This window comes from Bradyrhizobium sp. NBAIM03 (genome assembly GCF_020194055.1).
Taxonomy (GTDB): domain Bacteria; phylum Pseudomonadota; class Alphaproteobacteria; order Rhizobiales; family Xanthobacteraceae; genus Bradyrhizobium; species Bradyrhizobium yuanmingense.
In genome coordinates this window covers 1-54,822 of sequence record NZ_JADYVS010000024.1, presented here as the reverse complement: position 1 = coordinate 54,822, position 54,822 = coordinate 1, and the positions used below count along the sequence as shown (strand labels likewise).

At 64.5% G+C, this 54,822-nt stretch carries 57 protein-coding genes (1 of these 57 only partly in view); 33 read left to right on the top strand and 24 right to left on the bottom strand.

Annotated elements, in window-relative coordinates; translation table 11 throughout:
- A protein-coding gene (locus tag I6F21_RS28700; RefSeq protein WP_225140439.1) for an oligosaccharide flippase family protein crosses the window boundary here: on the top strand, nucleotides 1-1,304 show its 3' portion. 133 nt of this gene lie to the left of the window's left edge; only the last 1,304 of its 1,437 coding nucleotides appear in the window; its start codon lies beyond the left edge, outside the window; it ends in the stop codon at nucleotides 1,302-1,304.
- A 261-nt stretch (nucleotides 1,305-1,565) separates the two neighbouring features.
- A complete protein-coding gene (locus I6F21_RS28695) occupies nucleotides 1,566-3,107 on the top strand; it encodes a L,D-transpeptidase (protein WP_109145176.1) in 1,542 nt (513 codons plus the stop codon).
- Nucleotides 3,108-3,135: 28 nt separating this feature from the next.
- On the opposite strand, the gene I6F21_RS28690 is transcribed toward I6F21_RS28695, so the two are convergent.
- The 3 genes from I6F21_RS28690 to I6F21_RS28680 all read right to left on the bottom strand — a co-directional run bounded on the left by I6F21_RS28690 (nucleotide 3,136) and on the right by I6F21_RS28680 (nucleotide 5,636).
- Nucleotides 3,136-3,948 (bottom strand): class I SAM-dependent methyltransferase, encoded by an 813-nt coding sequence (locus I6F21_RS28690; protein WP_225134939.1) that lies wholly within the window; start codon nucleotides 3,946-3,948, stop codon nucleotides 3,136-3,138.
- Nucleotides 3,949-4,078: 130 nt separating this feature from the next.
- Entirely contained in the window at nucleotides 4,079-4,618 is a 540-nt protein-coding gene (locus tag I6F21_RS28685) for a VOC family protein (protein WP_225183861.1), read from the bottom strand.
- Nucleotides 4,619-4,643: 25 nt separating this feature from the next.
- On the bottom strand, nucleotides 4,644-5,636 hold the full coding sequence (locus I6F21_RS28680) for a tripartite tricarboxylate transporter substrate binding protein (RefSeq protein ID WP_225140437.1): 993 nt from the start codon (nucleotides 5,634-5,636) through the stop codon (nucleotides 4,644-4,646).
- Nucleotides 5,637-5,736: 100 nt separating this feature from the next.
- Between I6F21_RS28680 and I6F21_RS28675 the strand changes: the two genes are divergently transcribed.
- From I6F21_RS28675 to I6F21_RS28665, 3 genes are read left to right on the top strand one after another with little or no spacing between them, the layout of a single operon-like run.
- Nucleotides 5,737-6,435 carry a TetR/AcrR family transcriptional regulator gene (locus tag I6F21_RS28675; RefSeq protein WP_036026741.1) on the top strand — a complete coding sequence of 233 codons (699 nt, stop codon included), beginning with the start codon at nucleotides 5,737-5,739 and terminating at the stop codon, nucleotides 6,433-6,435.
- Nucleotides 6,413-6,973 carry a carboxymuconolactone decarboxylase family protein gene (locus I6F21_RS28670; RefSeq protein WP_225140436.1) on the top strand — a complete coding sequence of 187 codons (561 nt, stop codon included), beginning with the start codon at nucleotides 6,413-6,415 and terminating at the stop codon, nucleotides 6,971-6,973. Before I6F21_RS28675 ends, I6F21_RS28670 begins: the two co-directional genes overlap by 23 nt.
- A 1-nt stretch (nucleotide 6,974) precedes the next feature.
- Complete coding sequence (locus tag I6F21_RS28665; RefSeq protein WP_225140435.1) at nucleotides 6,975-7,820, top strand: SDR family oxidoreductase; 846 nt, start codon at nucleotides 6,975-6,977, stop codon at nucleotides 7,818-7,820.
- A gap of 51 nt (nucleotides 7,821-7,871) precedes the next feature.
- On the opposite strand, the gene I6F21_RS28660 is transcribed toward I6F21_RS28665, so the two are convergent.
- Genes I6F21_RS28660 through I6F21_RS28645 form a run of 4 tightly spaced genes read right to left on the bottom strand, consistent with a single transcriptional unit; the run spans nucleotide 7,872 to nucleotide 10,434 of the window.
- The gene (locus tag I6F21_RS28660; RefSeq protein WP_225183860.1) at nucleotides 7,872-8,411 is read right to left on the bottom strand and encodes a DoxX family protein; all 540 of its coding nucleotides are present in this window, start codon (nucleotides 8,409-8,411) and stop codon (nucleotides 7,872-7,874) included.
- Nucleotides 8,408-9,190, bottom strand: coding sequence for a DNA-binding domain-containing protein (locus tag I6F21_RS28655; protein ID WP_225140433.1), 783 nt, complete (start codon nucleotides 9,188-9,190; stop codon nucleotides 8,408-8,410). Before I6F21_RS28655 ends, I6F21_RS28660 begins: the two co-directional genes overlap by 4 nt.
- A complete protein-coding gene (locus tag I6F21_RS28650; RefSeq protein WP_225140432.1) occupies nucleotides 9,180-10,094 on the bottom strand; it encodes a DUF692 domain-containing protein in 915 nt (304 codons plus the stop codon). The genes I6F21_RS28655 and I6F21_RS28650 overlap by 11 nt, the downstream gene beginning before the upstream one ends.
- 34 nt (nucleotides 10,095-10,128) lie before the next feature.
- Complete coding sequence (locus I6F21_RS28645; protein WP_225140431.1) at nucleotides 10,129-10,434, bottom strand: DUF2282 domain-containing protein; 306 nt, start codon at nucleotides 10,432-10,434, stop codon at nucleotides 10,129-10,131.
- A 308-nt stretch (nucleotides 10,435-10,742) separates the two neighbouring features.
- Here I6F21_RS28645 and I6F21_RS28640 point away from each other — a divergent pair, with 308 nt between their 5' ends.
- The 4 genes from I6F21_RS28640 to I6F21_RS28625 all read left to right on the top strand — a co-directional run bounded on the left by I6F21_RS28640 (nucleotide 10,743) and on the right by I6F21_RS28625 (nucleotide 15,253).
- A complete protein-coding gene (locus I6F21_RS28640) occupies nucleotides 10,743-12,833 on the top strand; it encodes an adenylate/guanylate cyclase domain-containing protein (protein ID WP_225140430.1) in 2,091 nt (696 codons plus the stop codon).
- 148 nt (nucleotides 12,834-12,981) lie between these two features.
- A complete protein-coding gene (locus tag I6F21_RS28635) occupies nucleotides 12,982-13,566 on the top strand; it encodes a HutD family protein (RefSeq protein ID WP_225140429.1) in 585 nt (194 codons plus the stop codon).
- A gap of 101 nt (nucleotides 13,567-13,667) precedes the next feature.
- Nucleotides 13,668-14,873: an adenylate/guanylate cyclase domain-containing protein gene (locus I6F21_RS28630; protein WP_036011675.1), complete on the top strand. Its 1,206-nt coding sequence runs from the start codon at nucleotides 13,668-13,670 to the stop codon at nucleotides 14,871-14,873.
- Nucleotides 14,874-14,929: 56 nt separating this feature from the next.
- Nucleotides 14,930-15,253 carry a hypothetical protein gene (locus I6F21_RS28625; RefSeq protein ID WP_036011673.1) on the top strand — a complete coding sequence of 108 codons (324 nt, stop codon included), beginning with the start codon at nucleotides 14,930-14,932 and terminating at the stop codon, nucleotides 15,251-15,253.
- 181 nt (nucleotides 15,254-15,434) lie between these two features.
- On the opposite strand, the gene I6F21_RS28620 is transcribed toward I6F21_RS28625, so the two are convergent.
- The 3 genes from I6F21_RS28620 to I6F21_RS28610 form a co-directional block, all read right to left on the bottom strand.
- The gene (locus I6F21_RS28620) at nucleotides 15,435-15,614 is read right to left on the bottom strand and encodes a hypothetical protein (RefSeq protein ID WP_036011671.1); all 180 of its coding nucleotides are present in this window, start codon (nucleotides 15,612-15,614) and stop codon (nucleotides 15,435-15,437) included.
- Between the two features lie 86 nt (nucleotides 15,615-15,700).
- Nucleotides 15,701-15,907, bottom strand: a complete 207-nt coding sequence (locus I6F21_RS28615) for a hypothetical protein (RefSeq protein ID WP_050991724.1) — start codon at nucleotides 15,905-15,907, stop codon at nucleotides 15,701-15,703.
- 94 nt (nucleotides 15,908-16,001) lie between these two features.
- Entirely contained in the window at nucleotides 16,002-16,370 is a 369-nt protein-coding gene (locus I6F21_RS28610) for a rhodanese-like domain-containing protein (RefSeq protein ID WP_036011668.1), read from the bottom strand.
- Nucleotides 16,371-16,546: 176 nt separating this feature from the next.
- Between I6F21_RS28610 and I6F21_RS28605 the strand changes: the two genes are divergently transcribed.
- Complete coding sequence (locus tag I6F21_RS28605; RefSeq protein WP_057026102.1) at nucleotides 16,547-17,344, top strand: adenylate/guanylate cyclase domain-containing protein; 798 nt, start codon at nucleotides 16,547-16,549, stop codon at nucleotides 17,342-17,344.
- A 56-nt stretch (nucleotides 17,345-17,400) separates the two neighbouring features.
- On the opposite strand, the gene I6F21_RS28600 is transcribed toward I6F21_RS28605, so the two are convergent.
- Entirely contained in the window at nucleotides 17,401-17,949 is a 549-nt protein-coding gene (locus I6F21_RS28600) for a TetR/AcrR family transcriptional regulator (protein ID WP_225114033.1), read from the bottom strand.
- Nucleotides 17,950-18,232: 283 nt separating this feature from the next.
- On the opposite strand from I6F21_RS28600, the gene I6F21_RS28595 reads away from it, so the two are divergent.
- From I6F21_RS28595 to I6F21_RS28580, 5 genes are all read left to right on the top strand, one after another.
- Complete coding sequence (locus I6F21_RS28595; protein ID WP_225140428.1) at nucleotides 18,233-18,952, top strand: hypothetical protein; 720 nt, start codon at nucleotides 18,233-18,235, stop codon at nucleotides 18,950-18,952.
- Nucleotides 18,953-19,013: 61 nt separating this feature from the next.
- Complete coding sequence (locus I6F21_RS28590) at nucleotides 19,014-19,970, top strand: oxidoreductase (RefSeq protein ID WP_036011654.1); 957 nt, start codon at nucleotides 19,014-19,016, stop codon at nucleotides 19,968-19,970.
- A gap of 116 nt (nucleotides 19,971-20,086) precedes the next feature.
- Nucleotides 20,087-20,536, top strand: coding sequence for a lipocalin-like domain-containing protein (locus tag I6F21_RS28585; RefSeq protein WP_225114035.1), 450 nt, complete (start codon nucleotides 20,087-20,089; stop codon nucleotides 20,534-20,536).
- Between the two features lie 199 nt (nucleotides 20,537-20,735).
- On the top strand, nucleotides 20,736-20,858 hold the full coding sequence (locus tag I6F21_RS38895) for a hypothetical protein (protein WP_260345905.1): 123 nt from the start codon (nucleotides 20,736-20,738) through the stop codon (nucleotides 20,856-20,858).
- A 63-nt stretch (nucleotides 20,859-20,921) separates the two neighbouring features.
- Entirely contained in the window at nucleotides 20,922-21,686 is a 765-nt protein-coding gene (locus I6F21_RS28580; protein WP_225140427.1) for an alpha/beta fold hydrolase, read from the top strand.
- Nucleotides 21,687-21,766: 80 nt separating this feature from the next.
- Here the strand turns inward: I6F21_RS28580 and I6F21_RS28575 are convergent, their stop codons facing one another.
- On the bottom strand, nucleotides 21,767-22,693 hold the full coding sequence (locus I6F21_RS28575) for an MBL fold metallo-hydrolase (protein ID WP_225140458.1): 927 nt from the start codon (nucleotides 22,691-22,693) through the stop codon (nucleotides 21,767-21,769).
- Between the two features lie 150 nt (nucleotides 22,694-22,843).
- Here I6F21_RS28575 and I6F21_RS28570 point away from each other — a divergent pair, with 150 nt between their 5' ends.
- A complete protein-coding gene (locus I6F21_RS28570) occupies nucleotides 22,844-23,767 on the top strand; it encodes a LysR family transcriptional regulator (protein WP_225134968.1) in 924 nt (307 codons plus the stop codon).
- A gap of 120 nt (nucleotides 23,768-23,887) precedes the next feature.
- A complete protein-coding gene (locus I6F21_RS28565; RefSeq protein ID WP_036026710.1) occupies nucleotides 23,888-24,829 on the top strand; it encodes a Ku protein in 942 nt (313 codons plus the stop codon).
- Between the two features lie 76 nt (nucleotides 24,830-24,905).
- Here the strand turns inward: I6F21_RS28565 and I6F21_RS28560 are convergent, their stop codons facing one another.
- Nucleotides 24,906-25,175 (bottom strand): hypothetical protein, encoded by a 270-nt coding sequence (locus I6F21_RS28560; RefSeq protein ID WP_225134970.1) that lies wholly within the window; start codon nucleotides 25,173-25,175, stop codon nucleotides 24,906-24,908.
- Between the two features lie 244 nt (nucleotides 25,176-25,419).
- Between I6F21_RS28560 and I6F21_RS28555 the strand changes: the two genes are divergently transcribed.
- Both I6F21_RS28555 and I6F21_RS28550 read left to right on the top strand, forming a co-directional pair.
- Entirely contained in the window at nucleotides 25,420-25,896 is a 477-nt protein-coding gene (locus tag I6F21_RS28555) for a DUF3833 family protein (protein ID WP_225140425.1), read from the top strand.
- Between the two features lie 156 nt (nucleotides 25,897-26,052).
- Nucleotides 26,053-26,475 (top strand): hypothetical protein, encoded by a 423-nt coding sequence (locus I6F21_RS28550; RefSeq protein WP_225140424.1) that lies wholly within the window; start codon nucleotides 26,053-26,055, stop codon nucleotides 26,473-26,475.
- A gap of 1,734 nt (nucleotides 26,476-28,209) precedes the next feature.
- Here I6F21_RS28550 and I6F21_RS28545 read toward each other — a convergent pair.
- On the bottom strand, nucleotides 28,210-28,602 hold the full coding sequence (locus tag I6F21_RS28545; protein WP_036026706.1) for a hypothetical protein: 393 nt from the start codon (nucleotides 28,600-28,602) through the stop codon (nucleotides 28,210-28,212).
- Between the two features lie 259 nt (nucleotides 28,603-28,861).
- A complete protein-coding gene (locus tag I6F21_RS28540; protein ID WP_036035837.1) occupies nucleotides 28,862-29,107 on the bottom strand; it encodes a hypothetical protein in 246 nt (81 codons plus the stop codon).
- A gap of 489 nt (nucleotides 29,108-29,596) precedes the next feature.
- On the opposite strand from I6F21_RS28540, the gene I6F21_RS28535 reads away from it, so the two are divergent.
- From I6F21_RS28535 to I6F21_RS28515, 5 genes are all read left to right on the top strand, one after another.
- A complete protein-coding gene (locus tag I6F21_RS28535) occupies nucleotides 29,597-30,274 on the top strand; it encodes a response regulator transcription factor (protein ID WP_036011605.1) in 678 nt (225 codons plus the stop codon).
- A gap of 12 nt (nucleotides 30,275-30,286) precedes the next feature.
- The gene (locus I6F21_RS28530) at nucleotides 30,287-31,711 is read left to right on the top strand and encodes an ATP-binding protein (RefSeq protein ID WP_225140423.1); all 1,425 of its coding nucleotides are present in this window, start codon (nucleotides 30,287-30,289) and stop codon (nucleotides 31,709-31,711) included.
- 60 nt (nucleotides 31,712-31,771) lie between these two features.
- On the top strand, nucleotides 31,772-32,695 hold the full coding sequence (gene rpoH, locus I6F21_RS28525) for an RNA polymerase sigma factor RpoH (protein WP_225140422.1): 924 nt from the start codon (nucleotides 31,772-31,774) through the stop codon (nucleotides 32,693-32,695).
- Nucleotides 32,696-32,776: 81 nt separating this feature from the next.
- Entirely contained in the window at nucleotides 32,777-35,959 is a 3,183-nt protein-coding gene (locus tag I6F21_RS28520) for an efflux RND transporter permease subunit (protein ID WP_225140421.1), read from the top strand.
- Nucleotides 35,956-37,227 (top strand): efflux RND transporter periplasmic adaptor subunit, encoded by a 1,272-nt coding sequence (locus tag I6F21_RS28515; protein ID WP_225140420.1) that lies wholly within the window; start codon nucleotides 35,956-35,958, stop codon nucleotides 37,225-37,227. The genes I6F21_RS28520 and I6F21_RS28515 overlap by 4 nt, the downstream gene beginning before the upstream one ends.
- Before the next feature lie 66 nt (nucleotides 37,228-37,293).
- Here I6F21_RS28515 and I6F21_RS28510 read toward each other — a convergent pair whose 3' ends face one another.
- A complete protein-coding gene (locus I6F21_RS28510) occupies nucleotides 37,294-37,605 on the bottom strand; it encodes a hypothetical protein (RefSeq protein ID WP_225140419.1) in 312 nt (103 codons plus the stop codon).
- A 365-nt stretch (nucleotides 37,606-37,970) separates the two neighbouring features.
- Here I6F21_RS28510 and I6F21_RS28505 point away from each other — a divergent pair, with 365 nt between their 5' ends.
- Complete coding sequence (locus I6F21_RS28505; RefSeq protein ID WP_192893333.1) at nucleotides 37,971-38,351, top strand: hypothetical protein; 381 nt, start codon at nucleotides 37,971-37,973, stop codon at nucleotides 38,349-38,351.
- 114 nt (nucleotides 38,352-38,465) lie between these two features.
- Here the strand turns inward: I6F21_RS28505 and I6F21_RS28500 are convergent, their stop codons facing one another.
- From I6F21_RS28500 to I6F21_RS28485, 4 genes are all read right to left on the bottom strand, one after another.
- Nucleotides 38,466-39,281: an IclR family transcriptional regulator gene (locus I6F21_RS28500; RefSeq protein ID WP_036026695.1), complete on the bottom strand. Its 816-nt coding sequence runs from the start codon at nucleotides 39,279-39,281 to the stop codon at nucleotides 38,466-38,468.
- 113 nt (nucleotides 39,282-39,394) lie between these two features.
- On the bottom strand, nucleotides 39,395-40,489 hold the full coding sequence (locus I6F21_RS28495; RefSeq protein ID WP_036011588.1) for an extracellular solute-binding protein: 1,095 nt from the start codon (nucleotides 40,487-40,489) through the stop codon (nucleotides 39,395-39,397).
- Nucleotides 40,490-40,521: 32 nt separating this feature from the next.
- On the bottom strand, nucleotides 40,522-42,312 hold the full coding sequence (locus tag I6F21_RS28490) for an ABC transporter permease subunit (protein ID WP_225140418.1): 1,791 nt from the start codon (nucleotides 42,310-42,312) through the stop codon (nucleotides 40,522-40,524).
- The gene (locus I6F21_RS28485) at nucleotides 42,309-43,463 is read right to left on the bottom strand and encodes an ABC transporter ATP-binding protein (RefSeq protein WP_225140417.1); all 1,155 of its coding nucleotides are present in this window, start codon (nucleotides 43,461-43,463) and stop codon (nucleotides 42,309-42,311) included. The genes I6F21_RS28490 and I6F21_RS28485 overlap by 4 nt, the downstream gene beginning before the upstream one ends.
- Before the next feature lie 241 nt (nucleotides 43,464-43,704).
- Between I6F21_RS28485 and I6F21_RS28480 the strand changes: the two genes are divergently transcribed.
- From I6F21_RS28480 to I6F21_RS28445, 8 genes are read left to right on the top strand one after another with little or no spacing between them, the layout of a single operon-like run.
- Nucleotides 43,705-44,514 carry a CoA transferase gene (locus I6F21_RS28480; protein WP_225140457.1) on the top strand — a complete coding sequence of 270 codons (810 nt, stop codon included), beginning with the start codon at nucleotides 43,705-43,707 and terminating at the stop codon, nucleotides 44,512-44,514.
- The gene (locus tag I6F21_RS28475) at nucleotides 44,514-45,272 is read left to right on the top strand and encodes a CoA transferase (RefSeq protein ID WP_225140416.1); all 759 of its coding nucleotides are present in this window, start codon (nucleotides 44,514-44,516) and stop codon (nucleotides 45,270-45,272) included. Before I6F21_RS28480 ends, I6F21_RS28475 begins: the two co-directional genes overlap by 1 nt.
- On the top strand, nucleotides 45,269-47,578 hold the full coding sequence (locus I6F21_RS28470; RefSeq protein WP_225140415.1) for a molybdopterin-dependent oxidoreductase: 2,310 nt from the start codon (nucleotides 45,269-45,271) through the stop codon (nucleotides 47,576-47,578). The genes I6F21_RS28475 and I6F21_RS28470 overlap by 4 nt, the downstream gene beginning before the upstream one ends.
- Before the next feature lie 14 nt (nucleotides 47,579-47,592).
- Nucleotides 47,593-48,162: a peroxidase-related enzyme gene (locus I6F21_RS28465; protein ID WP_036026687.1), complete on the top strand. Its 570-nt coding sequence runs from the start codon at nucleotides 47,593-47,595 to the stop codon at nucleotides 48,160-48,162.
- 21 nt (nucleotides 48,163-48,183) lie between these two features.
- Nucleotides 48,184-48,948 (top strand): hypothetical protein, encoded by a 765-nt coding sequence (locus I6F21_RS28460; protein ID WP_225128717.1) that lies wholly within the window; start codon nucleotides 48,184-48,186, stop codon nucleotides 48,946-48,948.
- A 19-nt stretch (nucleotides 48,949-48,967) separates the two neighbouring features.
- A complete protein-coding gene (locus I6F21_RS28455) occupies nucleotides 48,968-49,660 on the top strand; it encodes an L-fuculose-phosphate aldolase (RefSeq protein WP_109145146.1) in 693 nt (230 codons plus the stop codon).
- A gap of 32 nt (nucleotides 49,661-49,692) precedes the next feature.
- Nucleotides 49,693-50,655, top strand: coding sequence for a sugar kinase (locus I6F21_RS28450; protein WP_109145145.1), 963 nt, complete (start codon nucleotides 49,693-49,695; stop codon nucleotides 50,653-50,655).
- A 58-nt stretch (nucleotides 50,656-50,713) separates the two neighbouring features.
- Nucleotides 50,714-51,460: an SDR family NAD(P)-dependent oxidoreductase gene (locus tag I6F21_RS28445; protein WP_225134998.1), complete on the top strand. Its 747-nt coding sequence runs from the start codon at nucleotides 50,714-50,716 to the stop codon at nucleotides 51,458-51,460.
- Nucleotides 51,461-51,487: 27 nt separating this feature from the next.
- Here I6F21_RS28445 and I6F21_RS28440 read toward each other — a convergent pair whose 3' ends face one another.
- The 4 genes from I6F21_RS28440 to I6F21_RS28425 are packed head-to-tail and all read right to left on the bottom strand — an operon-like array spanning nucleotide 51,488 to nucleotide 54,818.
- A complete protein-coding gene (locus I6F21_RS28440) occupies nucleotides 51,488-52,462 on the bottom strand; it encodes a tripartite tricarboxylate transporter substrate-binding protein (RefSeq protein ID WP_225140414.1) in 975 nt (324 codons plus the stop codon).
- 24 nt (nucleotides 52,463-52,486) lie between these two features.
- Nucleotides 52,487-53,203 (bottom strand): GntR family transcriptional regulator, encoded by a 717-nt coding sequence (locus tag I6F21_RS28435; protein ID WP_050991723.1) that lies wholly within the window; start codon nucleotides 53,201-53,203, stop codon nucleotides 52,487-52,489.
- A 22-nt stretch (nucleotides 53,204-53,225) separates the two neighbouring features.
- The gene (locus tag I6F21_RS28430) at nucleotides 53,226-53,966 is read right to left on the bottom strand and encodes an SDR family oxidoreductase (RefSeq protein ID WP_225140413.1); all 741 of its coding nucleotides are present in this window, start codon (nucleotides 53,964-53,966) and stop codon (nucleotides 53,226-53,228) included.
- Nucleotides 53,967-53,990: 24 nt separating this feature from the next.
- Nucleotides 53,991-54,818: an SDR family oxidoreductase gene (locus I6F21_RS28425; RefSeq protein WP_225183864.1), complete on the bottom strand. Its 828-nt coding sequence runs from the start codon at nucleotides 54,816-54,818 to the stop codon at nucleotides 53,991-53,993.
- Nucleotides 54,819-54,822 lie beyond the last annotated feature (4 nt).

Below are 54,822 nucleotides of genomic sequence, written 5' to 3'. Positions count from 1 at the left end.
TTGCCGGGATTCTGGGCGCGATCTTCTTCGCCTGGATCAAGCTGTCGGTGTCGCGCTATCAGGCGATGTCGGCGGAGGTCGATTTTCGTGGCACGGCAATCGTCGCCTTCGCGCTCACGGCCGCGGTGCTCTGCGCCACCACTCCGCTGGTCGTCCTGTTCCGCAGCGATGTCAGCGTCGAGCTGCTGCTCGCCAGCATGTTCGTCGCGATCATGGCCAATGCAGTCGATGTCGGCCAGGAGTTCGAGCGCGCTAAATTGCGCCCCTACCGGTTCGCGGCGATCTCGATCGTGCGCAGCTTCTCCAGCGTCGGCTTCGGTCTTCTCGGAATCTGGCTCGGCTGGGGTGGATTGGGGCTGCTCGCCGCATTCGGCCTGGGGTCGCTCGCCGGCATCATCCTGAACCTCGTCGGCGACCGCACCGGGATCGCGCGATTCCAGCGCAGCCAGTTCATGCAGCTGGCGCGCTACGGCCTGCCGCTGACGCTGGCGGGATTGTCCGTGGCGGTCTATTCGGCCTGCGACCGCCTCATTGTCGCTTATCTGCTCGGCAAGGATGCTGCCGGCATCTTCGGCGTTGCCGCCGATCTGCCGCGCCAGTTCATGGTGATGATCGCATCCAGCGTCGCCGCGGCGACCGTGCCGCTGGTGTTCCGGTCATTGTCCGAGAACAACGGCGAGACGACGCGGGAGCGGCTGACCGAAAGCCTCGAGCTGCTGCTCGTCGTGGTGGCGCCCGTTGCGGTCTGGCTTGCGCTTGCGGCGGACCAGGTGGCCGGAACGCTCGTCGGGATCGACTTCCGCGCCGGCGTCTCGGCCCTGTTGCCGACACTGGTGCTTGCGCGCTTCTTCGGCATCGCCAATCAGTTCTACGTGCAGATCAGCTTCCAGCTCGCCGAGCGGCCGTTCATGCTGGCGACGCAATCTTTCCTCACGCTGGTGATCAGCGTGATCCTGATGTTCGCGCTGATCGGCGGCTACGGCCTTTACGGCGCGGCGCTGGCGACCTTGGCGACCGAGGCGATCGGCTTCCTGGTCGCACTCGTCCTGATGCATCGGGCCCATCCGGTTCCGTTCGAGCTCAATCGCCTCGCCGGCGTCGCTGCCTCCGCGGCCGCGATGGCCGCCGCGATCCTGATTGCGCGGTCGCAAGTGGGCGGCACCGGCCTCGTGCCGCTCGTCATCGTCAGCCTCGCCGGCGGCCTTGCCTATGCCGCCGCGGCCTGGCTGCTGAATGTTGCGAACGTGCGAACGTTGTCGCTGCGTTTCCTGCGAACGTTGAACCGCAAGGCTCTCGGCGTCTAGCGAGGGACTATCCGCGCGTTCGTACGGTTGCACCAAAAGGTGATCCGGACATTCTGCCGCAGCGATCGAGGCAGCTCCGGACCGCCCCCGGCTGAAGGCCGCCTTCCGCCTTCGCCAACCCTCGTATATGAGAGATTTGTCGCCCGAACGTACCGAATCCCGCCACAGAGGGAACGTAAGGCGGCTGCGATTTCTTAATCCAATGATTCCAATCTGACACGTGAGCGACACCAGCCGACTGGCAGCTCGACCGAGGATGGCATGAAAAACCGATCGACGACGGCGCAATCCATCAGGGCGGTGGGGCGCCGGGGGCCTGCCGGAATCATGGCGCTCGTGGCGGCGGCGACCCTTGCGGCGGCCACCCCGGCGATTGCGGCCAAGCAGCAGCGCCAGGTGGCCGAGGCAGTCGCGCCGCGGGTGGCCGGCGATCCGGTCATGGCGATCGTGTCGATCAAGAGCCAGCAGGTCACTTTCTACGATGCCGACGGCTGGATCGTGCGCGCGCCGGTATCGACCGGCACCACCGGACGCGAGACGCCGGCTGGCGTCTTTGCCATTCTCGAGAAGAACCGGGAGCATCGCTCGAGCCTTTATGACGATGCCTGGATGCCGCACATGCAGCGCATTACCTGGAACGGCATCGCCCTGCATGGCGGACCGCTGCCCGGCTATGCCGCCTCGCACGGCTGCGTGCGAATGCCGTTCGGCTTCGCCGAGAATGTGTTCGACAAGACCTATATCGGGATGCGCGTGATCGTCTCGCCGCATGACACGGTCCCGACGGAATTCTCTCATCCCTCGCTGTTCGTGCCAAAGCCGGAGGCCATCGCGGCCGTGCCCGGCCGGGCCGACAAGCTCTCCGCCGAGGCGGAGGAGGCCACAAGGGCGGCCGACGAGGCCAAGAAGGCTGCGTCCGCCGCCGCGAAGGAAGCCGCCTCGCTCCCGGCCGCGTTGCGCAAGCTGGAGCAGCAGAAGACCCGCGCCGATGCCGAGCTCGCCTTCGCCGACAAAATGCTCGCAAATGCCAAGACGGATCAGGCCCGAGCCAAGGCCGAGGAGCTGAAGCAGAAGGCAGCAACCAAGGCTGCCGACGCGGCGACGCAGCTCGAGGCCGCCAGGGCCGCCGCGCAGCCGAAGCGCGATGCGGTGGCTGCGACCAAGGAAGCCGCGAAGACCGCTGCGGCGAGAAAGACCGAGGCCGTGAAGGCGGCGACCGACGCGAAGCTCGCGGGCGAGCCGGTCTCGGTCTACATCAGCCGGGCGACGCAGAAGCTCTATGTGCGTCGGAACACGCACAAGCCGGCGCCCGACGGCGGCGGCGAGGTGTTCGACACCAGCATCGAGGTCCCCGTCACGATCCGCAATCCCGAGCAGCCGATCGGCACGCATATCTTCACGGCGATGGCGAAGACTGGGACGGGCCTGCGCTGGAGCGTTGTCACGATCGAGAACGGCGATGAGGCGCGCAACGCACTCGACCGCATCACCATCCCGCAGGACGTATGGGACCGCATCGGACCGACCGCGTTGCCGCGTTCCTCGATCGTCATCTCGGACGAGCCGCTGAGCAGCGAGACCAATTACCGCACCGAGTTCGTCGCGGTGCTGAGCAACGAGCCGCAAGGCGGCTTCATCACGCGCAAGCCGACCGCGCCTGCCATGATCGCCAGCGATGACGGCTGGGACAACGGCTTCGGCTTCTTCTACCGCGATCCCTACGTCCAGCCGGCCAACCCGCGCCGGCGCAGCCAGTACCAATATTACCAGCCGGCGCAGCCGATGCAGCGGGGGTTCTGGTAAGGACGCGGGGCTTGCCTGCGGCGCAGGCTTATGGCCGCGCCGTGATCACCAGCGCCTGGATCTTGGCTTCGACCGGCCCGGATCCGTGGCGCGCGCGGATTGCAGCGGCGACAGCGTCCGTCGCGGCCTGAAGATCGCCGCCGCTTCTCGCCTCGATTTCGCCGCGCAGCGGGGTACCCTGGCAATACGCTAACGCCACGAGGTCTGGCGAGGCGGCGCGGCTGGTGGCTGCCAGTATTTCGATCGAGACGTTGCCGAAACCTGCGCGTGCAAGGTCGGCCCGTATGATCGCCTGGTCGAAATAGCCGTGGGGTGTCCGCGTTAGGAAGCGTGGCGGATCGTCGGGAAACAGCTTGCCCAGGGCGGTCGTTGCGTCATCGGCGAACACGTTCTCCTCGATGCGGTCCCAGACATTGAAAAGAAACGCGCCGCCGAGCTTCAGGACGCGCTTTGCTTCCGAATAGCCCTTGACGCGGTCCGGAAAGAACATCGCGCCGAACTGGCAGCAGACCACGTCGAACTCGGCGTCGCCGAACGGAAGCGCCAACGCATCCGCCTGGCGCCAGGAGATGCGGTCATCGCCCGCCTGATGCTGCGCCGCGACCGCGAGCATCGGCTCGTTGAGGTCGGTCGCAACGTAGCGGACGTTGCGCGGCAAAGCCGCCGCCACGGCGCGCGTCACGGCGCCGGTGCCGGCCGCGATCTCGAGCAGCGCGGAGGGCGAGAGCGCGGCGACGCGTCTTGCGATGTCGTCGGCGTATCCGGCGAAGATCATCGGGACGAGATGCTCATCGTAGAGTTTTGGGATGGAGCCGGCGAAAACCTTGTCAGTGTCTGACATGCCTGCCTCGCTGAAGGTTCGGAACGTGAGGCCCAACGTTACCACGGATGCGCCGGCAAGGCTGTGAAGGAGACCGGCTCAGCACGGCGTTGTGTGCTCAGCGAACATCGGCAAAACCGGTCAGCGAGCCTTACGATCTCCCGCCGCCGACCTCGCGGATCGGCCGCGTGCCGTCCCAGTTCAGTGCGGCCTGCCGCACCTTCTCGAAGAACGGGCCCTTGGTGCCGCTGATGTCGGAGATTTCGATCACCGTGCCCGGATGCGCCTGCGTGTCGAAATAGGCAAAGCGTCCCTTGTTGCCGCCGATCTGGCCCTCATGGCCGATCCGATAGCCGAGCCCGAGCGCCTTGTCGTAGAGCGCCTGATAGTCGTGGCTCCAGTACGACATGTGCTGGAGCCCTTCGTGCCCAGCATCGAGGAATTCCCTGTAGAGCGAGGGCGCGTCGTTGCGCTGCTGGATCAGCTCGATCTGGAGATCGCCGGAATTCGCCAGCGCAATGCTCATCTCGACGGCGGAATCCCGGCCGCGATGCCGGAACCAGTCGGTCTTGACCCGGTCCATGTAGTACCAGGGTCCGACGCCCATCACCTCGATCCAGTGCTTCATCGCGGCGTGGATGTCCCGCACCACATATCCGTTCTGGCGCACCGCGCCGAAGATACGGCTCATGCCCGCGCTCCTGTCGTCAGCTTACTCACTTGACCTCGATGCCCGCGTCCTTGGCAACCTGCTTCCAGGCCGTGATGTCGCGCGCGTTGATGTCGCGTTGCTCCTCGCCTGGCACGAATTGCGGGGTGATGCCGAGCGCCAGCAGCTTCTGCTTCACCACCTCATCGCCAAGGGTCTCCTTCAGGGCCGCCGACAGCTTCTGCGCGATCGGCGGAGCCACGCCGGCGGGCGCATACATCGCCCATGACAGGCTGCGGTCGAACGCGACGCCCTGCTCCTTGTAGCTGGCGATTTCGGGCAGGCTCGGCGACCGCTCGCCGCAGGCCGCCAGCGCCTTGATCGAGCCCTCCTTCACCAGCGGCGTTGCGGTGGCGACGTCGAGCGTCGCCAGGGAAATGTGGCGGCCGAGCAAATCGCCGGCCAGCTTTGCGATGCCGTTGAACGGCACGTGGTCCATCCTGATGCCGGTCTGCTGCATCAGGATCTCCGCGCAGAATTGTCCGGTCGAGCCGACGCCCCAGCTGCCGTACTGGATCGGCTCGCCCTTCTTGGCCAGCGCGACCAGACCCTTGATGTCATTGGCGGCAAAGTCCTTGGTTGCCACCAGCATGATGGAGGAGACGCCGACGCGCCCGATCGTCGTGAAATCCTTGATCGGATCGTAGGGCAGTTTTGGATAGATCGCGGGCGCCAGCACATGCGTGGTCATGCCGCCGACGGTGATGGTGTAGCCGTCATTGGCGGAAGTCGCGACCATCTGCGTGCCGATCGTGCCGGCGGCGCCGGTGTGGTTCTCGATATAGATGCTCTGCCCGAGCGTCTTGCCCATCCTCTCCGCAAGCAGCCGGCCGACTACGTCGCCGCCGCCGCCGGCCGCGTAAGGCAGCAGCATCCTGATCTTGCGGGTGGGGTAGGCGGCAGCATCCTCGGCGCGGGCGGACGGCGCCGCTGACAAGATCAGCAGCAATGATGTGACGATGCGAAGCGCTGCGATGGTTTGCGCGGCGTGGCTTGCCATGGCGTTCTTCCCCCAATTGCTCTCCGCTTATCGAGCGGAGTTGAAACGAACGATCGTTCGTACGGTTGACTAGCGAACGAGCGTTCGTTAGTCAAGCAGCATGGCTGTCGACACCTCCAGCGCGGCTGAAGCGGCTGCGCCCACGACGCGCGAGCGCATCCTCGCCGAAGCGCTCAATTTGTTCGCGCAGAGCGGCTATGGCGGCGCCTCGATGCGCGAGCTCGCGCGCCGCGTCGGCATCCGCGAGAGCAGCCTCTACAACCATTTCCCCGGCAAGGCGGCGATCCTCGAGGCGATCGTCAGCGAGCATGGCCCGGCCAGCTCGGCGAGCCGGCTGGAGGAGCCGCGCTACAAGCAGCTGGCGCGGCAGCCGGCGGAGTTCTGCCGGCAGTTCGCGCTCGACCTCGTCGAGCAATGGTCCGATCCGCGCGAGCACCAGTTCCAGAAGGTCATCACCGCCGAGCGCAACCGCGTGCCAGGCATTCGCGCCAAATTCGCCGATCATTTCTACGCGCGCGAGCAGAGCCTGATGACGGATTATTTCCGCGGCTTCGCGCTCGCCGGCCTGATCTCGACCACTGATCCGCGCGAGACCGCGCGGCTGTTCGCCGCCGGTCTGATCTACATCCGCCTCGAGCATTACGTGATGGGCGCGGTGCCGTCGCCGCGGCCGAAGGTGATCGAGGCGATCGACCGCTATCTCGCCTTCTTCCTGTCGCTGATCGCGGCAGGTCAAGACGCCGACAACAAGAAACGGAAGCCCAAGGGAGAAATGCGTGGCAAGGCTGCCCCTGATTGATCCGGAGACGACGAGCGGCGACATTCGCGCCTCGTTCGACCGCATGCCGGTCAAGCTCAACATCTTCCGCATGATGGCCCATGCCGAGGCCAACATGATTCCGGCGATGCGGCTCGGCAATTCCATCCTGCACAAGCAGAAGCTCAGCGCGGTCAACCGCGAGCTTCTGATCCTCCAGTCCGCCCAGCTCGAAGGCGGCGCCTACGAGTGGCGCCAGCACGTGCCAATCGCGCTCGGCGTCGGCTGCACGCAGGACCAGATCGACGCCGTCGAGCGTAGTGACTACGACGCCGCCGGCCTGAGCGAGGCCGAGCGCGCGCTGCTGAAGTTCGGCCGCGAAGTGGTCGAGAACGTCCGTGTCCCCGAGACCATCTTCGCGGCCGTGCGAAAACATTTCAGCGACCAGGAAATCGTCGAAGCCATCGTCGCGCTCGGCTTTTACATGATGATGGCGCGCCTGACCGAAGCAACGGAAACCGATCTCGATCCCGCCGCTGGCATGAAGGTCTATGACGGCGGCAAGAAGTCAGGCGGCTGAGATGGCGGACACCGAGAGCAAGCCGGAGCGTTACATTCGTCCGCCGAGCGCGGAATCATCCGGAGAAGCGCCGGGCAGGGGGCGCCTCAAAGGGCGCCGCATCCTGATCGTCGGCGGCGGCCAACGCGTGTTCGACGCAGCGAGCGATCCAATCGGCAACGGCCGTGCCATGAGCATCCTGTGCGCCCGCGAGGGCGCCAAGGTCGCGGTCGCCGATCTCAACCGCAGCTCCGCCGAACAGACGGTGAAGCGCATCACGGATGAAGGCGGCGACGGCTTTGCCATCGCGGCCGACGTTACCTCGGAGGCCGACGTCGTCCGCATGATCGACGAAGCGCGCCGCGCCATGGGCGGGCTCGACGGCATGGTGCTGAACGTCGGCACATTCGGCAAGGTCGGGCTCGATGCCGTCAGCCCCGAGGAGTGGAACAAGATCTACGACGTCAATGTCCGCGGCCCCATGCTGTGCTGCCGCGCCGGCTTGCCGAAATTCGACGATGGCGGCGCCATCGTCTTCATCTCCTCCATCGCCGCGCTGAAGGCGGGCTCGCAGATGGCGGTGTACGATTCCTCGAAAGCCGCGCTCGGCGGTCTGATGCGCAACATCGCCCATCTCGGAGCCCGCCGCGGCATCCGCGCCAATCTCGTCTATCCCGGAGTCGTCGACACCCCCAACGGCCGCGAAGCCGGCGCCGGCCGTCCCTCCCGCGGCAAGAGCCACATCCCGTTCGGCCGCCAGGCGACAGCCTGGGAGATTGCCTATGCCGTGCTGTTCTTCCTCTCCGACGAAAGCGTCTACGTCACCGCACAGACCCTCGCAGTCGATAGCGGCCTGAGCGGGATGTAAGTGCTCTTCTGTAGCCCGGATGGAGCGCAAGCGTAATCCGGGACCGATGCCTCACCGCGCAACCTGCCCCGGATTGCGCTGCGCTCCATCCGGGCTACGGATGCGACAGATCAGATGATCGAGCGAGATGTGCCCCGGCCCGTAAGCCATGAGGGCAAGCGCCATCGCCGCCCAAGTGAGGTGAATCGGCCAGCCGTCGGGCACCGTGAGCTCGACGATCACGGTCATGAACAGCAGCCCGAGCGCGGCGAACCGCGTGCCCAGTCCCAGCACCAGCAGGATCGGGAACATGATCTCGCCGGAGCCCGAGAGAAAGGCCATCACCGTCGGGGCCGGAAAGTGATAGGGCCCGCCGGGCAGATGCAGCATGAATTCGTCGCTGAACAGCGTCACCGCGGTGTCGTTGAGCTCGAGGAAGCCGCTCCATTTGAGCAGGCCCGAGCGCCAGAACGGCACGGCCAGCGCGAGGCGCAGCACCAGCTGGACCAGCGATGGCATCGCGAGCGCCTGCACCAGATGATTGGCTCTGTCGATGAGTGCTCCGGGCGACGGCAGGCCGCTGGCGGGCGTCATGGGCTGCTCCGTGATCATGATGGGTCTCCGCAACAGAGCGAGGTGAAGGCGCCGGCTTCGATCAGCCCGGCAATGTTCGCGGCGATGTCGAATTCGCTTGCCGCCTCCAGCGCCGCCGCCGCGGCTTCGCCGAGCGGCCGGCCCAACATGAGATGGTGCGCGAAGACCGCGCCGCCGGGTGGAAGGCGGCGCACGGCGACGTCGACTTCGCCGCGCGTGATCAGGGCATCCTCCGGCGTCGAGGCATCGATCCGCATAATCGGTGCGTCGTCGCGGTTGGCCGCAAAGATCGTCACGGCAGCGTAATTCGAACGCAGGCACCGCGCGGCCGGGTGCGGAATGAAAACCAGATCAGCCAGGCGGTCGGGCGTCACCGCCGAGAGCCGGGCCGGCGACAGCGGGATGGCGTCGGCGGCGTGATAGGCGTCGAGCCAGGCCCGCTCGAGACGCGCGACGTCGCCGAGCCAAGGCAGATCTTGCGCATGCTCGTAGGCTTCGATGAAGTCCGGAAAGTCGCGGCCATATTCGAACAGCAGCGGCGATGTCGGCGGATTGCTGCGCACATGGAAGCGCGCCATCGCGCGGAAGAAGTCGACGCCGGTGATGCGCTGCACCGCCGGATAGATCGCGGCGAGCGCGTCGATCAGGCTGACCGTGACGTTGTTGCGGTAGACGTCATAGCGCCGGCCAGCGGCCTTGCCGTTGGGGCCGGTCACGAATTCAGGCGTGCTGCGCTCCGGATCCAGCAACGCCGGCGCGAACGATGCGGCAAAACACAGGCCGGGTTCAGGCGGCATGACGCTCTCCTGCCGGTATGACGGACTGATGGCGGTCGAGGATCGCCTGGGCGGCCGCGGCTTCCGCTTGCAGCACCGGCCAGTCCGGAATCTTGCTGTCCCATTCGATCAGCGTCGGCACCGGCCCGCGGCGCCGGATCACGATCTCGTAGAGTTTCCAGACGGCGTCGGCCACCGGGCCATCGTGGCTGTCGATCAACAGCAGGTCACCTTCGTCGTCGGCCTGCTCGGCATGCCCGGCGAGATGAATTTCCTCGACGTGCGACAGCGGGAAATCAGCGAGGTAGTCGAGCGCAGAATATCCATGGTTGGCCGCGGAGACGAACACGTTGTTGACGTCGAGCAGCAGGCCGCAGCCGGTGCGCTCCGCAATGGCGCGGATGAATTCGGTCTCGTGCATGGAGGATTCGCGGAAGGCGAGATAGGTCGACGGGTTTTCCAACAGCAGCGGTCGCCGGATCGCCTCCTGCACCTGATCGATGTGATCGCAGACGCAAGCGAGCGTCGCCGCGGTATAGGGCAGAGGCAACAGATCGTTGAAGAAGCTGGTCTCGTGCGTCGACCAGGCGAGATGCTCGGAGACCAGCGCCGGCTGATAGCGCGCGACCAGGCCGCGGAAGCGCGCCAGATGCGCCTTGTCGAGCGGCCGGGGTCCGCCGATCGACATGCAGACGCCGTGCAGCGAGAGCGGATGGTCGCGGCGGATCGCCTCAAGCGCGCGATGCGGCGGCCCTCCGGCGCCCATGTAGTTCTCGGCGTGGACCTCGAAGAAGCCGCGCTGATCTTTTGCCTCGAGGATTGCCGGGAGGTGCTCGGGCTTGAAGCTCGTCCCGGCAACGCCGCCGATCGGCGTTGCGAAGCGGAGCGGCAGCGCTGCTGGCGGGGCCGGCTTGATCGTGCTCATCGTGCTGCTCCGTTCGCGCCTGCCGTTGCGCCGTTCAGATCGGCTTCAGCGAACCCTTCTTGCCGCCCGGCAGCTCGATGCTGGTGCAGGTGCCGCCCTTGACGAATTTCCAGGCATTACCCTGGTAGTCCACGGTCGAGGTGCCCTGGCAGGTGGTGCCCGGTCCCGCCGCGCAATCGTTCTGACCTTTCAGTGCGACGCCGAAGCACTTTTCTTTCTTGGCGGCGATTGCGGCATCGGCTTCGGCCTTGCTCAGGGGGGCGGCGGAGGCAAGGGTCGCGAGCGCGGTCGACACCGCACCGGCGAGGACGAGGGAGGTGACGGTATGTTTGGCAGACATCGAGATTCTCCTGTTCGAATGGTGCCGCCCGGCAGGCGAGCGCGCATGATCTCCTTCGTTCCGCGCGCCGCCCGTGTTACGGCGGGCTGCTCACGAAACCGTGAGATCGATTGGATCGGGCGCACGGTCGGTGCGCTTGGACGGGATTAGCGGGCAAGTGGGTGCCCAAATCCAATGCCTTGGCGCTATCGACACGTTAGAGCGAGAGCATTGGATGCGTCCGACCAAACTTGGCAGAGGTAACGGACGGTAGGAAATCTGCGTAGGAAGATGACAGGAGTCGCGCCCACCCAAAGGCGGATAAAACCATGAACGTCGATCCCGGACGCCAGCTGCGCGCGATCGCAAGGATGACGGTCAGTATCCGCCTTGCTGTCTCCGCGCTGGTCCTCGCCGCGATCCTGCTGACCGCGGCGCTCTCCAGCCTGCTGTGGTGGCGCACCGCGGAGGCGGCCAGCCGGCAGCTCGCCTCGACCATCAACGAGCAGATCGTCGCGGCGGTGCGCAAGGAGGTCTCGGCCATCGTCGACGAGGCGCGCGCCGCGCATACCGCGATCCGCACCCTGTTCCTCCAGAACGTGCTCGACACCCGCGAGGCCGACAAGCGTGAGTTCGTGTTCCTGTCACAATTGCAGTCGCAGGCGACGATTTCCTGGGTCGCGTTCGGCTGGCCCGACGGCTCCTTCTTCGCCGCGCACAAGCTCGGCGATCGGCGCCTGGAGATGATGGAGATCTCGCTGACGGATCATCCGGGCGAGCGCCGGGTCGACGAATATGACGTGGTGCCCGGCGACATCGAATTTGCCAACCGCCGCTTCGAGCCGACCGATTTCCGCGTCGCCGATCAGGCCTGGTTCAAGGCCGGCCTCGGCGCGGACGACCCGCAATGGTTCAGGGTCATGAACCACGCGACCGGCGAACGGCCGTCGATCGCCTTCGCCGGCCCGATCGACGTCTACCAGGAGCGGCAAGGCGTGCTTGCCGTCATCATCGAATACACCAGGCTTGCGCGGTTCCTGTCGCAGCTGGAGGTCGGGCGCACCGGCGCCGCCTTCATCGTCGACGGCAGCGGCGAGCTCGTCGCGGCGCCGGACAAGGACGCCGACGAGCTCCATCCGGCCCGCGGCGACACCGCGCTGCTGCCACTGGCGCGCGCAGCGCTCGGCCAGGCCGGGGAAGCCGGCCGCAAGGAGGCTTGGCGCAGCCGGCTCACCTCGGGCGGCGCGGCCTATGAGGTCGCGCTGACGCCGCTGCCGTTTCCCGGCTGGTCGCTCGCGACCGTGATCCCCGAGGCCGAATTTCTCGGGCCGGTCGAGACGACATTGCACCGCCTGATCCTCGGTCTCGCCGTCGGCGCCGTGCTCGCGGCGCTGGCCTCGGCGATGCTGGCGCGGTCCGTCATCGCCGCGCCGCTGTCGCGCGTCGTCGGCGAGCTGCGCTATGTCGAAGCCTTCGCGCTGGAGCAGGTCCGTCGCCATCCGTCGCGGCTCAAGGAGATCGCAAGCCTGTCGGGTGCCATCGCGGAGATGGCGGCCGGCCTGTCCGCATTCCGTAAGTTCATCCCGGCGGATCTCGTCCGCGGCCTGCTGCGCCAGGGCGTCGAGGCGAAGCCCGGCGGCAGCGTTCAGGAGCTCAGCGTGATGTTCATCGACATCGCCGGCTTCACCGGGCTGTCGGAGCGGCTCGGCGACCGCGTCGTGCCGCTGCTGTCGCGCTATCTCGACCTCACCTCGGAGATCATCGTCGCCAATGGCGGGACCATTGACAAGTTCATCGGCGATGCCGTCATGGCGTTCTGGGGCGCGCCGCAGCCGCAAGCCGATCACGCCGCGCGATGCTGCCGCGCCGCGCTCGCCTGCCGCAAGGCGATCGACCAGTCGGGCCTCGTCGACGATCTCGGTCAGCCGCTCCAGATCCGCATCGGCATCAATTCCGGCCGCATGCTGGTCGGCAATATCGGCTCGGAGCTGCGGCTGAACTACACCGTGATCGGCGATGCCGTGAATGTCGCGAGCCGGCTCGAAGGCGCCAACAAATCCTACGGCACGCAGATCCTGATCGGCGCGGCAACCGAACGTCTGGCGCGCGGCGCCGTCGTCACGCGCGAGGTCGACAGCATCGCGGTCTACGGACGCGAGGAGGGACTCTCCGTCCACGAGCTGATCGGGATGGTGAACGAGAATGCGGTCGGCAGCATCGGCTGGATCGCGGATTACGAACGCGGCCTCGCCGCCTATCGCGCCCGCCGCTTTGCCGATGCGCTGGCCGATTTCGAGGCGGTGCTGAAGCGCCGCGGCGACGATCGCCCAGCCGAGCTGATGCGGGACCGCTGCCGGCAACTGGCAGCAGCCGCGCCCAACGTCACTTGGCGGCCTGTGGCGGCATTGGCGTCGAAATAGCGACATCATCCGGGGACCTGTAGCCCGGATGGAGCGGAGCGTAATCCGGGGCCGGTGCTTCACGGCGCGAGCTAACCCGGATTGCGCTGCGCTTCATCCAGGCTACAAACTCGGTTACATTCCTGACTTTCCCGGATGAGTTCGAGACATGAAGACCACATTGCTCAATCCTGAAGACTACACCCGCTCGCCGTGGAAGAACGGCGGCGGCGTCTTCACCGACATCGCGGATGCGCATCGGGCCGATGCGCCGCGCAAGGACTGGGACAGCCTGCTCTGGCGCTTCGCGTCGACGCCGATTCTTGCGCCCGGTCCCTTCTCCCATATGCCCGGTATCGACCGCTTGCAGATGGTCGTCGAGGGGCGCGGGCTGGTGCTGAAGTCGCCGACGCAGGAATTCGACGAACGTGAACCTTTTACGACGGTGCGGTTCACCGGCGAGCTCGAGATCGTGACCGAGCTCGAGGCCGGTCCCGTCGAGGTCGTGAACCTCATGGCGCGGCGCGGCGCGGCCGAGATCGATCTCCTCGCGTTGAAGCAGCCCGGCGACCGGCACCTCGCCGCCGGCACGCATCTGGTCTACGCCCCGCGCGGCGAATGCCGCATCCGCCTCGACAACGAGGAATTTGCGATTCCCCGCACCGGCACGTTGAAGGTCGAGCTGGCCGGGCCGTCGCAGCTTGCGCTCGTCGCGGGTCTGGCGGTGCTGGGGTCGATCCGGCTTCTGGTCTAGAACCTCAGACCGATGCGCACAATCCATGCAACTAGCTAGGTTGACGCCGCCGGGCCGGCGCACGATATCTGCTGGCTAAACCGCAGCTCGAGGGGCAGGATATGAATGCGCCACACACATACGCCCCCACACTGGCCGACGGCGTCATCGACTGGCTGACCAACGGCACGCGCGACGAGCGCTTCATCGACGACATCTTCGCGCTGATGTGCATCCGCCTGCAGCAGGCGGGCATTCCGCTCAAGCGATCGACGCTTCACGTGATGATCCATCATCCGCAATGGCTGGGTGCCCGCATGATGTGGTCCGACGGCAAGCGCGAGGCGGAGATCACGCTGGCCGACTATGACGTTCGCGAGCGGTCCGAATATATCGGCAGCTCCGCCAACGAGATCCATGACGGTGCCGACGAGGTCCGCGAAAAGCTCGAGCAGGATTCCTCGCTCGGTCGCAAGCATGCCCTCTATGACGACATGCGGTCGCTGGGCATGACCGACTATGTGGCCTGGCCGCTGCTGCACACGCTCGGCAAGCGCCACGTCGTGACCTTCGCCACTGATCGTCCCGGCGGTTTCGAGGATGTCCACATCGCCGGCCTGAAGAAGCTGTTGCCGGTGCTGGCGCTGGTCAGCGAGATCCGCATCAAGAATCGCCTGGCGCGCACGCTGCTGGAAACTTATGTCGGCTCCCATGCCGGCGAGCTGATCCTGGCCGGCGCCACCAGGCGCGGCACCGGCACGACGGTGCGCGCCGCGATCATGATCTGCGACCTCAGGGACTTCACCAAGATCTCCGACAACTGGCCGCGCGACGATGTCATCGACCTTCTCAACGACTATTTCGACGCGATGTCGGAGCCGATCGCGCGGCACGGCGGCGAGATCCTGAAGTTCATCGGCGACGGGCTGCTCGCCATCTTCCCGCTGCATCAGCCGAACGCCTGCGCCAATCTTCTGCATGCGGTGGCCGAGGCGAGGGGAGCCATGGCCGCGCTCAACGATCGGAACAGCGCGACCGGCCGCGCGCCGCTGAACTACGGCATCGGCGTCCACGTCGGTGATGTCATGTACGGCAATATCGGATCTGCCCAGCGGCTGGATTTCACGGTGATCGGCCCGGCCGTCAACATGGCCTCCCGCCTGGAGGCGCTGACCAAGACGCTCGGCAGGAACGTGCTGCTGTCACGCGATTTCGCCGAGCTTGTCGAGAAGGAGTTCGCATTGGAGCATGTCGGCCGGCACGAGGTGCGCGGCTTCAACGCCCCCATCGAGCTCTATGCCTATCCGGCTCGCGCTATTTCCGGTTAGTTCCGGGGGCGTTCGGCAGGGCCTGTTGGCCCCCCTGGGTCTGCCTGGCCGGATCGTTGTCGCCCGGCCTCATCGTTGACGACTTCGCCGGTGCATTGGCGCCGCCGTTGTTGGCGTCCGACGACGTATTGAGGCTGGAGGCGCCCGCGCCGGTCGTGCCGCCGGTGCCGGTCGAATTGATGCCGGAGCCCGTCCTCGACGGCCCCGCGCCGCTTTGCGCGAAGGCGGAAGGAGACGAGGCGAGCGCCGCGATGAGCCCTGCTATGACGAGTGCTTTCATGTCCGCTCCTGTGCTCGGCCTGGTGCATGATCCGGACCCGGAGGGCCGCGCAGCGCAAAGTGCGCAGCGGTTTTCCAAAAAGATCATGCTCAAACAATAACCTGGAGCGCGATGACGGTTCATCCTAATCGCATCGCGCTCTAGGCGGCCCCGGCCCGGCATCCGGGGGCGGGCTTGAGCCGGGGCCGCCATTTGCCGGAATGGTGAGACGCCGGCGAAGGGCCAATGCGCGGGAACGCGTGGTCGTTCCAAATTCGATGGGGCGCCGCAAACCCGCTGAACTAGGCTGACCAGCGGTCCTGCTCTTCCTGGTGGGCTTGCTCGTTCAGCCGGTCGGCGATCTCGTCCGCAATCTGCTCGGTCTCGGCCGAGGCCACCGGCTCGCCCTTGTGTGTCTTCAGCTTGTCCTTGTCGGCTTCGATCGGAAAGTCGTCGGGTGTCAGTCCGGTCGTCTTGTTCATGGTGCGCCTCACTGTCTCCAGTCGGGGAAAACACACGTGAAGGGCCGATCGTTGCTACGAAGATGAAGCCGCTGGACGAGGCGGCGTCAGGCGCCGCCGACTGCCCGCGTGATGGTGCCGCTCCCGCCGCAGGTGGCGCAAGGCGCGCCGTCGATGCGTCCCTTGCCGTGACAATCGGGACAGACGTCGTCGCCGGTGCCCTTGGTTCCGGGCGGAGCTTCGTCACCGGGATTGAGCGCTGCTTGCGTGGGAATCTTGGCGTCTTGTGCGTGGGCAGCCTTGGTCTTGGTCATCTGCGCCTCCTCGACAACACCGCAACGCGCCTTGCCGCAGAAAGTGCCAATCGGAGTTCGCAGCGCAGTCAACGGAACCGCGCCGCTGTTCTCGCTACTTCTCGACTGCGCCCGTCCAGTCCTTGAAGCCGCCGACGTTGTAGACGTTCTCGTAACCCATATCCTTCAAGAGCTTGCCGGCCAGCGCCGACCTGCCGCCGGATGCGCAATAGAGGATGACGGTCTTGCCCTTGTCGAACGCCTTGTCGTGATAGGGCGACTCCGGGTCGGCGCGAAACTCCAGCATCCCGCGCGAGACGTTCACGGCGCCGGCGATCTTGCCGCTGGCGGCGACTTCCGGCGCATCGCGAACGTCCACGACCAGCGTGTTGCCCTTGTTGATCATCTCGGCCGCCTGCTCCGAGGTGATCTTCGGGACCGCCGCGTTCGCAGCTTCCAGCATTTGCTTGACACTCGTTGCCATAAATTCTCTCCGGATTTTCTTCTGCCGCCCCATAGGAGGATAGCACATCGATCTGGACATCGCTGCTGGATAAGCTTGTCCCGCCGGAGTCAGAGGCCGGAGGTCCGGTTGCCAAGGCCGGATTGTCCGACTAGCCTTGCCGAAGCTACGCCCAAACGGTCTCTGGCCGCACCTTCATGCCCAAATTTCTCCGCATCGGTGTCCATCAGTCCAACGTCTCCGGATACACCTCGAAGGCGTGGTGCGTCAGACGCGTCGGCGCGGCGGTCTTCCTGAAATGGGGCGCGGTGGAGGTGCAGGGCGCCGGCGCCGGGCGCAAGGTCTACTGGTCGCGGTCGCCGCAGGAGAAGACGATCCGTTGCGGCACCGCGCAGCGCGCGCAGGAGTACACGAAAGCCGCGATCGCGCGGCGCCGCAATCACCGCTATGAGCCGCTGACCGGACCCATCGCGAACCGGCGCCGGTCGGCTGCCCGCGCCGCCGAGCTCAAGCAGGCGCTCGCCACCATCCTCATCGTGGACATCGTCGGCTCCACGGCGAAGGCAGCCAAGCTCGGCGATGCGCGCTGGACCAAGGTGATAGGCCATTATTACGCGGCGGTCCGCAAGGAGCTGAAGACGTGCCGCGGCAAGGAGGTCGTGACCACGGGCGACGGCGTGCTGGCGACCTTCAGGAAACCCGCTGCCGGCATCGCCTGCGCGGCCGCGATTCAGAAAGCCGTGCGCACGCTCGGCCTCGAGATCAGGGTGGGTCTCCACGCGGGCGAATACACCATCAGCGGCGGCGAAATGGTCGGCCTCGCGTTCCACATCTGCACCCGGGTTGCAGCGAAAGCACGCGCGGGCGAGGTGCTGGTTTCGAGCGCGGTAAAGGAACTGATGGCGGCGCAGTCCGCAATCAACCTGAGGGATCATGGCCAGCACCGGCTCAAGGGGGTGCCCGAAAGGTGGCGGCTGTACCGGGTGGAGGGCTGAGGGCATCGCGGCGCAATAAGCCTTGCGAGGCTGCGCCTCAGTCACAGCCCCTGGATTCAAGCTTCCGCCTTCATGTTTGCGAAACGGTCCCGCAAATAGGCGGCGAAGGGACGCCTTCCCTCATCCTGGCTCCAACTGTCGATCGCAAGGCGAAAAGCTCCGATTGAGACCATCGCGACTATGCGGAGTGCCGTTCGCCGCTTGGGCTGCGGCCACATCGTGCAGAGCGCGTCGAAGACCGCCTGTTCCTGTTGGGCGTATTTGGTGGCCTCGCGGGCGCGAAGCGTCTCGTTGGTGCGGATGAACCGGTCGATCTCCATCATTTGTTTCCGGGCCTGGACGTCCTCGTAGGACGCCGTGAGTCTGACCAGTGCATTCTTCACCGCTTCGAGCGGCGGCTGCTTGGTCGATTGCTCCAGAACGGCGCGCCCTATGGCTTCGGCGAGACCGCCCTGCCAGGCCAGGATGATGTCTTCCTTCGACTTGAAATAATAGAAGAAGGTCCGACGCGAAATTCCCGCTGCCTCCGCGATGGCGTCGAGCGTCGTCGCCTCATAGCCGTTCCGAAGGAAGAGCCTCAGACCGGTGTCGGTGATCCGTCGCAACGTTTCGCGGCGCTTTTGCTCCCTCAGTCCCTCGCTTCTCGGTGATGGGTCGTCTCCGTCCTGTTTCGACACACAACGGCCTCATTCAAAATTACACTCAGTGCGATAAAATTCCGCATCAAGTGCGAAATTACTGCATGTGAGGCCGGCCAGCAAGGCTCGGGCCGATTCGAGGCGTCCAAGACCAGCGAACTGGATCAAGATGACTGCAGACAGGGACGGCCCGGCGAACGACCGGGATGCCGATGCTTCGCGTTGCGATTTCCACGATGCCGAGGCCGGCTTGCTGCAAGCGGCGGCCGGGAAGGACCAGCGCACGCGCAGCTCCGGCAACATCGAGCTTCTACGCCGCAATCCTGCCGGTTACGTCGCCTCCAGCCATCGCCAGGGCGCGCCGCACCGGCCTCGCCGTGCAATCAGCAGACCTCGCAGGAGCCTGCAATCCGTCCCCCGGACGATACATGACGCGCGAGCCCGTCATGCCGGCGAGCAGCGCCTCGACGGCGCCGTGCAAGGCTCGCCAAGGGAACGTGACCAGCGTCGATTTGTCGCTCGGACCCTCGCGCGCGCGGTGAAGGCCATACATTCGCCGTATCTCGGCAATTTCGGCGTTCTCATCCTGCTGTGCGCCATCTCGTTCCATCCCTGCTTCGATCTGGCGAACGTCGTTTCGAACAGCTTCCTCTGTCTCGGTGCGAAGGCGGCGTTCGCCGCGACCGTCAATCTCGTGGTGGACGACTGGACCCCGACGATCCAGGCCTTTCTGGCCGGCCGCCTTCTGCGCTGGATTGGCCTCAGCCTTCTGCTCGCGCTGCTCCCCGTGCTGACCGTCATCCGCGCCGGGACGCTGGCCAAGCTGCGGGCGCTAGCCGCCCTCTTGCTTGTCCGGCTGCGCGGGATCCTCAGAGCTTCGCTGCGGCCACTGAATCGCGCAGCGCGGGAGGGCCGCGGAGCAGGTGTCGTTCACGAGAAGGTCAACAGGCTCGGGCGGCACAACGCTTGAAAATTACACTAGGTGTAATTTAACTGGCCCGATGTGATGTTGTGCCGTGGGAGATGGCCCGATGCCTGGTTGGAGTGCGAGCGATATTCCGTCCCAGCGGGGGCGTTGCGCCGTTGTCACGGGCACGGGTGGCCTGGGTTACCAAGATGCGCTGGCGTTGGCGCGTGCGGACGGCGAAGTGATCATTGCCGGTCGCAATGCCTCGAAGGGAGCAGACGCCGTCGCGCGGATCCGATCCCGTCAGCCCAACGCGAACGTCCGGTTCGAACGGCTCGACCTTGCGGATATTCATTCGGTGCGGGCCTTCGGCTCCCGTTTGCGTGGCCAACGGGACAGTCTCGACCTGCTCGTCAACAATGCCGCGGTCATGATGCCCCCTGTCCGGCAAGTAACGGCCGACGGGTTCGAAATGCAGTTCGGCACGAACCACCTCGGCCATTTCGCGCTGACGGCCGAGCTTCTGCCGCTGCTGCACAAGGGCGTCGAGCCGCGCGTCGTCACCGTGTCCAGCCTGGCAGCGCGCAGCGGAGCGATCGAGTTCGACAATCTGCAGGCTGAGCGTCGCTACCAGCCGATGCCGATCTACAGCCAGTCCAAGCTTGCGAACCTGATGTTTGCGTTCGAGCTGCAGCGACGCAGCCGGAGGTTCGGCTGGGGCATCACCAGCGTTGCGGCCCATCCCGGCGTATCGCGGACCGACCTCATTCCGAATGGCGCCGGCCGGATGAGCCTTCCCGGCCTGGCGCGGACCGCCCTCTGGTTCCTGTTTCAGCCGGCGGCGCAAGGTGCGCTGCCGACGCTGTTCGCGGCGACGTCGCCGGACATCGTCCCCGGCGGCTATTACGGTCCGGACAAGTTCGGCGAAATCCGCGGTTCGCCGTCCGTGGCCCGCGTGCCGCCGCAGGCCGATGACGATGCGGTGGCGTCTCATCTGTGGGATGTCTCGGCAAGACTGACCGGCGCTCGCTTAGCGACGGAGTCGTCCCGCACCCAGGCGAGGACGGATCTGTGCACTTGAAGCGGCCTCGCGCAGGTCCGCCATTCCGAGGCCCGGCGGCCGCGTAGAAAGACGAAGCAGAGGACTCCAACATGACCCGTCGAAATCTGGTGCTGATCGCTTTGGGAGTTTGCCTGATGAGTGCTCCAGTCCACGCTACGCCGCCGAACAAGGTGCTCGGCACCTGGAGAATGGTCTCCGCTCAGATCGATCCGGAAGGAAAGAACCTGCCGGCCTATGGCGCGCGGCCGAACGGGCTGCTGACCTTCACGCCGGACATGCACTTCATCGAGGTGCTGACCGACTCGGACGTCCCGCGCTTTGCCTCCAGCGTGCGGGGCGAGGGCACGGACGCGGAAAACCGCGCGGCCATGGCCGGCAGCATCGGCTTTTTCGGCACCTACACGGTGGATGAGAACGGCGAGTTCAGCGGCAACAAGGTCGAGGGCTGCACCTTTCCGAACTGGATCGGCAGCGTTCGGACGCGGAAGGAATTGCGTCTGGTGGTCGACGGCGACGTCATGACCGAGAATTTTGAACGACCTGACGGCACGAAGATCCGCATCACGTTCGAGCGGGTCCGCTAGCGCCGTTCACGCCGACGGCGTTACCTTCGGCTCCGGAAAGGGGCAGGGCGATCGCATATGGGAGCGATCTCGCCTGTGGCCATTCTTCGAGACGCCCGCCGTTAGCGGGCGTTGAAGGACGAGGCGCGCGCTCAGCTCGCGCAAAGCACCATATGCAATAGTCCTGGGAGAGGGGCTCGGCCCGACCGTCGCCGCCTTGATGTTGACATTCAGCTTCAACCTGCTGACGAGTCTGGGGCTTGGCGAATCCGCCAAGCTGATGCTGCAGGGTGCGATCATCGGCCTTGCAGCGGCCGCATATTCGGCAAGGCGCCAGTCATGATTGCCTCGATATCGAAACGAGAACGGATGCGGCCGCAGCCGCGATGACAACAGGAGAGATGACATGACCGATGTGATGGCTGGAGCCGAACCATTCTTCATGCAGGGCAAGGGGCCTGCGGTCCTCGTGCTCCACGGCTTCACGGGAACGACGCAAAGCATGCGGTATCTCGGCGAAGAGCTTCACCGGCGCTTCGGCTTCACCGTCAGCGGGCCTCGCCTGCAGGGCCACGGCACCTCACCGGACGACATGGAAACGACCGGCTATCTCGATTGGCTCGCGTCGGCGGAGCAGGCGCTTCACGAGCTGGCTGGCCAGGGCACCAAGGTCTTCGTCACCGGCCTGTCCATGGGAGGCACGCTGACGCTCAACCTAGCCGCACGTTTTCCGAACATCGTCGCAGGCGCCGTGCCGATCAACGGTGCCGCCGGAATCTTCGATGGCGCGATGGCCGAGCTCGTATCGGACGGCGCGGCGCCGAAGCGCGTTCCCGGCATCGGATCGGACATCAAGGCCGCCGGCGTCAAGGAGCTGGCCTATCAGGAGGTGCCAGTCGCTTGCCTCCGGCAGGTCCACGTCCTGATTGCTGCGACCGAAAGCCTGCTGCGCAAGGTCAGCTGTCCCACGCTCGCCATTCATTCCAGAGAGGACCACGTCGTGCCGGCGGCCAATGGCAAGCGAATCGCGCAGGAGGTCAGTTCCAACGACGTGCGCCTGCTTTGGCTCGACAATTCCTATCATGTCGCCACGCTCGATAACGACAAGGATCTGATCGTAGAGCGCTGCGGACGATTCATCTCGGAAATCGCCGGGGCGGCGCCTGGATAGAACAGCGCTTCTGCATACGGCGGTCGTAGAATGATGGGCTTGAGATCCTACGATAGCCGCTTTCGCATCTTCGGGCTGGCTCAGCCTGCGAACCGCCAGTTCGCCGGCACCCAGCGATAGCCGTCGTCCGTCTTCCTGATGTTGCCGATGCCCGGAAACGGGAAATGGAATCCAAGCACCGGGATGCGGTCCGTCGCAGCGCGGTCGAACAAGCGCCTGCGCGACTGCAACGCGGTATCGGGATCGAGATCCGGCCCGGGCCGCCAGGCATTGTCGATGTTGAGTAGGGGGCTATAGGCGGCATCGGACGTGATCAGCAATGCTTGCGCGCCGGAATGCACCAGGATCGCCGACATGCCCGGCGTGTGGCCGCCGGCGGCGATCGTCGTTATGCCCGGCAACAACTCGCTGCCCGGCCGGTACAGCACGGCAGACTTGGCGACGGGCGCCACGCTTCGCTTGATATTGGCGATGAAGGCGCGCCGGAAATCTTCCGGCATGGGCAGCCGCGACAGGTCAGGCTCGTTACGGATGAAGAACGCAAAATCGTCCTCGGGAAGATGGACCGTCGCCTTCGGAAAAGCGCTCGATCCGTCGGCGCGGCTGAGATTGCCGACGTGATCGGGATGGGTATGCGTGATCACGATGGCGTCGATGTGCTCGGGCTCCACGCCGATCGCCGCAAGATTGCGGAATAGATGTCCGCCATCGGGGCCGAGCGTTTGCGCTGCACCTGCCTCGATCAGGATTCTCCTGCCACCGGTTTCCAGCAGAAGCGTGTTCAGGTTGAGCCTGAAGGTGTCGGTCGGCAGGAACGCATCGCTCAGCGTCCTGCCGAGTTCCTCCGCCTGGGCGGTGTGGGCATAGATGCGCGGATTGCCGCTCAGCGTGCCGTCGCTGACGACGGTTGTCTTGATATCGCCGATCCGAAAACTGTAGTGGCCGGAATTGGCCCTGCCAGCAGGCGTTTGCGCGATCGCGGCCGGCATGCCCAGCAGCGGCGTCATCGCTCCGGCCGCGCCGCCTGCGAGCATTATGCGGCGGCTGATGTTCAGATGTGATGGCATACGGCTTCTCCGGCCTATCGCGGTGGGGTCTGTGTACGATGATCTGGCATCATCCACAAATGTCATGATAGAATTTACATTATGCGTTCGATGGATTTGGCGAAAGTCGACCTCAACCTGCTGGTGGTGTTGCATGCGCTGCTCGAGACCGGCAGCGTCACGCGCGCCGCTGAGCGTCTCGGCAGCAGCCAACCCGCGATCAGCCGTGCGCTGGCAAAGCTGCGGCGCCTGTTCGGTGACCGGCTGATGGTGAAGGCGGCAAGCGGCATGACGCCGACGCTGCGCGCCGAGGCGATGCGCGAGCCGCTGGCGACCTTGCTCGGCGGCGTCGAGACATTTCTCCACAAGCCGAAATTCGATCCTTCCGCCACCGACCGCGTCTTTCGCATCGCGACGACCGATTATGGGGCGCTCGCCATCCTGCCCAATGTCGCCGCCCACTTTGCGCGCGAGGCACCCGGGGCGGCGATCGAGGTCGTCAGCTTCTCGCGTGATGTGTTCCGCATGCTCGCTGACGGTCAGGTCGATTTCGTGCTGTATGCCGATAATCCCGTATCCGGCTCGTTTCGGGCGCGCGAGCTGTTCCGCGAAAATTTCGTGACGCTGGTCCGGCAAGGGCATCCTTTGCTCAAGCAGATGCGCGGGGCAAAGGACGTGCTGCCGATCAAGCTGTTCACGGCCTGGCCGCACATCGTGGTCAGCATTTTTGGCGGGCAGGGCGGGCCGATCGATACCGCATTGGCCGAGCGCGGCTACAAGCGGCACGTCGCGCTGCGTGTTCCATATTTCGCAACGGCCGCGGTGATCACGGCTGCGTCGGATTACCTGGTGACCATGCCCTCGCGGGCGGCCCGGCAGCTTGCGCCGCGGCTCGGTCTCGTGATGCTGAAACCGCCGGCGCAGGTGACGCCCTACGGCTATCGCCTGCTCTGGCACGAACGAAGTCACGACGATCCCGGCGCGGTCTGGTTGCGCCGGCTGGTGGTCGATTCTGTCAAGTCGGGCGCCGCCTAAACCAAAACATGGAGCAAGACGCCGCAAAGCGTGCTCGTCATGAATGTTGCTCCCGATGTCGGAACCCGGGCCGGCCGTTCGTCTTGAATCCAAGCCGCCTCGAACCGGAGTTCTGCGTAAATGGCCCCGCGCGCCAATTGGAAAGGCTTCCTGAGACTGTCCCTCGTCACCTGTCCCGTGGCGCTCTATCCCGCCACCTCCGAGAGCGAGAAGATCTCGTTCAACCAGCTCAACCGGCAGACCGGCCACCGCATCAAATACGTGAAGGTGGACGCGGAGACCGGCGACGAGGTGACGAACGAGGACATCGTCAAGGGCTATGAGCTCGAGAAGGGCCAATACATCGAGGTCTCCAAGGAAGAGCTCGAGGAGATCGCGCTGGAGTCCACGCGCACCATCGAGATCGACGAGTTCGTCGACAAATCGGACATCGACGCGCGCTATCTGATCCGCCCCTATTACATCCGGCCCGACGGCAAGGTCGGCCACGACGCCTTCGCGGTGATCCGCGAGACCGTTCGCGAGATGAACAAGGTCGCGATCGGGCGCGTGGTGCTGACCAACCGCGAGCACATCATCGCGCTGGAGCCGATGGACAAGGGCCTCGTCGGCACCCTCTTGCGCTACCCCTACGAGGTGCGCAGCGAGGCCGAATATTTCGACGACATCCAGGACGTGAAGGTCACCAAGGACATGCTCGATCTCGCCCGGCACATCGTCAACCAGAAGGCCGGACGCTTCGCGCCCGAAAAGTTCGAGGACCATTACGAGACCGCGCTGATCGACCTCATCAACGAAAAGCGCGCCGGCAAGGTGATCCGGCCGAAGGAGCGGCCGAAGGGCGAGAACGTCGTCGACCTCATGGAGGCGCTGCGGCGGAGCGTCGGCAAGGAAGTCGGGAAGCAGGCCGCGCCCGCGAAGGCGGACAAGCCGGCGAAGAAGCCGAGGAAGGCGGCGGCCGGCCAGAAGGAGATGCTGATGCCGATCGCCGGCAAGAAGGCGGCCGCCAGGGAGACGTCCGCGAAAAAGCCGGCCGCAGGGGCGCGGCGGAAATCGGCATGAAGCATCCCGTGACGCCGGACTTAAATCGAAAACACGCCCTATGCCGCTTGGTACGCGAAGGTCCTAGTCGCAGGCCTCAAAGGCCCTCGTCAGGGCACTCCGGACATGTATCGCCGATCGAATCGAGGACATCGTTGATCTCCGCGACGGCCTGATCGGCAGAGACGCCGTCCGGCGGATCCTGGCGCGCAAGCGCGACCGCGCGATGGCGCGCGTGCGGGTCGGCGCGATCCCTGGCCCAGCCGTGCTCCTCGCATTCGCAGATCGCGCCGGCCTCGTGCAGCACGTGGGTGGCCCATCCCCGTAAGGTCCGGATCGCCGGCCGTCTTTCCCTGGTCATCAGCATGCGAGATTGCTCCTGCGGGACGAATCCGTGCCGCCGCCAGATCGTTCCGGGCTGTTAACACGGGTCAGAGATTCCCAAACGGCAGGGCTGGGCTTGTCCACGTGTTCCGGATGAAGCGGAGCGCGCGTTGTGACGCAGCGTCTGTATGCGTTGCAAGCACCCAGCAGAGCCAGGCAGGTTTCCTCCTGAGGAACCCTGGTGCTGAGAGGCGGCTTATGTCGTCATCGGTTTCGGAGGAAAAGCCATGGTCATTGATGCGTTCGCTGGCACCACGCCGGTGTTTCTCCCTGAGCAGTTCTTCGTTGGTCGCTTGGAAGGATGGGCGGTGGTCGAGAGTCTCGTCGGCGGGCTGTTGAAGCGGGCGACGATCACGGCGCATGGCGAATTGGACGCGGACACCGACACTGTCGTTCTGACTGAAACCTACACCTTTGATGACGGCCATAGCGACACGTTGCGCTGGACGATCCACAAGCTGAGCGAAGGTCAATACATCGGCCACGAAAATCGACTGGAGGGTGAAGCCACGGGCGAGCAGGCCGGTTGTGCATTCCATTGGAAGTACACGCGCGACACGCCCCAAGGCGATGGAAAGTCGTTCAAGCTGAACTTCGACGATTGGTTCTATGCGATCGATGACCGCGCCTGCATCGTGCGCGGATCCGCCGGGCGCGCGGGCATTCCGTTCGCGACGGCGCATGTGACGTATCGGAAGCTTTAGGTTCGCCCGACGGGGGCTGCAGCCCCGCTCTCCGGTGCGCACTTCTTTCTCGAACTTAACATTTTTGAATCGCGAAGGCACCGAAGCAAAGTACGGTGGGCGTTTTCGCGGGAGTGAATCTTCTGGCGCTGATTGAGCCAGAGCGGGGGCCGGGGCGTGAATTTCCAGGTTACGGTTTTGAAGATCCTGGTGAGCTATCCGGATGGCTTTGCCGTCATGGAAGACCTCAAGCGCGACATGGCGATCCTGGCGACCAGCGGCCGCGATTGGGCCGACCGGACGAGGCGTCTTGCCAGCCGCGTGCCGGACCTCGACATCTTTTCCCAGGGGCTGGTCGAGCGCATCAGCGGTGGCTGGAGACTGACGTCGAAGGGGCGAGACATCTTGGCGTTCATGGAAGCCCGACCGGCACCAAGCGAGCCCAGCCTGGCGGCCCCGGTCGATGAGACGTCCCAGCCGGTATTGGAGATTGCTCCGCTTTCCCCGCTGCCGCAGCCAGCCGACCGGGCCAAGCGTCGGCGCGAGCGCCGAGAGCGCCGCCGCGAAGCCCGCGAACGGGCGCGGGCGAACGCCTCCTGAACCGGGATTGAGGTCGGCAACGAACTAGCGGTCCATCGCCGCGCTCGAAGGGGCGCCAAGCCGGCGGCGACGCGGAGGCGACGGGGTGCTAACCACCCCATCTCTCGTAAGGATTATGACCTGGCTCTGGTTGATCATCATAGTGCGGGGCCGGTTGACGGCGGTCCGGCCGTGCCGGTGAATAAGCCCAGGCCGCAGTACTCCCAGTCGTCAGAACACGAGGATGCGCTTTTGCATGATGCCGATGGACCTGGCCTGCCACCGCGGCGCTGACGGGGGCCCACAGGATAATCAAAAGGCTCAAAACGAGACCCGATCGCATGGGAGTTTCTCCGATAGACCTACGATGATGAGTTAGATGAGCCTCGGTCCACGCCCTCGCAATCGGTGACGCCTGCAAGACTGGTAACGTCCTCGGCATCACGCGCGGGTTGGCGGTCGAATTCGTGCGAATCTGTAAACCCCGCACTCGGCTTCATGCTGGCAGTTGCGTCACGGTTTGGAGTCTTTCGTCGCCGGGGTGCGTCACGCGATGATGAGCACACCGATTTGCCATTCGCGCAGGCGTGATTGTTCACCCACGTGTTTTTCCCGAGCGCATACCCACCTAATGCTCAACCAAGAAATTCGAAGGAAGCGCATTTCAACAGAGCAGCCGGTTCGAGTCAGCGCGAATGCTCCGCACGAAAACAACAGCCGTTCGGAGCACGACCATGACTGGATTCAGGACCTTTGTTATTGCAGCGATGATGTCGATTGGCGCGATAAGCTCTGCAAGCGCCCAGTGCCCATTGTGGGCGACTCAACATCCAGATTTGTTTCAGGCGCAATATCCCGATCGGGATGTGTTGAACGACTGCGAATTGACGCCAGCAGGCAGAATGGGCCTGGAACGCCCTGGCGGCGCGGCTCCCTTGTTTGGGCCCAACAGGGCCTACCAGACAACGCCTGGCGTTGCCCAGCACCGCGGCTTTCACCACCGATCGCGGTGAGTATCTGAAAATGGATCCGGATGGTCGGATTCCGGCGGAGAAACCGTAGCGCGCCAAGTCTAATGATCAGAAATCAATCCGCGCACCTTCGGTACGCGACCGTTTTCAGCGATTCCTGAGTGCTGTCGGGACCAATCAAATGCGAGTCGATTAAGTCATTGGTTTCGCGTCCGTCGCCAAAAATTCGCGAGTCGTTTTAGGTCAATTCCAAAGATCTGCTAGTCGAATGGGTGATGACGCTAGATCTTGGGTTGGATGCCGCGATTTGTTGTCCAGATGTCGTGGTCTTGTGGAGCTGGGTGCTGCGAGCGCGGCCCGCAATGAACAACCTGCTCGAGGAAAACCGTCGGGGCCAATTTAGTACAAGTCGTCTGAAGCGGTGGAACGCTATCGAGAGACCGATGTGCGATCGTCGAGCGCCGCGCCGGTCGAGGTTTTATAGTCGGGACGGGCCCAGGGGAGCGCAACAGCCTCCTCGATCGCGAGAGATGAGCGGGGCTCCGCCTTAGCTATTCTGCGGTCGCGCAGACCGCATCGCAGCGATTAGGCCGCCTTGCAGAAGTGCACGGAAGCACAGCGCGGGCAGCGCACCTCGGAAGAAGGAGGCGATGCTCACGAGCTTACCGCAGGGCGTGCCTGACGTGGCCACGCGCATAGAACGACGCACTTCATCGACTCTATCCTCGACGCGAACGGCAATGCGCCCCCGCTGCTCCAGACCAATGGTTGCAGAGTGCGGCGGTTAGCTGCAGCTCAGCGGTAACGGCAGGTCGGGATGCAACTCGTACCAGTCGTAGCAATCTGGATAGGCGCCGTAGAATCCATAGCCGCCTCGGCGGAAGTGGTGAAACGCGTGCTGGCGCAGGCCTACGTCATGACCACCGAAGCCAAGGTGCTCGCCGCCGAACCGGGCGCCGCCGGCAAAATCTCCCTCATGGCCCATGCCGCCGAAATGCGCGCCGCCGCCGAAGGCCGCATGTCCACCGCCGAAGCCTGCATGTCCGCCGCCAAAGCCGCCACCGCCAAAACCACCGCCGTGGCCACCGCCACCACCGCCGCCATGGGCATTGGCCGCGCCAACGGCGAGCGTCGAGGCGAGTGCTGCTGTCGCCAGAATCATGATTGCACGTTTCATGGATGACTCCTCTTGTTGCGCTGTCCGGCCATGTTCCGCGCGAGGTTGCCGATGGCCGGGTCAGTGATGAGGGAGAGGTAGGTCCGGTACGAGGCGATCCAACTGAATTCGATGTCAGAATATCAGGCAAGCCGCTCGCGAAGAGCGTCTCGCGGATCGGCGCGACGCACGCGTAGGAGCGGGCCGACCAGCGCAGTCCGCTCCTCGTTATTGCAAAACGCGGCGAAGCTATAGGGCAGGCCGCGTCACCCAATCAGTACTAGCTGCCTGTGCCCGGCTCGCACGGTACGTTGTTGCCGGTCCACGGCGCGGTTGCAAAGGCGCCGACGCGCGGCGCCGGAACGCAGGCGCGCTCGCCCGGATAATGGAACGGCGTGGTCGCCGCGACTGTATCGGCGGCCACGTCGGGCCGCTGCGCGGCGCGCTGGTGCTCGCGCGCCATGACTGGGCCACCCAGCATTGCGGCCGCGATCAATCCTATCGACAATAGTTTGGACGTGGTCATTCGCTCTCTCCTCTGACGACATCAGGCCGATCAAGCCGGCTCAGCGACGATGTGTGAACGATCGGCCACGTTTCCAACGCACGTTTTGCTCACTGCATTTCAACCGCCCGAGAGCCGCTGCGGTGTCGCAACCACGATCGTGCGAATGCATAACATCCGTGGTCCCTGAGACGACGGCACGTGTGTTGACGGCATATGTTCGATCCAGTCGGTTGGCAGCGGAGCGCGGAAGATGATCATTGCATTTGTAACACGCGTGGTGCGGGTCCTCGTGCCGTTGGCGGCACGCACAGCCGACAACATGAACCGCAATTTAGTGGCGCGGTGCGCGCGGCAGAGCTACCTCATAGCGCAGCGGGCGACCGGCAACAGGCGGCATCAGCGACGCGCGTCCGACGTACGCGGGCACTGAGCATGACACGGCCCGACGCCGTACCCGTGCTGCCCAACCGCGCGTCAAGACGCCGTGGGAATTATGGTACGAGGCTCATGACCCGGATTCTCCTGATTGAGGACGACACTGAAACCGCCGAGGCGATCCTCGCCGAACTCGGCGATCGCGGCTTCGAGGTGCAGTGGGCCGGCAACGGCGTCGACGGTCTCGAGCGCGCGCGTGCGTCGAGCCCCGATGCCATGATCGTCGATCGCATGCTCCCGGGAGTTGACGGGCTGACCGTCATCGAGGTGCTGCGCAAGGAGCAGGTGAGGACGCCTGTGCTGGTGTTGAGTGCGCTTGGCGCCGTGAATGACCGGGTGCGCGGGTTGCGCATGGGCGGGGACGACTATCTCACAAAGCCGTTCGCGCTCATCGAACTGGTTGCGCGAATCGAGGCGCTGCTGCGCCGGCCGAGCGACAGCCGCGAAACCATCCTGCATGTCGGGCCCCTCGAGCTCGATCTGATCGAGCGCACCGCGCGGCGCGGCGAGCGCAGGCTCGACCTGTTGCCGCGCGAATTCCGCTTGCTCGAGTACATGATGCGCCGGAGCGATCAGCTCTTGACGCGCGCGATGCTGCTCGAGGAGGTCTGGAACTACAAGTTCGTTCCGGCGACCACCAACTTGATCGACGTGCATATGGGCCGGCTTCGTCACAAGGTGGACGGTTCCGGGGAGACACAGCTCATCCACAATGTCCGAGGCTCCGGCTTCGTCCTTCGCTCGCGGTAGGAGGGACGGGCGATGCAGCAGACACAGTTGATCCGCTCCAGCACATTTCTCTGGGCTCTGGCCGTGGCGGCGTCCTTTGCGCTGTTCGTGGTCGCCTTGTTCGCCTTCATCTACTGGAAGCTCGATGCCTATCTGGTCGCGCGGTCCGATCGCATGATCACCACGCAGATCCACTTCGTCGCGGAATTGTCCCCGGCCCGCCGCGTCAGCGCTATCGCGGATCACCTCGCGCAGGATTCCAGGGGCGTGCAGTACGCGGGACTGTTCGATCCTGCCGGCAAAAGGCTGGCCGGGAATATCGACCGCGTGCCGCGTGAACTCGGGCTCGATGGGGCGGCGCAGGGCGTGCGACTCGATCTGCTGGAGAAGCCGACGGAGCATGGTCCCGTCGTCAGGGCGGTCGGCAGCCGTCTCGAGGGCGGCGATGTCCTGGTGATGGGACGGAACGTCGACGAGACGCGCGAGATATCGAGCGTGGTGGGCCAGGCCCTGGCCCTGGGTCTGCTGCCGGCCTTCAGCCTCTGCCTGCTTGCGGGTGCCTGGCTGAGCTTGCGCGCCCAGCGACGCGTAGAGGAGGTCAACCAGCGGGTCCAGCGCATCGTGGCCGGCGAGCTGCGCGAGCGGCTTCCGGAGGGCGGGACGGACGACCCGTTTGCGCGGCTGGCCAGGATCGTCAACGGCATGCTCGACGAGATGGAGACGATGATCAATGCGCTCGCCGGCGTCGGCAACGACATCGCTCATGATCTCAGGACGCCGCTGACCCGCGTCCGTCTGGCGCTGGAGCGCGGCCGGACCCATGCGGCGACGCTGGAACAGCTGCAGGACGTTGCGGACAAGGCCATCGCCGGCATCGACCAGTCGCTCGCGATCGTCACGGCCTTGCTGCGCCTGACAGAGATCGAGAACAACCGCCGTATGGCCGGGTTTGGCGACGTCGCGCTCGACGAGATTCTGCGGGAGGTGTGCGACGTCTACGACCCGATCGCCGAGGACAAGCATGTCGGGCTCGGCGTCGTCACCGAGTGCAATGTGCAGGTGTGGGGTGACCGCGACCTGCTGTTCGAGGCAGTCGCCAACCTCGTCGACAACGCCATCAAGTTCACGCCGTCCGGCGGGCGGGTGGACCTCGCCCTGCAGGCGGAGGACGAGACCGCGCTGGTGCGCGTTAGCGATACCGGGCCCGGCATCAGCGAGCAGGAGCGCGAAGCAGTGCTGCGGCGGTTCTACCGCTCCGACAAGATGCGCAATACGCCGGGCGTCGGGCTTGGACTGAGCCTGGTGGCGGCGATCGTCAAGCTGCACGGCTTCCGGCTGATCATTGGCCCGGCTCCCGGTGGGCGGATCGAGATCCTCGCCTGGACCGGGAGTGCGGGCAGGCCCATCGCGCGCCGGTCACGCGCATTGCTGCACGCAGAGGCCGGCCAGATGGGATGAGCCAAATGACGTGCGGTGCCTCCGAGATCAATCAGCCGGCCCGGACTATAGGAGTGACAAATGCAGACGAGCCATGAGGTGGTGTGCCGCGATCCTGTTGCCGTGCCGATCGCAGCGGTGTCGACGCCGTTCCTCACCGCCTATTCCGCCGCAATCCGGCGCTACGAGCTACTTGAATCAGGTCAGGAGCAGCAGCTGGCGCGTCGCTGGCAGGAAACGCGGGATCGGCGCGCCGCGGATGCGCTCGTCACCAGCCATCTTCGGCTCGCCGCCAAGTTGGCGAGGGGTTACAGGGGATACGGTCTGCCGCTGGTCGATCTGATCGCGGAAGCGAATCTCGGCCTCGTGATCGCGGCGTCGCGCTTCGAGCCCGGGCACGGCGCCCGATTCTCCAGCTATGCGATCTGGTGGATCAAGGCCACCATTCACGACTACATCCTGCGATCGTGGTCCCTGGTCAAGATCGGGACGACGGCTGCGCAGAAGAAGCTGTTTTTCAAACTCCGCGGCGAGATCAGGAAAGCCACCAGCAGTGCGATGGCCGGGCTCACACCCGACGTCGCCGAATTGATCGCCGGGAAGCTCGAGGTGACGGCGCGCGAGGTGATCGAGATGGACGCGCGACTCCACCGCGACATGTCGCTGAACGCGCGCGTCGGTGACGAGGACGGTGGAACCGAGCTGGAGGCCCTGCTGGTCGATGGTGCGGTCGACGCCGAGACGATGCTTGCCGATCACGACCAGACGGAGCAGCGCAGCAGGGCTTTGCGCGCTGCACTGGACGGGCTCGCGCCGCGGGAGCGTCATATCTTCGAGGCGCGGCGCCTGAAGGAATGTCCTGTTACGCGCGATCAACTCGCCCGAGAGCTGTCCATATCCAGCGAGCGGGTTCGGCAGATCGAGATCCGTACCTTCGCCAAAGTCAAACGGGCCGTCATGAACGCCGCGCATGATGTGTCACACGCCGCCTCGTGCAGCGACTGAATTCGTTTTCATTTGAACGGAGGCGCGGCCGCCCTCACTTGTCCGACGATCCTGCGTAACCCTGTTTCAGGCAGACCAATCATGGGAATTGTTCGCTTCGCGCTGCGGCTTCCGCATACTTTCTACGTGCTTGCGGCGTTGATCCTGTTCCTCGGCGGCATCGCGATTCGCTCGATGCCGACAGACATCTTTCCGGAGATCCGGATTCCCGTCGTCACCGTCATCTGGAGCTACACCGGCCTTTCCACGCCGGAGATGGAACAGCGCGTCAGCACCTACAGCCAGTATTCGATCAGCGCCAATGTCAGCGGTATCAAGAATATCGAGGCGCAGACCCTCAACGGCTTGTCGGTTCAGAAGATCTACTTTCAGCCGGACGTCAATCTCGATCTCGCGATCTCGCAGATCGTCTCGGCGACCAACGCCATCCGCGCCCTGATGCCTCCCGGCATCCAGCCGCCGATCATCGTGCAGTTCAATGCCTCAAGCGTGCCGGTGCTCCAGCTCAGCCTCGAATCGAACAACCTGAATGAGCAGCAGCTCTACGATTTCGGCATCTACCGGGTCCGCCAGCAACTGGCTCCCGTTCCAGGCGTGACCCTGCCCACGCCTACCGGCGGCAAATACCGCCAGATCATGGTTGACCTCGATCCGAACAAGCTGCTGGCGCGCGGATTGACACCGCTCGACATCGTCAACGCAGTGAACACGCAGAACCTGACGCTGCCGACCGGCACGACCAAGATCGGCGACACCCAGTACACCGTTCGTACCAACGCGACGCCGGCGACGATCCAGGATCTCAACATGATCCCGGTGAAGTTCGCGAACGGGGCGACGATCTTCCTGAAGGACGTCGCCCAGGTCCGCGACGGCGCCCAGGTTCAGCAGAACATTGTGCGCGAGGATGGCCACCGCGCCGTCCTGCTCAGCGTCATCAAGAACGGCAATGCCTCCACGCTGGCCGTCGTCAACGGCGTGAAAGCGGCCCTGACGTCGATCCGCGCGTCGGCGCCCGCGGGGCTGAAGGTGAACGAGCTGTTCGACCAGTCAATCTTCGTCACACATTCGGTCGATGGTGTGCTGCGCGAAGGCGCGATCGCGGCGGGCCTGACGGCATTGATGATTCTGGTGTTCCTGGGATCGTGGCGATCGACGCTCGTCGTCCTGATCTCGATCCCGCTGGCGATGCTGTCCTCGCTGATCGTCCTCTATTTCCTCGGCGAGACCCTCAACACCATGACGCTCGGCGGCCTTGCTCTTGCCGTCGGTATTCTCGTCGACGATTCGACGGTGACGATCGAGAACACGCACCGGCTCTGGACCGAGGAAGGCATGCCGCTGCCGGACGCGACTCTGCACGGAGCCGCCGAAATCGCCATTCCGACGCTGGTCTCGACGCTCGCGATCAGTTGCGTGTTCATCTCGGTCGTATTCCTCGAGGGCCCGGCCAAATATCTGTTCACGCCACTTGGCCTTGCCGTGGTGTTCGCGATGCTGGCGTCTTATGGCCTGTCGCGGACGCTGACGCCGATCACGATTGGCCTGCTCCTGAAGGGCGAGCAACGTCATGGCGAGGGCAATCGGCCGTCAAACATCCTCGCACGCGCCTCCGCGGCATTCGAGCGCGGTTTCGAACGCCTGCGCGACGGCTATTCCGATCTGCTGCTGAAACTGCTGCGGCACCGCGCAGTGATACCCGTCGTCGCCCTGCTGGTGCTGGCGCTCGGTGCCACGATGTTCGCCTATGTCGGCCAGGACTTCTATCCCCTGATCGACGGCGGCCAGATCCAGCTCCATGTTCGCGCCCCCGCGGGCACGCGGATCGAGCGGACGGAAGCGATCTTCCAGGCAGTTGAGGACAAGATCCGCGAGGTCATTCCCGAGCACGACCGGGCGCTGATCGTCGATAATATCGGCCTGCCGGCGCGGCCCTATAACCTTGCTTTCACGGACGGTTCCACCATCGGGGTGAACGACGGCACCATTCTCGTGTCGTTGAAGGAAGGGCACCAGCCGACGGCGGATTACATCAGGAGGCTGCGGCAGGTGCTGCCGAGGGCATTCCCGGAGGACACGTTCTATTTCCAGGCGGCCGATATCGTCACGCAGATCCTGAACTTCGGTCTCCCGGCGCAGATCGATGTCCGCACGGTCGGTTACGGCAACAACAATCTCGCCGTCGCCAAGGAACTGCAAAAGAGTCTCGCCGCGATCCCCGGCGTGGTCGATGCACATCTGCAGCAGGAGGTCGATGCTCCCGCATTCTACGCCGACATCGACCGCACCCGCGCCGCGCAACTCGGTCTCAATGCGAGCACGGTGGCAACCAACATCAATGTCAGCCTCTCATCGTCCGCGCAGGTCTCGCCGAACTTCTGGACGGATCCGACTTCCGGCATTCCCTATTACCTGGCTGTGCAGACGCCAGAGTACAGGACCAATTCGCTGAACGCGCTGGGCAATACGCCGGTTTCGGCCTCGCTTGCCGCAAGCGGGCAGACGGTACCGGGCCTGCTCAGCAATGTTGCGACCTTCAAGCGGGGCACCGTTCCGACCAACTCGAACCAAGCCAATGTGCAGCCGGTTTACGATGTCTATGCGAGCGTGCAGGGCCGTGATCTCGGCAGCGTCGCGGCTGACATCGAGAAGGTGACGTCCACGCTGCAGAAGCAACTCCAGCCGGGCAACTCGATCCAGGTTCTCGGCCAGATCCAGAGCATGCACCAATCGTTCCGCGATCTCTCCCTTGGACTGCTGTTCGCGGCCATCCTCGTCTACCTGCTGATGGTCGTGAACTACCAGAATTTTGGCGATCCCTTTGTCGTCATCCTGGCACTGCCGGCGACATTCTGCGGCATCGTGACGATGCTGTTTATCACCGGGACGACGCTGAACGTGCCTTCGCTGATGGGAGCCATCATGGCGATCGGCGTAGCCTCCGCGAACTCCATCCTGCTCGTGACATTCGCACGCGACGAGCAATTGAAGGGGCATTCGGCATTCCAGGCGGCGCTGAGCGCAGGCCGGACGCGAATCCGGCCCGTGCTGATGACCGCGGCGGCGATGATCGTCGGCATGATCCCGATGGCGATCGGCGGGCCCGGCGAGGAGCAGAATGCAGCGCTTGCGCGGGCGGTCATCGGCGGTCTGCTGTTTGCAACACCGACTACCCTGCTGATCGTGCCTTATCTCTTCGCCATGCTGCGCAAAGGCAACGACGGCAAGCCTCATCATGGGGTATTCGAGGAGCAACCGGAATGAGTGACGTTCGCGCAAGGACCGATGACGACGGGGCGACACACCGCCCGGGGGCGGAGAGCCTCCGGATTGTGGAATTGCCGGGAAAGGGCCCTCGATCCGCACGCCGTTACGGCGGCGCGCTGCTCGGCGGAGGCGTGCTCCTCATGCTTGCGTGCGGTCTCGGCATCGGCGGCTGGCGGCACTATGAGGCCATGCGTGGCGTTGCCGCTGTGGCAGAGCAGGCTCGAACCAACCTTCCCGAGGTTCGGGTCGCGACGGTGAAGCCCGGAGGCGACATCATGAAGGTGAGCCTGCCGGCGACGACGACCGCGTTCGAGGCGGCCAACATCTTCGCGCGGACCAGCGGCTACATCGAGAAGCGCTACGTCGATATCGGCGATCGGGTCAAGAAGGGCGAGCTGCTCGTGGAAATCACTGCGCCCGAGCTCGACCAGCAGATCGCGCAGGCGCAAGCGACGCTCGCGCAGGACCAGGCCGCGCTTCAGCAGGCGGAGGCAAGCCGGGAACTGGCCGACGTGACCAACTCGCGCGACAGCAATCTCGTCAAGCAGGGCTGGTTGACGGCACAACAGGGCGACAACGATCGTCTCACCCTGCGCGCGCAGCAAGGCGCGGTGGGTGTCGCCCAGTCGAATATCACGGCGCAGGAAGCGCAGATCCGAGTTCTTCAGCAGGAGAAGTCCTATCAGCGTGTAGTGGCGCCATTCGACGGCGTGGTCACGCAGCGTAACGTGGACAACGGCAGCCTGGTATCAGCCGGGTCCACCTTCATGTTCACGCTGATGCATTCCGACGTGATCCGAACCCAGGTGTTCGTGCCACAGGACGAAGCGTTCGGCGTTGGCCCGGGCGTCGATGCGGATATCCGCGTCCCCGAGATTCCGGGGCGGACGTTTGCGGGCAAGGTCACGCGGATCGCAACCGCGCTGCAGCCGGGAAGCCGGACGCTGCTAACCGAGATCGACGTGCCCAATCCGGATGGCCTGCTCAGTCCGGGCATATATTGCACGGTCGAACTATCGATCCCGCGCAGGACAGCATCGACGACGATCCCATCCGATGCGCTCGTCTTCGACCAGAACGGCCTCCATGTCGTGGTTGTGCGCAACAACACGGTCCATTTTCAGCAGGTCTCGATCACCCGGGATTTCGGCACCACGGTGGAAGTGCGCGACGGCGTGCAGCCCGGCGACCAGGTCGTGCTCAATCCCGCGGTCAATCTGGCGGAGGGAAGCAAGGTCACCGTTCGCAAGAGCGAGGCGAGCTAGGACGCGAAAGATGATGCGAATTGTACTCGCAGCGGCGACGGCGTTGCTGCTCGGAAGCTCTGCTGGTCAGGCACAGGTCGCAACGACCGGCACTACTGCAATGGATCTGCCGACGGTGCCGGGCGCGATCGTGGTCTCACCGCTCAACAGTCCCGGGCCGTTTTCCGCAATGACCGTGTCAGGTGCTCCGGACACGACGCTGGCGCCGGTTCCGCTCGCGTCGGATCCGACGACGCCGGGGACGGTGGTCGTCTGCGCTCCGCCGTCGTCATCGCCGACGCCGGTGCCGGCGACGCCGACCGTATCGCCGACAGGCCTTGTACCACCGGACATCGCGGCGCCGTTGCTGCCGGTGATAAGGCGGAACAGCAGCGCCACCGGTACGATCTCCTCAGCTGCGCCCTCAGGAACAGGTACGACGGTCGGATGCAGCTCGACGCCGGGGGGAGAGGTGACGAGCGCTGCGTCCCTGCCATTGTCGATCCCGCAAGTGGCTACAAGCCCCGCACCTGGTACGATTCAGGCGGAAGCCAGTGGTGCCGGTGGGACGGGTATAGACCCGAACGCTGCGGTTGTGCCCAGCCCGAACAGCTCGGCTTGCATGGAAGGCGTCTCGATCAATCTCGGCTCGCCTGCGACTGTGCTGCCGGCGAACGCTTCAGGCGCAGCACCAACGCCCGGCGTGTCGCCGGTGCTGCCGCCCGGATGCTGAAGTCGGACGCAGATCGAACCCCTAGCGGCAGGTGCAAGACGCAGCAAGCATCGCACTGAAATTTATCAAGAAGGCTCGGCGCGATCCCGGCCCGTGTGTGGCCTATTGTTCGATGAGTGCTGTTTATGCATGGAGAAGGCTCCACCTGATTGCATTGACATTAGAAACCTGCGCTCGGGCGGGTATTTCCAGAACGCACGTCCTGCTCCCACGGCTGCACGACCGCGTTGCGCGCATCGCCTTGCCTTCGACCCTTGAGCGGCATTTGCTATCTCAGGACGGCCCGCGCGCGTGCGATCTCCCGGCTGCACGCGTCGATGTCGCCGCTGCGATCGGCGGCGCGGGCGCGGTCGAGCGAATCAAGCGCGTCCGTGAAGCCGATGCCGTTGTCGCCCTCGGCTTTTGCGAGTGAGCGGGGGATGCTCACTTCCTGGCCGGGTATACGGGTGCGGACCTCGATCTGAAGTCCGCGATGGACGAGCAGCGGCTGCTTCCGTTGCCCGGCACCAACGCCGTCCTGGAAAGATCAGGTGGCTCGTCGTGATTGATGTGACTGTCTAGGACCGCCTCGCATTGCTGGATATGCCGCCGGCCTACTGGAATAGCCGAGGGCAGCGCCGATGGTTCGGGCTGCCTCCATCACGTGAACCGAATATTCTTTTATCTGCTTGCGCTTGATGCGGCTGTCGGGCCCGGACATGCCAATCGCTCCCACGAGTTCGCCGGAACGACCGAGGATGGCACAAGCGCAGGCGGCGATGCCCTCGCGCCACTCGCCGTGCAGGACGGAGGAGTAGCCCTGCGCGCGTGCCAGCTCGATGTCCTCCCGCAGCTCCTCGATCGTCGTTCGCGTCGCTTCCGTGTAGCGCCTCAGATGCGGCCGGAACCGTTCCAGGTAGTCATCAGGCATATGTGCGAGCATCGCTTTGCCTGTCGCCATGGTGAAAGCGGGTGCGCGCATACCCACGCTTGTATGGGCGCGGATATGGTGAGCGCTTTCGATCTTGTCGACATAGACCACGTCGGTGTCCTCGAGCACCGACAGGTGAATGGTTTCGCCGGTGATCTCGGCAAGCTTCGTCATTGCCGGTCGCGCGACGTTGATGAGATCCATCCGGTGGATGACATGGCTGCCGAGCGCCCAGATCTTGGTCGTGAGCTCGTAGGTGCTGTGCGGGGGGATCTGGCGCACATAGCCTTGAGACTGCAAAGTCATCAGCAGCCGATGCACGTTGCTCTTGGTGAGCTTCAGCTCGCTCGCGAGGTCAGTGACGCCGCGGGGCTGCTCGCTCAGAGCAAGTGCTTCCAGGAGACGCAGTCCCTTGGTAAAAGCCTTATCCATCCACCAGCCAAAATAGAATGATATTTCACTCGATCTAGCATGGCCGCGCGAACGGCAATAGCCCGGGTGTGGAATTAACCCCGATCCTTTCGGATCGGGGCTGATCAGCCTGCTTACTGGGCCAGCAAGGCGTTGAGCTTCTCCTGCCCGTACTCTTCATTGGTGGAATTTCCAGCCGGCGAAGTCGCGCCCCAATAATCCGGGCTCCATTCGATCGCTTTCGAGACGTTGTCCGGGTTGTTGGCCCAGTAGCGCGCGAGCTTCTTGTCGGTTGCGGCCTCGAAGACGACCTGGGAGGGAAGGGCGACCGGGAAGGTCGAGGTGAGCTGCGCCGCGCGCTTGGGCTCGAGCCGCCAGGACAGCAGTTTCAGCGCGTTGTCGTAGTTCGGCGCTCCCTTGGGAATCGAGAAGAAGTCGTAGTAGATGAAGCCCTGATTGAAAGTCAGCTCGATCGGGGCGCCCTCCAGGGCGAGCTTGCTCATCGAACCGGTGTAGGCCATGCACATGTCGGCCTCGCCGTCGAGCAGGAGCTGCGGCGGCTGTGCGGATGTCGTCCACCATTTGGCAATGTGTGGCTTGATCTCCTTGACCTTCTTCAGCGCCCGCTCCATGTCGATCGGGTAGAGCTTGCTCTTCTCTACGCCGTCGGCCATCAGCGCCGCCTCGAAGACGAAACGCGGCCAGGCGGGCATGCAGCGCCGGCCAGGGAATTTCTTCACGTCCCAAAAGTCGGCCCAGCTGGTCGGCACGTTCTCGCCCTTGTACTTGTCCTTGTTGTAGACGAGGCCGACGCCGATCACCTGCAGCGCCACGCCCTTCTTGCGCTTCAGATTGTCCGGCATGGCCGCCAGCGTCTGCTTGGCCGCGTCGGACAGCTTGGAATAGTCGATGTCGGCGAGACAACAGTCGCCGAGCAGCTTGGTCTCCTGGTCGAAGATGAACGTCAGGTCCCATTGAGCTTTGCCGGCCTCGGCCTGAGCCTTGATGCGTGGGCCGCTACGCGCCTCCTGGACGGTGACCACCTTGATGCCGGTCGCCTTCTCGAACGGATCGTACATGACCTTGCGCAATGCATCGCCATATCCGCCGCCCGGGTCCTGCATGATCACGACGTTGCTCTGAGCCTGAGCCGGGCCCGTCCCCATCGCGATGCACAGGGCCGAGGCCAATACGGAAACCGACAGTCGCCAGCGTTTCATTCCCAGCATTTTCTCTTTCCTCCAGTTGAAATTGATCTGTGTCACGTTGCCTTCCGCGACGTGGCGAGAACGGGCCGTGCAAGGACGAGCCCTGCGACCACCAGCAGCACCTCCAGCGTCGAGACCACGGCCAGCACCGGATTGAGCCGGTAATTGATGTCGCCCCACAGCATGAGCGGGAGCGTCTTCAGCTCCGCGCTCGACAGGAACAGCGTCAGCACCAACTCGTCGAACGAGTGCAGGAAGGCGAAGAATGTCGCTGCAGCGAGGCCCGGCATGATGGCCGGCAGCGTCACCAGGCGGAACACCGTCAGGGACGATGCGCCATGGACGGCAGCCGCCTGTTCGAGCCTTGTATCGACGCCTTGAAGCGATGCGGACAGGATCACCACGACGAGGGGAAGGCCGCCGATCGCATGCGCCGCGGCAAGGCCGAAGACGGAGCCGACCAGGTCGAAACGCAGGAACAGGCTGTAGAGCGACAGGCCGAGCACGACCGGAGGCACGATGATCGGACTTACGAGCAGCAGCATGATGGTGGACTTGCCGCGAATGCTGCTCCTGACGATGCCGAGGGCGGCTGACGCGCCCAGCACGATCGCGATTCCGGCCGACATCGCCGCGACGACCAAGGATGTCCAGAACGCCCGCATCCAGTTCGAATCGGAGAAGAACTGCTCATACCAGCGAAATGAGAAGCCCGGCGGCGGGAAGGTCAGATAGCTTGCGCTGCTGAAGGAAATGATCATCACCACGATGATCGGCAGGATGAGAACGGTAATGACCAGTCCGCCCATGAGGCGAACCGTCCAGGTCCCGAAGCTCGCCGGCAGTCGTCCGAAAAGTCTCAGAAGCGGCCAGCCTATCAAGTCGGCAGCTGAGGCGCCGAAACTACGGCGGCCGTCATCGGCGGCGTAGCGGTTAGTCGTCGTCGGTACGGCCTCGGTCAGCTTGCGGCCGCCCCAAATGAACTCGAAGCCGAGGAAGCGTCCGGCCACCGCGACCACCGCCAGCGTGATCGTCAGCAGCACCACGCCCAAGGCCTGCAGGAATCCCTCCGATGTGACCGAGTCCGCCTGCTGCGTGATATGCATGGCAAACATCTGGTCGCCGGGTCCCCCGAGCAGCGTGGGCGTAATGAAGAACCCGATCGCTGCGACGAAGACCAGCAGGAAGCCGGCGCCCATCCCGGGTAGGGTCAGCGGCAGCAACACGCGCCAGAACGCCGCAATGGGCCCGGCGCCGCTGGCCAGCGCCGCGCGGGTCAGGCTTTGATCGAGGCGCGCCACGCTGGAATAGATCGTCAGCACCATCAGCGGCAGAAGCACCGCGGTCATGCCGAGAAGCACCGTGCCGCGATTGAAGAGGAGCTGCACCGGCTCGCTCAATATTCCGACCGAAACCAGCAGCTTGTTGACCGGCCCGTTGCGGCCGAGCAGGACCATCCAGGCGTAGGTTCGGATCAGGATGGCGATGAAATAGGGCAGCACGATCGCGGTCGCGATCAGGGCCTGGGTCATGCCGCGGCTGCGGTGAATGAGCAGCGCCGTCGGATATCCGAACAGCAGGCACAGTCCGGCGACGGTGACCGAGATCTGCATCGTGCGGACGAGCGAATCCCAATAGAGCGGTATGGCGAACACCCGCTCGAAATAGGTCGACCACGACGGCCCGCTCACGCTGATGCGGATGAGATCGATCAGCGGGAGCAGATAGATGAAGGCCAGAAACGCGAGCGCGGGCAGGAGCAGCAGCGCCGGATCCTTCAACCTCCTGACGAGATCGAGATCCGCAGGACGGCCTGCCTGGGTGCCGATCGATGCCGCGGTCATGCAAGCACCCAGCAATCCGCGGCGCCCCAGCTCACGTGCAGACGATCGCCGACGGCCGGCAGCGGCCGGTCGGCCATGTCGGTGCAGCGGATCAGGAGCGGATCTCCGCCCTCCATTTGCGCCTCGATCCGCAGGATCTCGCCGAGGAAGATCGCAGACGTGACGCTGACGGGCGTGGAATTCGCAGCCGGCTCGTTCGACACCGCGATGCGTTCCGGACGCACGAGCACGGTTGCGCGTCCGACGTCGATCGTGTCCCGGCTTTCGGCGCTGAACACGTATCCTGCACGGTTCTTCATCGTCAGTGTCGATCCGCGCTTCTGCAGGATCTCACCCTCGATCAGATTGCTCTCGCCGACGAACGAGGCGACGAAGCGATCAGTCGGATGCCGGTAGATGTCCAGGGGGCGGCCGATCTGAACGATCTTGCCGGCGTTGAGTACCGCGATGCGGTCGCTCATCGTCAGGGCTTCGCCCTGGTCATGGGTGACGAACAGGATCGTGCTGCCGATGGTCTGGTGAAGGTCGCGGATCTCGATCTGGATCTGCTCGCGCAACCGCCGGTCGAGGGCGCTGAGGGGCTCGTCCATCAGCACGACCTTGGGCTTCCTGACGATGGCGCGGGCAATCGCGACGCGCTGCTGCTGTCCACCCGACATTTGCGAGGGAGACTTCGTCGCATGCTCCGTCAGCCGCATGATCTCCAGCGTTTCGGCGACGCGCCGCTCCGCAGTCGCCCGGTCGACCCCCGCCATCCGAAGCGGAAACGCGACGTTCTGGCTGACCGTCATGTTCGGAAATAGCGCGTAGCTCTGGAACACCATGCCGAAGCCGCGCTTGTGCGTGGGTACGTTGTGGACCGGCTTGCCGTCGACGAGGATCTCGCCGCTGTCGAGGCTCTGGAATCCGGCGACAAGGTTGAGCAGCGTCGTTTTTCCGCTGCCGGATGGGCCAAGAAGCGTGATGAACTCGCCGGGCTCGATGTCGATGCTGATCCGGTCGACCGCATGAAAGTTGCCGTAAGCTTTCACCGCTTCACGGACGGCAATGCTCGATCCGAACGCGTCGCGGTCCCGGAGGCGGCCGGTCGGCAATGTCCGAACGTTCGCATCGCCAGAGCGCATCGCACGCTGAGCCGAAGGCTCGCCCATTCTATCCTCCCAGTATGTTCTATATTATAGAACGTCATTCCAATTATTGTTGGAGCAGCGCGTCGTCTTGTCAAGTCGCGCCGCCTGATCGCGGCGCAAAGGTGCGCTGCTGCGGCCGGCTGCGCGCGAAAGTCCTGGAAATGAAGGCTCCGCCGGCGAAGCCGGATTGACAGCATCGTCCAAATCCGCCTAACATAATTTGGAATTGCGTTCTACAATATAGAACAAAGCCGGGAGGATGATGGTGTTGAGCGAGCCTCGCGTCATGGCGAAGCACATCGAGCCGGGCATGCGCGTCGCGCTGCCCGTCGATTACGCCGGCGTCTCCATGGCCATGACGCGTCCAATGATCGAGCATGGCGCGGGCGATCTCGATCTGGTCTGCGTGCCAACCGGCGGATTGCAGCTCGACCAGCTTGTCGGCGCAGGTCTGGTCCGGACGGTGGAGACCAGTGCGGTCTCGCTGGGCGAAGCAGGTGGAGCGCCCCGGTTCAACGCGGCGGTCAAGGAAGGCGCGGTTCGACTGAAGGACGCGACCTGTCCTGCCATCCATGCGGGCCTGATGGCGGCGCAGAAGGGCAGCCCCTTCATGCCCCTTCGCGGGCTGATCGGAACGGATCTGCTGCGCCACCGCGACGATTGGCGCGTCGTCGACAATCCGCTGGCGGATGGAGGCGATCCGATCGTGCTGATTCCCGCCATCAAGCCTGACGTCACGATCTTCCATGTGCCGATGGCTGATCGCTTCGGCAATGTCTGGATCGGGCGACGCCGCGAGCTTGCCGCAATGGCCTACGCTTCGCAGACAGTTCTCGTCACTGTGGAGCGCATCGTCGAGGAAAATCTGCTCGCCGACGAGATGAGCGCGGCCGGCGTGCTGCCGGCACTCTACGTCACGGCAGTCGCGCGCGCACCGAAGGGCGCATGGCCATACGGTTTATGGGGCGAGTATCCCGCCGATAGCGCGGAGATCGCGCGTTATGCGAAGGTCGCGCGAACGGCCGATGGCTTCTCGGCCTATATGGCGCAGGCGCAGATGGAGCCCGCGTGATGTCGGACGTTCTCCCTCGCGAAGTGCTGATTTGCACGATCGCGCGGTTGCTCGATGGCGTCAGGCATGTTGCCGTAGGCGCCTCCTCTCCGATTCCTGCCGCTGGCGCGATGCTGCTGCGTGCAATGAAGGAGGCGCGTGGCGCCGTTGGTCCACGCCTCTCCATCCTCGGTTCTGTCGAGCATAATTTCTTCACCAACGGTTCGGCGGAGCTGTTCGATTGTGCAGGTCAGGGCCGGATCGACGCGTTCTTCCTCGGCGGTGGCCAGATCGACGGCCTTGGCAACGTCAACCTCGTCGGCACCGGTGACTATCCGCGCTCCAGCGTGCGCTGGCCCGGCTCGTTCGGGTCGGCCTATCTCTATTTCGTCGTGCCGCGGGTCATCCTGTTCCGCGAGGAGCATACGCCGCGCGTCTTCGTCGAGAAGGTCGACTTCATCAGTGCCCCCGGCGTCAGTCCCGAGGGAGTCTTCCGGAGCGGCGGCCCCGTGGCTCTCTTGACCGGCAAGGGACTCTTTCGATTCGACAAGACGCGGCCGGGGTTCGAGCTGGACAGTGTTCACCCCGGGCACGATCTTGCGGAGATCAAGCAAGCGACCGGCTTTCGATTCGAGCATGAAGCCGAGCCGCGGCAGACCGCGCTGCCCGATCGATCGACACTCGATCTGCTCCGCGGCCGCGTGTTCGACGAACTCGCCGAGACCTATCCCGAGTTCGCCGCGCAGATGCGGCGCGAACTTGGAGCGGTGGACGCATGAGCAGGATCAAACGGATCCCGCATTGCAGCCATTGGGGTGCGTACACGATCCTCGTCGAGGATAATCGCATCGTGGGCATCGAGCCGTTCCAGCACGATCCGGCGCCGTCCCCGATCATCCATTCTATTGCCGAATGGGCAAATCCCGAGCGGCGCGTGCTGCGGCCGATGGTCCGTTCCGGCTGGCTGGACAAGCGCGAAAACAGCGATCGCCGCGGGCGTGGCCGAGAGAAGTTCGTTCCTGTCAGCTGGGACGAGGCGACGACGCTGGTTGCCGACGAAGTGCGCCGCGTCGCCGACGCGTTCGGGAACGCATCGATCTTTGCGGGCTCCTATGGTTGGACGAATTCGGGGCGCCTGCATCATGCCTCTTCGCTTCTGAAGCGCATGCTCAATCTGGTTGGCGGCTTCACCCGGCACGTCGATACCTATTCCATCGCGGCGGGTCCGGTGATCCTGCGCCACACGCTGGGCAACGACGACGCGTGTGGCGGCCGCGCCAATACGCTCGACACGATCGCGCAGCACACCGAGACGCTGGTGGTGTTCGGCGCTCTGTCGCCACGAACCGCGCAAAACGAGGCCGGAGGAATTGGCAGCCACCGCCTCGAGACTTATCTCAGGAAAATCGTCGAGCGTGGCGTCAAGGTCATCCACGTCTCACCGCTGAAGGACGATCTGCCGGACTGGGTCGATGCCGAATGGTGGCCGATCCGGCCGAACGCCGACACTGCGCTGATGCTCGGCCTCGCCGGCGAGATCGTGAAGGCCGGCCGGCACGACACGGATTTCCTTGCGCGCTGCACCAGCGGCGCGGATCGTCTTCTTCGCTATCTCGAAGGCAAGGCGGATGGCGGACGAAAGGACGCCTTGTGGGCCGCCGGCATCTGCGGGCTCGGTGCAGGCCAGATTGCCGAGCTCGCAAGGCGCCTGGTCGACACGCGGAGCATGTTGACGGTGAGCTGGAGTCTGCAGCGTGCCCATCACGGCGAACAGCCGTTCTGGGCGGCGCTCGGACTGGCCTCGATAATCGGCCAGATCGGGCTGCCGGGCGGCGGTGTCGGTTACGGCTATGCTTCGCTGGGAGGTGTCGGGGCCCCGCTCAATCTCGGCAAGTCTCCAGCCATTTCACAGCTGAAGAGGCCGATCGACAGCTTCATCCCGGTGGCGCGCATCAGCGACATGCTGCTCAATCCCGGTCGGCCATTCAGCTATGAAGGCGAGATCCGCTCCTATCCGGATACGAGGCTGGTCTATTGGGCGGGCGGCAATCCTTACCACCATCATCAGGATCTCAACCGCCTGTCGGAAGCCTGGACGAGGCCCGAAACGATCATCGTGCAGGACCCGATGTTCACCGCGACAGCCCAACGGGCCGACATCGTGCTGCCGGCAACCACGTCGATCGAGCGTAACGATCTTGCCGGCAACAGGCGCTCCGACTTCATCCTGGCCATGAAGAAGGCCATCGAGCCGCTGGGCGAAGCCCGCTCCGACTTCGATATCTTCAACGCGATTGCAGGCAAGCTCGGTGTGGCCGAGCGCTTCAACGAAGGCCGCGACGAAATGGGTTGGGTCCGGCATCTCTACGAAGCCTGCCGGGACGACGCTTCGAAGCGCTTTGGTTTCGCCATGCCGGAGTTCGATGCGTTCTGGGAATCCGGCTATGCCCACTGCCCGGTCAAGGCAGACCACACGTTCCTGGCCGACTTCCGCAACGAGCCCGAGGAATACCCGCTCAACACCGAAAGCGGGAAGATCGTACTCGGCAGCGAGACGCTTGCCAGGCTCGACTATCCCGACTGCCGCTCGCATCCTGCCTGGATCGAGCCCGCCGAATGGCTCGGCACTGCAGAAGCTGGCCAAATGCACCTCATCTCGCATCAGCCGGCCGGCCGTCTTCACAGCCAGCTTGAAACCGGCCCATCGAGCCGCGTCATGAAACGCAATGGCCGTGAACAGGCCCGTCTTCATCCTGACGACGCGGCTGCTCTCGGCATCGTCGACGGCCAGACGATCCGCATCTGGAACGACCGCGGGGAATGCCTTGCGACTGCTGAGGTCAGCGACGAGGTCCGCCGGTGGGTGCTTGTGCTCCCGACCGGCGCCTGGTTCACACCGACCGGCAATAGCGGCCTCGAGGTCGCCGGCAATCCGAACGTGCTCACGCTCGACATCGGCACGTCTCAATTCGGCCAGGGCTGCTCGGCCCATACCTGCCTGGTGCGGGTCGAGCCCTACGCCGCCGATCGGCGCGATGCGTTCGAGGCCTATCAGGAAACGCTCGTCGCGCTTGCGGCAGTCTAACAGGAGCTTGGAACATGTCTGCAACCGCGATCAGCCGCTTTCCCGTTCCCGATATCGCGACGCTGCCGGAGGATATCCGCGCACGGATCGAGGCCGTTCAGGAGAAGTCTGGATTCGTCCCGAACGTCTTCCTGACACTCGCGCATCGTCCGGACGAGTTCCGGGCGTTCTTCGCCTATCACGACGCTCTCATGGACAAGCCGGGGCCGATCACCAAGGCCGAGCGCGAGATGATCGTCGTCGCGACCAGCAGCGCCAATCAATGCCAGTACTGCGTGGTCGCGCACGGCGCCATCTTGCGCGTGCGCGCGAAGAATCCGCTGATTGCGGACCAGGTCGCCGTCAACTACCGCAAGGCCGATATCACCGCGCGGCAAAGGGCGATGCTCGATTTCGCGATGAAGGTCTCGGTGCGCGCCTATGAGGTGGACGATTCCGACCTCGTGGATCTCAAGGGACATGGATTCACCGAGGAGGACGTCTGGGACATCGCAGCCATCGCTGCATTCTTCGGCATGTCGAACCGCCTCGCCAACGTCACCAGCATGCGTCCGAACGACGAGTTCTTCGCGATGGGACGCTAAACGCCGCGAACGAGAGCTGCAATGGTATCGCTGGTCATCGACAGGCGCTTCCGGGGCCCACCCAACTCCGGCAACGGCGGTTATGTATGCGGATGTCTCGCAAGGCACGTCAGTGGAGACGCCGAAGTGACGTTGCGCGCCCCGCCGCCGCTGGAGCGGTCGCTCGACGTGCTGACGGGGGCCGACGGCGGGATCGAGTTGCGCGAGAACGACAAGCTGCTCGCGACGGTGCGTGCAACAGACATCGATGTGCCGGACGTTCCCAGGGTAAGCTACGAGGCGGCCGAAGAGGCGGCCGGCCGAACACCCTACGAAGAGCAGACTCATAACCTTCCGACTTGTTTTGTCTGTGGCCCCGCGCGTGGTCACGGCGATGGTCTTCGCATCTTCGCAGGCCCGCTGCAGGCGGGCGCTGTCCCGGGCAAGCCCGTCGTGTTCGCGGCCTCCTGGGTACCTCATGGGAGCCTGTCCGGTGCGGACGGCCATGTCGCGCCCGAATTCGTCTGGGCCGCTCTCGATTGCCCGACCGGCTATTGCAGCGTTGGCGCCCGTCACCTGGGATTGAAGGGCGACGAAACGGCGCTGCTCGGACGCATGGCCGCTCGGATCGAACGCCGGCCGCGTCCCGGAGATCGATGTGCGGTGGTGGCGTGGCCGACCGGGCGGGAAGGCCGCAAGTTGTTTGCCGAGAGTGCTTTGCTCGATGCCGAGCAGGAGGTGCTGGCGACCGCGCGAGCCACCTGGCTGTTGGTCGACCGTCAGGTCCAGCTCGGAGCAAGTGCATGAACCAGGGTGGAAGCAAGGTATGACCGGCCGCGAAGCAGAGCTCGAACTTCGTCAATCCATCATCGACGCGTGCCGCGAGATGGCGGCGCAAGGCATCAACCAGGGAACGTCCGGAAACATCAGCGTTCGAGCCGACGACGGCATCCTGCTGACGCCGTCCGGTCTTCCCTACGACCGCATGAAGCCCGAAGACATCGTGGCCATGAAGTGGGACGGCTCATGGACTGCATCGGCCGGCAATGTTCCGTCGACCGAATGGCGTTTTCACCTCGACATCCTCAAGTCGAAGCCGGAGGTCGGCGCCGTCGTTCACGCCCATCCGGTCTTCTGCACCATCATCGCGATCATGAATCGCTCGATCCCTGCGATTCACTACATGATTGCCGCGGCCGGCGGCAACGACATCCCCTGCGCGCCCTATGCGCAATATGGTACGGCCGAACTGTCGCAGGCGGCCCTGAACGCGCTTCGCTATCGCCGCGCCTGCCTCCTCGCACATCACGGGCTGATCGCCATCGGTCCCAACCTGCGCAAAGCCTTGTGGCTCGCGGTGGAGGTCGAGGTGCTCGCCAAGCAGTATCACGGCTGTCTTCAACTCGGCTCTCCTCCGCTGCTACCGGACGAGGAGATCGACAGCATCCTGAAGCGATGGGGGCATTACGGCCTGCGCGATAGCGAGGGCGCGCCCAAGATTACCCAGCTGTCGAGCTAGATCACGAATAATCCCCTGCCTTGCGAGAACTCATGGCCTACACTCACGACGTCAGCGTCTGCGGCACTTACATCCTGGATATTCTCGGGGTCCCCGTTACCGAGATCCCACCCGGAGGTGGCCGGTTGTTGATCGAGGAAATCCGGCTCGCGGTCGCCGGCACGGCCGGCGGAACGGTCGTTCCTTGCGCGCGGCTCGGCTTGAGGGCGCTCGCGGTTGGTGCCGTCGGCTCCGACGAGAAGGCTGATTGGATGCTGAACGCGCTGGAGCGCGAAGGCATCGATATCGCTCTGATGGAGCGAATGACCGGCGCTCCAACCTCTGCAACGATTTTGCCGATCCGGCCCGACGGCTCGCGTCCGGTCATGCATGCGAGGGGCGCCTCAGCCCGATGGCGGATCGCGCCCGAAACGCAAGTAGCCGCATGCCGGAGCAAAATTCTCCATCTCGGCGGGGTCGGCTCTCTACTTGCGATGGATGGAGCGCCTTCCGTCGCATTGCTGCAGGACGCGAAAGCCGCTGGTTGCACGACGACGCTCGATCTCATCCAGGCGCGGCGTGAGACGCTGGCGCTGGTCGAGCCTCTGCTGCCTTACGTTGACTTCTTCATGCCGAGTATCGACGAGACCAGTGCCATGGTGGGAACCGACGATCCCGCCGCATGCGCGCGGTTCTTCATCGACAAGGGGGCGGGGGCCTGCGCCATCTCTCTCGGCGCCGACGGCTCGTTCGTGATGACCCGCGACGGACGCCAGTTCACGGTGCCGGCGTTCGACGTTGCCGTTCGCGATACGTCGGGATGCGGCGATTCCTATACGGGCGGCTTCATCGCGGGGCTGGCTCGCGACTGGGACCTGCTCGACTGCGCCAAGCTCGCGACCGCGACGGCCGCGATCGTCGCGACGGGGCTGGGTTCGGGCGCCAATCTCGTATCCTTCGAGGAAACCGTGAAGGCCATGAACACCTTGCCAGTCCGCAAGCCGGCTCGCGCCTGATCTTTTCAACGCCGGTAAAGAACCAACATTCATTGGAAATAACAGGGGAGAACGCAACATGGCCCGACATGCGATCGTGACGGGGGCAAGCCGCGGCATTGGCCGTGCGATTGCCACTGGCCTTGCCAAGCGAGGCTACGATCTCGCGCTGACCGACATCGCGGCCCAGGAGAAGGTTCTGCTCGAGACCGTCGCCGAGGTCGGCAAGCTTGGCGGCCGCTGCATCCCGGTGCTGGGCGACGTCAGCGATATCGGCGATTGCAGGCGTGCGGTGGCTGAAGCCGTCCAGGGTCTCGGGCACGTCGATGTCCTCGTCAACAATGCGGGCATCCTCAGGCTGGCGACCATCGACGAGCTGACGACGGATACATGGGATCAGACCTTCGCCGTCAACACGCGCGGCGTCTTCCAGATGACCCAGGCCGTGGTGCCACATATGAAGGAGCGCAAATACGGGCGGATCGTCAACATCGCCTCGCTCGCCGCACGGACGGGCGGTCCGGGACAGTCCCACTATGCCGCGTCGAAGTCGGCCGTGGTCGGATTCACCCGGGTGTCGTCTATGGAGTTCGGCGGCTACGGCATCACGGTCAATGCCGTATGCCCGGGCATCATCGTGACGGAGATGGGGATGAACAATCTCCGCGATCCCGAGCGTGTCGCCTATTTCGAGAAGGTCACGGACCTACACCGGCTCGGGCAGCCGGAGGACGTCGTCGGGCCCGTTGCGTTCTTTGCGTCTGACGATTCTGCGTTTGTGACCGGCCAAGCCCTCAACGTGGACGGAGGCATCTTTTACAGTTAGCAACGGGGTCGATCCGCTCTAACTAACCTATTGCGGCTCGATGCCGGCTGCCTTGATAATCCTTCCCCATTTGCCGATCTCAGCCTTGAGAAAGGCTTCAAGGGCTTCCGGCGTCGCGCGTTCGGGTTCAACCGGGGACATGCTGAGCTCACCAAACCGATTGATCAGGGCGGGATCCTTCAGCGCGGTCTGCAGCGCGCCGACGAGTTGGTCGACTACGGGCTTCGGCGTGCCGCGCGGGGCGTAGAGGCCATACCAGGTCGTCACGTCGAACGCGGGAAGGCCGGCCTCGGCCGAGGTCGGCACGTTCGGCAGCGTTGCAACCCGCTTCTTGCTCGTGATCGCGTAGCCCTTGATCGTGTTCGACTGAATATAAGGCGTCGGCCCGGTTGCAGGGTCGCAATAAACGTCGATGTGGCCGGCGATGACGTCGTTCAGCGCCGGGCCGCCGCCCTTGTAGTAGATCGGGGTAAGCTTGGTATCGGTGGTGCTCATGAACATCAAACCGCAGAGCTGTGAGGCCGAGCCGAGACCGACATTGCCGAAGGTGATCTTGTCGCCGGCGTTGCGGATCTGCGCGATCAGCTCGTTGAGATCCTTGGCAGGAAAGTTCGACCGCGCCACGAGGATCATTGGGACGTCGGTGACGAGCCCGATCGAGGCGAAATCGCCGACCGGATCGAACGGCAGCTTGGCGTAGAGGGCCGGTGCTGTGGCCTGGCCGACATGCATCAGCAGCAGCGTGTAGCCGTCGGGGGCCGCCTTGGCCACACGGTTGGTGCCGAGCGTGCCGCCGGCGCCGACGACGTTTTCGATCACGATCGACTGTTTCAGCGTCGCACTCATCGCGCCGCCGAGGATGCGTGCGATCACGTCGCCGGGACCGCCAGCTGAGAACGGCACGATCATCGTGACCGGGCGGGTGGGGTAGTCTTCCGCAATGGCTGCGCGGCAGGGATAGAGCAGGACAAGCAGGATCAGCGATCGTACGAGATACGTCATCGAACACTCCCTGGCGGCAATGTTTTAGTCGTCGGAAGGCGCCGCCTCCTTGGCTGCCGACGATTTTTCGATCATGTCGAGCGCGGCCACCGCAGCCGCATTGATGTGGTCGACGCAGCAGCGCTCGGCGAGGTCCGCATCGCCGTTCTGGATCGCGCGCCAGATCGCGGTAACCTCGCGCAAGCTCTTGTTGATCCGCTTCGGCTGCGACATCGAGGTGATCCGCAACAGCTGGATTCGGTCATGCAGCGGCTTGAGCATGCGCTCGATGAACGCGTTGCGGCAGCCACCGATCAGAGCGGCGTAAAAGTCGGTCTTGGCTTCCAGGCATCCGACGAGGTCCTGCTTGGCTGCGGCTGCCTTCAGCCGGGTCAGGGCTTCCCCGATCCGGCGAGCCACTTCCGGGTCGTGAAGCCTGGCGCATTCACGGCCGGCGAAGCCTTCGAGCACCGCGCGGGCGGCGTAGAGCTGCCGGGCCTCCTCCAGGCTGATCGTGGAGACCACGGGGCCGCGGTGAGGGACCGTATTGACCAGCCCGTCGGCCTCGAGGGCGCGTAGCGCTTCGCGGATCGAGGGGCGGCTGACGCCCATCATCTCGCAAAGCTCGCGCTCGACCAGGCGCTGGCCCGGTTTCAGCGTGCCGGACATGATCGCCTCGCGCAGCTTTTGCGCCACCATCGCTCGGACGGTCGGTACGTCATCGATGCGGAGTGTCGACTGCAATTCGCGGCGTCTTTCCATGTCCGGGCCTTGGTTGGAATGATCAATACCGGTTTACAGGCAGAATCATCATTTCGGCAATTTGAACGTGGGCGGGCTGATCCAGGGCGAACACGATCGAGCGGGCGATGTCGGCCGGCTCAAGCGCCATCCTGAACTGGTCGAAATAGTCCTTTTCCTTCTGCTTGTCGCCGCGGTAGCGGGTCAGGATGATGTTGGTCCTGGTTAGGCCGGGCTGGAGCTCGGTGACCCGGATCGCGGTGTCCGCCAGCTCGCCCCGGAGGGTCTCGGTGAACATGTGCACGCCCGCCTTGCTGGTGCTGTAGGCCGCCATATCCGGGACTACACGGACGGCGTTGATGGAGCTGATGTTGACGATATGGCCGGCGTTGCGCTTGACCATGTCGGGGAGGATCGCGCGGGTGACGCGCATCAGGCCAATCAGGTTGGTCTGGATGATGTTGGACCAGTCGTCGGCGGAGCCGGCGTCGAAGCGTGTCCGGCCGCCGATGTCATGCCCGGCATTGTTGATGAGGATTTCGACCGGCTTGAAATGAGCAGGGATGGCCTCCGGCAGACTATCCACGTTCCGGGAATCGCTGACGTCGAGCTGAATCGGAAACACCCTGTCGCCGACGGTGGCCGCCAGCTGCTGAAGCGCCTCGGCGTCACGATCGACCAGCACGACGCGGCGGCCGCTGTCCAGCAGCGCCTTGGTGATGGCACGTCCCATGCCGCCGGCAGCGCCGGTCAGGACGACGGTCTGGCCTGGTTGTTCGGTCATCTCAGCACTCCCATTCCAATGCTCTCATGCGATTGACCAGCCGCCGTCGATGGGCAGGCTGGCGCCGGTGATGTCATTTGCCGCGGTGCCGCAGAGAAAGATGACCATGGCGGCGACCGCATCCATTTCGACGAAGCGCTGCGTCGGCTGGCGCTCGCCAAGATATTCGCGGGTCACGTCATCGACGGGGCGTCCGCTATTCGCTGCCATCGTCGCGATCTTGTTCAGGATCGCCGGCGTCGGCAGCGTACCCGGGCAGAGCGCGTTGCAGGTGATTCCGCTGCGGGCGGTCTCGATGGCCACCGCGCGGGTCATGCCGAGGATTGCCGCTTTGGTCGTGACGTAGTCGATGCGATCTTCGACCGCGCGGCTCGAATAGATCGAGCCGATATTGATGATCCGGCCCCAGCCGCGCTGCTTCATCGCGGGCAGCGCAAGGCGGATCAGGTGGAATGGCGCCGACAGGTTAACAGCGAGCGCCTGGTCCCAGCGATCGGGTGGAAACTGCTCGATCGTCGAGAAATGCCTGACAACGGCGTTGTTGACAAGGATGTTGATAGCTCCGCAGCGGCCGAGCAGGCCGACCATCATGCTCTCGATGTCGTCGCGCCCGGACAGATCGGCAGCGGCGGGGATGACCTCGACGCCGAAGCGGGCGCTGAGGTCGTCCGCGGGCTGCTTCGGCGCAACGAGGTCGTGCAGGACAATGTTGCAGCCCGCGCCGGCCAGGCCTTCCGCGATGGCGAGGCCAAGGCCTGCGGTCGCGACCTGGTTGGTGTAGTAGTTGTTGAGCAGGCGGTACGGGATCGGGTCGCCCTTATAATTGGCCTGCTTGAGCAGATCCTGCGCCAGCTTC

Bases quoted from the DNA above. Each gene is read 5' to 3' on its own strand.
- I6F21_RS28695 (WP_109145176.1), top strand. From the start codon at position 1,566: ATGAAAAACCGATCGACGACGGCGCAATCCATCAGGGCGGTGGGGCGC.
- I6F21_RS28690 (WP_225134939.1), bottom strand. From the start codon at position 3,948: ATGTCAGACACTGACAAGGTTTTCGCCGGCTCCATCCCAAAACTCTAC.
- I6F21_RS28685 (WP_225183861.1), bottom strand. From the start codon at position 4,618: ATGAGCCGTATCTTCGGCGCGGTGCGCCAGAACGGATATGTGGTGCGG.
- I6F21_RS28680 (WP_225140437.1), bottom strand. From the start codon at position 5,636: ATGGCAAGCCACGCCGCGCAAACCATCGCAGCGCTTCGCATCGTCACA.
- I6F21_RS28675 (WP_036026741.1), top strand. From the start codon at position 5,737: ATGGCTGTCGACACCTCCAGCGCGGCTGAAGCGGCTGCGCCCACGACG.
- I6F21_RS28665 (WP_225140435.1), top strand. From the start codon at position 6,975: ATGGCGGACACCGAGAGCAAGCCGGAGCGTTACATTCGTCCGCCGAGC.
- I6F21_RS28660 (WP_225183860.1), bottom strand. From the start codon at position 8,411: ATGATCACGGAGCAGCCCATGACGCCCGCCAGCGGCCTGCCGTCGCCC.
- I6F21_RS28655 (WP_225140433.1), bottom strand. From the start codon at position 9,190: ATGCCGCCTGAACCCGGCCTGTGTTTTGCCGCATCGTTCGCGCCGGCG.
- I6F21_RS28650 (WP_225140432.1), bottom strand. From the start codon at position 10,094: ATGAGCACGATCAAGCCGGCCCCGCCAGCAGCGCTGCCGCTCCGCTTC.
- I6F21_RS28645 (WP_225140431.1), bottom strand. From the start codon at position 10,434: ATGTCTGCCAAACATACCGTCACCTCCCTCGTCCTCGCCGGTGCGGTG.
- I6F21_RS28640 (WP_225140430.1), top strand. From the start codon at position 10,743: ATGAACGTCGATCCCGGACGCCAGCTGCGCGCGATCGCAAGGATGACG.
- I6F21_RS28635 (WP_225140429.1), top strand. From the start codon at position 12,982: ATGAAGACCACATTGCTCAATCCTGAAGACTACACCCGCTCGCCGTGG.
- I6F21_RS28630 (WP_036011675.1), top strand. From the start codon at position 13,668: ATGAATGCGCCACACACATACGCCCCCACACTGGCCGACGGCGTCATC.
- I6F21_RS28620 (WP_036011671.1), bottom strand. From the start codon at position 15,614: ATGAACAAGACGACCGGACTGACACCCGACGACTTTCCGATCGAAGCC.
- I6F21_RS28615 (WP_050991724.1), bottom strand. From the start codon at position 15,907: ATGACCAAGACCAAGGCTGCCCACGCACAAGACGCCAAGATTCCCACG.
- I6F21_RS28610 (WP_036011668.1), bottom strand. From the start codon at position 16,370: ATGGCAACGAGTGTCAAGCAAATGCTGGAAGCTGCGAACGCGGCGGTC.
- I6F21_RS28605 (WP_057026102.1), top strand. From the start codon at position 16,547: ATGCCCAAATTTCTCCGCATCGGTGTCCATCAGTCCAACGTCTCCGGA.
- I6F21_RS28590 (WP_036011654.1), top strand. From the start codon at position 19,014: ATGCCTGGTTGGAGTGCGAGCGATATTCCGTCCCAGCGGGGGCGTTGC.
- I6F21_RS28585 (WP_225114035.1), top strand. From the start codon at position 20,087: ATGAGTGCTCCAGTCCACGCTACGCCGCCGAACAAGGTGCTCGGCACC.
- I6F21_RS38895 (WP_260345905.1), top strand. From the start codon at position 20,736: ATGTTGACATTCAGCTTCAACCTGCTGACGAGTCTGGGGCTTGGCGAA.
- I6F21_RS28580 (WP_225140427.1), top strand. From the start codon at position 20,922: ATGACCGATGTGATGGCTGGAGCCGAACCATTCTTCATGCAGGGCAAG.
- I6F21_RS28575 (WP_225140458.1), bottom strand. From the start codon at position 22,693: ATGACGCCGCTGCTGGGCATGCCGGCCGCGATCGCGCAAACGCCTGCT.
- I6F21_RS28570 (WP_225134968.1), top strand. From the start codon at position 22,844: ATGGATTTGGCGAAAGTCGACCTCAACCTGCTGGTGGTGTTGCATGCG.
- I6F21_RS28565 (WP_036026710.1), top strand. From the start codon at position 23,888: ATGGCCCCGCGCGCCAATTGGAAAGGCTTCCTGAGACTGTCCCTCGTC.
- I6F21_RS28560 (WP_225134970.1), bottom strand. From the start codon at position 25,175: ATGCTGATGACCAGGGAAAGACGGCCGGCGATCCGGACCTTACGGGGA.
- I6F21_RS28555 (WP_225140425.1), top strand. From the start codon at position 25,420: ATGGTCATTGATGCGTTCGCTGGCACCACGCCGGTGTTTCTCCCTGAG.
- I6F21_RS28545 (WP_036026706.1), bottom strand. From the start codon at position 28,602: ATGAAACGTGCAATCATGATTCTGGCGACAGCAGCACTCGCCTCGACG.
- I6F21_RS28540 (WP_036035837.1), bottom strand. From the start codon at position 29,107: ATGACCACGTCCAAACTATTGTCGATAGGATTGATCGCGGCCGCAATG.
- I6F21_RS28535 (WP_036011605.1), top strand. From the start codon at position 29,597: ATGACCCGGATTCTCCTGATTGAGGACGACACTGAAACCGCCGAGGCG.
- I6F21_RS28530 (WP_225140423.1), top strand. From the start codon at position 30,287: ATGCAGCAGACACAGTTGATCCGCTCCAGCACATTTCTCTGGGCTCTG.
- rpoH (WP_225140422.1), top strand. From the start codon at position 31,772: ATGCAGACGAGCCATGAGGTGGTGTGCCGCGATCCTGTTGCCGTGCCG.
- I6F21_RS28520 (WP_225140421.1), top strand. From the start codon at position 32,777: ATGGGAATTGTTCGCTTCGCGCTGCGGCTTCCGCATACTTTCTACGTG.
- I6F21_RS28515 (WP_225140420.1), top strand. From the start codon at position 35,956: ATGAGTGACGTTCGCGCAAGGACCGATGACGACGGGGCGACACACCGC.
- I6F21_RS28500 (WP_036026695.1), bottom strand. From the start codon at position 39,281: ATGGATAAGGCTTTTACCAAGGGACTGCGTCTCCTGGAAGCACTTGCT.
- I6F21_RS28495 (WP_036011588.1), bottom strand. From the start codon at position 40,489: ATGCTGGGAATGAAACGCTGGCGACTGTCGGTTTCCGTATTGGCCTCG.
- I6F21_RS28490 (WP_225140418.1), bottom strand. From the start codon at position 42,312: ATGACCGCGGCATCGATCGGCACCCAGGCAGGCCGTCCTGCGGATCTC.
- I6F21_RS28485 (WP_225140417.1), bottom strand. From the start codon at position 43,463: ATGGGCGAGCCTTCGGCTCAGCGTGCGATGCGCTCTGGCGATGCGAAC.
- I6F21_RS28480 (WP_225140457.1), top strand. From the start codon at position 43,705: ATGGTGTTGAGCGAGCCTCGCGTCATGGCGAAGCACATCGAGCCGGGC.
- I6F21_RS28475 (WP_225140416.1), top strand. From the start codon at position 44,514: ATGTCGGACGTTCTCCCTCGCGAAGTGCTGATTTGCACGATCGCGCGG.
- I6F21_RS28470 (WP_225140415.1), top strand. From the start codon at position 45,269: ATGAGCAGGATCAAACGGATCCCGCATTGCAGCCATTGGGGTGCGTAC.
- I6F21_RS28465 (WP_036026687.1), top strand. From the start codon at position 47,593: ATGTCTGCAACCGCGATCAGCCGCTTTCCCGTTCCCGATATCGCGACG.
- I6F21_RS28460 (WP_225128717.1), top strand. From the start codon at position 48,184: ATGGTATCGCTGGTCATCGACAGGCGCTTCCGGGGCCCACCCAACTCC.
- I6F21_RS28455 (WP_109145146.1), top strand. From the start codon at position 48,968: ATGACCGGCCGCGAAGCAGAGCTCGAACTTCGTCAATCCATCATCGAC.
- I6F21_RS28450 (WP_109145145.1), top strand. From the start codon at position 49,693: ATGGCCTACACTCACGACGTCAGCGTCTGCGGCACTTACATCCTGGAT.
- I6F21_RS28445 (WP_225134998.1), top strand. From the start codon at position 50,714: ATGGCCCGACATGCGATCGTGACGGGGGCAAGCCGCGGCATTGGCCGT.
- I6F21_RS28440 (WP_225140414.1), bottom strand. From the start codon at position 52,462: ATGACGTATCTCGTACGATCGCTGATCCTGCTTGTCCTGCTCTATCCC.
- I6F21_RS28435 (WP_050991723.1), bottom strand. From the start codon at position 53,203: ATGGAAAGACGCCGCGAATTGCAGTCGACACTCCGCATCGATGACGTA.
- I6F21_RS28430 (WP_225140413.1), bottom strand. From the start codon at position 53,966: ATGACCGAACAACCAGGCCAGACCGTCGTCCTGACCGGCGCTGCCGGC.